Below are 57671 nucleotides of genomic sequence, written 5' to 3'. Positions count from 1 at the left end.
GCGGCAAGCCGGCGGCAAAACCCAGAAACAGCATGCCGAGGACCCGGGGATGCCGATAGACGGCCAGGGCGGCGCGCCAGTCCCGGCGGTGTTCTGGAACGACCTCGGTACTCATGATGCGCGGCACCCTCGGTAAGGTTCGCGGGAACAGGACGAATGGCGGGCACAAAAAACCCGGCCTTGAGCCGGGTTTTTCGGGATTTGGTCGGGGCGAGAGGATTTGAACCTCCGACCACCTGCACCCCATGCAGGTGCGCTACCAGGCTGCGCTACGCCCCGAGAAAGTGCAGCATTGTAGGGTATGTTTTTCCATTTGTGAAGTGTTTTTGCGACCAAATTCTTACTATTTTTTCACGACGGCTTCTGCCGCAGGATGTGCAGGATCTCCTCCAGTTCCAGCCGCATCTGCCGGATGATCTGCTGACTCTGGGAGGTGTCGTCGCGGGCCTCCTGCCCCGACAGTTTCTGCCTGGCACCGCCGATGGTATAACCCTGCTCATAGAGCAGGCTGCGGATCTGGCGAATCAGGATGACATCCTGTCGCTGGTAATAACGGCGGTTACCGCGCCGCTTGACGGGCTTCAGGGAGGGGAACTCCTGTTCCCAGTAGCGCAATACATGGGGCTTCACCCCACACAGCTCGCTGACCTCCCCGATGGTGAAATAACGTTTCCCGGGAATGGCCGGGAGTTCGCTATTGTTGCCCGCTTCCAGCATAGGACTCGACCCTCGCCTTCAGTTTCTGACCAGGACGGAACGTCACCACGCGACGGGCGGAAATGGGAATCTCCTCACCGGTCTTGGGATTACGGCCGGGCCGCTGGTTCTTGTCCCTGAGCGTGAAGTTGCCGAACCCCGACAACTTTACCTGCTCCCCCACCTCCAGTGCGGTGCGAACTTCCTCGAAGAAGAGCTCCACAAGCTCCTTGGCCTCACGCTTGTTAAGCCCGAGTTCTTCATGCAGCCGCTCCGCCATCTCCGCCTTTGTCAATGCCATCGATCAAGCTCTGAGGGTCGCCCCAACCTCTTCTTGTAATTTGGTCACGATGTCGTGGATCATCTCGTCCACTTTTTCGTCGGTAAGAGTGCTGGATAAATCCTGTAAAATCAAGCCCAAAGCAAGACTTTTTCTACCCTCCGGCACCCCCCGCCCCGTATAGACGTCAAACAGGTTCACCCCTCTGAGCGCTTCGTGGCCGGCGCTTTCGATCACTTCCACCACCCGGGCGGCCGGCAGGGCGGTGTCCACCAGCAGGGCCAGGTCGCGACGAATGGCCGGGAACCGGCTCTGCTCCCGGAATCCGGGCAGACGCCCCCGGCAGACCTTTTCCAGTGAAAGCTCGAACAGGAACACCGGTGTTTCCAGATCCAGCCCGGCTTCCAACGCCGGATTCAGGGCGCCGACCCAACCCAGGGATTCCCCGTCCAGGCACAGCTCGGCGCACTGCCCGGGATGCAGCGCCGGATGACGGCCGGCCCGCCAGCTCACCCGCCGGTCCAGCCCCGCCAGGGCCAGCAGGGATTCCACATCCCCCTTGATGTCGAAGAAATCCACCGGGCGCTCGGCCTGACCCCACTGCGCCGGAAACAGGGCGCCGCAGATCAGGCCGGAGATAACCTTTTCCTGCTTCAGTCCATTGTCTTGGGGCACGAACCTCAGTCCTACTTCGAACAGGCGCACCCGCGCCTGCTGGCGGTGCAGGTTGTGCAGGGCCGCCTTCACCAACCCCGGCCAAAGGGTGGTGCGCATCACCGCCAACTCCGAAGAGAGAGGATTGGCCAGCCTGAGCGGCCGGGTGTCCGGGGAGAACCCGGCCTCCAGGGCCTCATCCACGAAGCTGAAGGTGATGGCCTCCAGATACCCCAGATCACACAGGCGGGAGCGCAGGCGGCGAGGATCCACCCGCGCCTCGTCCAGCCAGGTGATGCCGGGGCGGACCAGGGGCAGCTCGGAAGGCAGATCGTCATAGCCATGAACCCGGGCGATCTCCTCCACCAGGTCTTCCTCGATGGCCAGATCGAAGCGGAACGAGGGCACCGCGACCTGCCAGGCCTCCCCCATTCCGCTCACCTCGCAGCCCAGGGCAACGAGGATCTCCCGCATCCGCGCGGGCGGCAGCGCCAGGCCCAGCAGACGACTCACCCGGGCAGGCCGCAGGGTAATGGGTGCGCACACCGGCACCTGAGATGCCTCCTCGGCCACGTTGGCCGGCCCCGGGGTACCGCCGGCGATCTCGCACAGCAGCTGCGTGGCCCGCTCCAGGGCACGCAGGGGCAGCGCCGGATCCACACCCCGCTCGAAACGGTGGGACGACTCGGTGTGCAGGCCATGATGGCGGGCACGCCCGGCCACGGCCATGGGCACGAAGTGGGCCGACTCCAGGAATACATCCCGGGTGTCATCGGTCACGCCGCTGGCCTCGCCGCCCATGATGCCCGCCAGAGCCAGCAGCTTACCTTCGTCGGCGATCACCAGATCATCGGCGCCCAGCTTGAGTTCCTGGCCATCCAGCAATACCAGGGTCTCACCGTCCCGGGCCCGGCGCACCACGATGGCGCCATCGAGCACGGACAGATCGAAGGCATGCATGGGCTGACCCAACTCCAGCATGACGTAGTTGGTCACATCCACCAGGGGACCCAGGCTGCGGATCCCGGCCCGGCGCAGACGTTCCTGCATCCACAGCGGCGTGGGCGCGGCGGGATTCACGCCCCGGATCACCCGACCGGCATAGCGCGGACAGTCCGCGGGCGCCTCCAGGCGCACCGGGAAGACATCCTCACAGGCCACCGACACTGCCGGCACTTCCAGTACCTGAAGGGGCCGGCCCGTCAGGGTCGCCACCTCCCGGGCCACCCCGGCCATGCTCAGGCAGTCGGCCCGGTTCGGTGTCAGGTCCACTTCCAGGACCTGGTCATCCAGCCCCAGCAGCACACGAACGTCCGTGCCCGCCGCCGGTTCGTCCGGCAGGGACATGAGACCTTCATGGGCCTCGGACAGACCCAGCTCCCGGGCGGAACAGAGCATGCCGAAGGACGGTACCCCCCGCAGTTTGGCCTTCTTGATCTTGAAATCGCCAGGCAGGACCGCGCCGACCCGGGCAAAGGGAGCGCGCATGCCCACCTGCACATTAGGCGCGCCGCAGACCACCTGCACCGGCTCGCCGCTGCCGTCATCCACCTGACAAACCCGCAGCTTGTCTGCGTCCGGATGGGGTTCCACGGCGATCACATGGGCCACCACCACGCCGGTAAAATCCGGCGCCACCGTCGTGACGGCGTCCAGCTCCAAGCCCGCCATGGTCAGGCGATGGCCCAGGGCGTCCACCGCCAGGCCGTGATCCACCCACTGACCCAGCCATTGATTACTGATTTTCATAGATACTCAACCTTGGATTCGGAATGGGTTAGGGAAACACTGAACAAATTCCCCTCCGTCACTCCCGCCCCTCCGTCACTCCCGCTTACGCGGGAGTGACGGAGTGTCCAGTCCATGACTGGATTCCCGCTTGCGCGGGAATGACTGATTCAGAATTTTCTCAGACGAACTGGCGCAGGAAACGGATGTCATTGTCGAAGAACAGCCGCAGGTCGTTGACCCCGTAGCGCAGCATGGCCATGCGCTCCACTCCCAGCCCGAAGGCAAAACCGGAATAACGTTCGCTGTCGATGCCCACATGCCCCAGCACATTGGGATGCACCATGCCGCAGCCCATTACCTCCAACCAGCCGGTCTGCTTGCAGACCCGGCAGCCGTGGCCGCCGCATTGCACGCACTGGATGTCCACCTCGGCGGAGGGTTCGGTGAAGGGGAAATAGGAAGGCCGAAACCGGGTCTTCAGATCGTTCTGCTCGAAGAAGGCCCGCAGAAAGGCGTCCAGCACGCCGCGCAGATGGGCAAAGGTCACCTGCTCATCCACCACCAGCCCCTCCACCTGGTGAAACATGGGGCTGTGGGTGAGATCCGAGTCGCAGCGATAGACACGTCCGGGGGCGATGATGCGCAGGGGCGGTGCCTGGTTTTCCATCACTCGGACCTGCACCGGCGAGGTATGGGTACGCAGCAGGGTGGTGGCATCGAAATAGAAGGTGTCATGCATCGCCCGGGCCGGGTGATGGGACGGAATGTTCAGGGCCTCGAAGTTGTGGTAGTCGTCCTCCACCTCCGGACCTTCCACCACCGCAAAACCCAACTGCTCCAGCAGGGCCTGGATGCGCTCTATGGTCAGGGTGACGGGATGCAGGCCACCGGATTCCTGACGCCGCCCAGGCAGGGTGACATCCAGGGTCTCCGCCGCCAGGCGAGTCTCCCGAGCCGCCAGTTCCAAGGCCTCGCGGCGCGCCTCCAGGGCCTCGGCCACCACCTGTTTGGCCTGGTTGATGGCCTGACCGGCCTCCCGGCGCTGCTCCGGCGGCAGTGCCCCGAGGGACTTCAACTGTTCGGTGATGACGCCCTTCTTGCCCAGGTACTGCACCCGCAACTCGTCCAGATGGCGCAGGTCGGCGGACGCGCGGATCGCCGTGAGCGCCGCGTCGGTGAGATTGGAAAGGGATTCCACTTGGAGCTTCCGTCGTTGCGTTGAAAACAAAAAGGGGAAAGGCCAGGCCTTTCCCCTCTTGACGTTCCCGCCCCCGCCGCACGGGGGCGGGCCTGCGTCCGCAGTGCTTACGCCAGGGCGGCCTTGGCCTGCTCGGCGATACGGCCAAAGGCGGGCAGATCATGCACCGCCAGATCAGCCAGCACCTTACGGTCGATCTCGACGCCGGCCTTGTTCAGTCCGTCGATCAGACGGCTGTAGGACAGGCCAAACTCGCGGGCCGCCGCGTTGATACGCACAATCCACAGGGCGCGGAACTGACGCTTGCGCTGCCGGCGGTCGCGGTAGGCGTACTGACCGGCCTTGGTGACGGCCTGCACGGCAACGCGATAGACGTTCTTGCGGGCACCATAGTAACCTTTTGCCTTGTCCAGCACCTTTTTGTGCTTGGCGTGGGCGGTTACACCTCTTTTGACTCGGGGCATGCTCTAAAACTCCTGGGTGACTCGGCTCAGCTATTGGGCAACATCTGACGCACGGCGGCCACATCCGAGGCATGGATGTGAGACGCGGCGCGCAGGTGACGCTTACGCTTGGTGCTCTTCTTCGTCAGGATATGACGACGATGGGACTGGGCACGCTTGAAGGCGCCCGAGCCGGTCTTGGTGAAGCGCTTGGCGGCGCCCCGATTGGTCTTCATCTTCGGCATCTTTGAACTCCAGATGATGCCGCCTCGCTGGCGACATGTTGGTCAAGACGCACAGGTGTACCGGGACCCATGCATCCGTTTTCTTATCGACTGCCTTTACTTTTTACTGCCGACTGCTTACTTCTTCTTCGGACTGATCACCATGATCATCTGGCGACCTTCCATCTTGGGACGCTGTTCTACCGTCGCCAGCTCACCCAGATCGGCTTCGATCCGGTCGAGCTGCCTTGCACCCAGCTCCTGGTGCGCCATCTCACGGCCGCGGAAGCGGATGGTGACCTTGCACTTGTCACCATTCTCCAGAAAGCGGTTTAGATTGCGAAGCTTGACCTGGTAGTCACCTTCGTCCGTTCCCGGACGGAATTTGACTTCCTTGATCTGAACCTGTTTCTGATTTTTCTTGGCAGCCTGCGTCTTCTTGCTGTGCTCGAACTTGAACTTGCCGTAGTCCATGACCCGACAGACCGGAGGATCGGCCGTGGGCACGATTTCCACCAGATCCAGTTCGGCTTCCTCGGCGATTCGCATCGCCTCGCGCGTCAGCATGACCCCCATGTTCTCGCCGTCTTCACCGATCAGACGCACTTGGGGCACATTGATCTGCTCGTTTAATCGGTTCTCTTTACCAGCGCTGATATGTCAATCCTCCAAAATGGAATGGCCGCGGCTCGCGGTTTCGAGGGAAAGACGCTGAATCAGGGAATCGATCTCCATCGTTCCCAGGTCCCGCCCATCGCGCGTACGCACGGCGACTGTACCCGTATCCCTTTCCCGGTCCCCCAGGACCAGCAGATACGGCACTCGTTGAAGCGTATGCTCGCGGATTTTAAAGCCGATCTTCTCGTTTCTCAAGTCCATGTCGGCGCGGAAGCCCTGTTCGCGCAAAATATCGGCCACCTGACGGGCATAATCGTTCTGCCGATCGGTGATGGTGAGCACCTGCACCTGTACCGGCGCCAACCACAGGGGGAAGTGACCGGCATAGTGCTCGATGAGCACGCCGAAGAAGCGTTCCACCGACCCCAGCAGGGCGCGATGGATCATGATGGGCCGCTTGCGGGTGTTGTCGTCCGCCACGTACTCCATGTCGAAGCGTTCCGGCAGGTTGAAGTCCAGCTGCACCGTGGAGCACTGCCACTGACGACCGATGGCGTCACGGATCTTGATATCGATCTTGGGGCCGTAGAAGGCACCGCCGCCCTCGTCCACCTCATAGGCCAGCCCCTTCTTCTCCAGGGCCGCCCGCAGCGCGGCGGTGGCATGCTCCCAGATGTGATCCGAGCCCACGGCCTTGTCCGGGCGGGTGGACAGGTTGATATCGAAGTTCTCGAAACCAAAAGCCTGCAGCACCGCCAGGGTGAGATCCAGGATCCGCAGGATCTCCGCCTCGATCTGATCCTCCCGGCAGAAGATGTGGGCATCGTCCTGGGTAAAGCCGCGCACCCGCATCAGGCCGTGCAGGGCACCGGACATCTCGCGGCGGTAGACCGTCCCCATCTCCGCCCAGCGCAGGGGCAGGTCACGGTAGGAACGCAGGCGATCCTTGTACACCAGCACATGGAACGGACAGTTCATGGGCTTGAGCTGGAAGGCCTGATGCTCGTCCTGCATGGGCTCGTACATGGACTCGGCATAGAAGTCCGCATGACCGGAGGTCTTCCACAGCTCCAGGTTGGCGATATGGGGGGTATACAGAAACTCGTACCCCGCCCGCTCATGCATCTCGGACCAGAACTGTTCGATGGCGCGGCGGATGCGGGCGCCGTTAGGGTGCCAAAATACCAGGCCGCCGCCGGCATCCTCCTGAATGGAGAACAGATTCAGCTCCTGGCCGATGCGACGATGATCGCGGCGCTCCGCCTCCGCCAGGCGGTGGAGATACTCTTCCAGCTGCTGCTTGTTGGGCCAGGCGGTACCGTAGATGCGCTGGAGCATCTCGTTCTTGGAGTCCCCGCGCCAATAGGCACCGGCCACTTTGGTAAGCTTGAAGGCCTTGAGCCTGCCGGTGCCGGGTACGTGGGGGCCGCGGCACAGGTCGGTAAACTCGCCCTGGCTGTAGAGGGAGATATCCTCGTTGGTGGGGATGTCGGCGATGAGGCGGGCCTTGTATTCCTCTCCTTGCTCGCGGAAGAATGCCACGGCCTCGTCACGGGGCATGACCCGGCGCGCCACCGGCAGATCGGCCTTGGCCAACTCCTTCATTTTCGCCTCGATCTTTTCCAGGTCTTCCGGATGGAAGGGGCGTTCATAGGCGAAGTCGTAGTAGAACCCATCCTCGATCACGGGACCGATGGTCACCTGAGCGCCGGGATACAGGGTCTTCACCGCCTGGGCCATGAGGTGGGCGGTGGAGTGGCGGATCATGTCCAACCCTTCCGGATCGCGGTCGGTGATGATGGCCAGACGGGCATCATCTTCGATCAGGTAAGCGGCATCCACCAGGCGGTCGTCGATCTTGCCGGCCAGGGTGGCCTTGGCGAGGCCGGGACCGATATCGGCGGCCACCTGAGCCACAGTGACGGGCGCATCAAAGCTGCGACGGCTGTTGTCGGGGAGGGTAATGACGGGCATGTCGATGTCTCCTGCGCCGGCCTGTACGAGGGGTCGTGCGCTATTCGTGATGAAGGGGATGGCCCCACGGGAAAGGGCTGCCGACCTTTGACCCCATGGCGGGGCAAGGCCGGCAGCCCGGGTACTGCCGATGCGTGAACCTGACAATGGCGCTCAGGCTAGCGAAAATGGCGAAAAAGCACAAGTGGTTATAATCCTCAGACCAAATGATGAACGAGCCCCTGTTCAACCTGACCGCCTGGGTCGTCGCATCCCAGGAAACCCTGCTGGCGTGGACGGCGCTTCATCCCGTGGCGATGGCCGCCGGCTACGTGGTGGCCGTGACCTTCGGCAAGGTCACCCCGTTTCCCGGGGGGTTCCTGCTCATGCTCACGGGCGGCTTCCTGTTCGGGGCGCCGCTGGGTGCCGTGCTCAGTGCCACCGGTTCGGCCTTCAGTGCGGTGATGGTGGGTGCCGTGGGGCGCCGGCTGTTCCGCGGTCCCATCCATCGCCGCTGGGGACACCGACTGCAGAAAATGGAGGCGAAGGTGAACGCAAATGCCTTCAGCGTGATCCTGGCGGCGCGCCTGTTCCCCCTGGTACCGGCCTGGCTGATCAACATGCTGCCGGTGGCGTTTCCGATCCCCTTCCGCCATGTACTGGTGGCCACTTTTCTGGGGCTGCTGCCCATCTCCTTCGTCGTGGCGAGTCTGGGGGCGGAGTTGTCCAGCCTGACCCAGGCGCAGAGCCTGGGCATGACGGACATCCTCTCCCCGAGCCTGCTGCTGCCTCTGGGCATCCTGGCCCTGCTGGTGCTGACGCCCGCCCTGCTCTCCCTGCGCTCAGCAGGGCAAAGGGGCCGCTAACCTGCCGCCCCTCCGGAGCACCTGCACTTCACCACGACCAGCGTTCTGGGTTGGCCACGGCCTGCCCCTCGCTCAGCGCCTTCCAGCCCTTCACGCAACGGATAACCAGCCACACAAACCAGAATAGCAGCACCAGGTAGCCAACGACGACGAACGTCAGCAGTATGCCCACGATCACGTACAACAGCCCAATCCAGAAAGTACGGATCTGGAAATCATAATGGCTCCGCAGCCAGCCGCTGCCGTCGCCCCGATAGACATAGGCCACGATCACACCAATCAGCCCCGTCAGGCCGACGATGGGCGAGACCAAGTACAGGGCATAGATGATCTTCGGCATCATGGCCTGATCCTTGCCCGGCTCGCCCCCAACCGTATTTCCTGAAATCTCCGACATGCCTGATTCTCCCGTGAGGTTAAGACATCACTGCCGGGTCCGCCCTCGCGGCCGGCAGGAGCGCACAGGATAGCACTCGGCGGCTCAGTCAATCAGATCCATCCGCAGCTTGCCCCCGGCCTCCCATGCCTGGAGGCGCCGGACGGCCTCGTCCACGGTCACCCCCTCTCGGGCCGCCAGGATCTCCGCCAGCGCGGTGCGCACCCCCTGCCCCAGGGTCCGGGCATTGCCGCAGACATAGATCACCGCATCACGCTCCAGCACCCAGGTCATCAGCTCATCGGCGGCCGCATGCAGCTGATCCTGCACATAACCGCCTCCTTCCGGATCCCGGGAAAAAACCGCATCCAGCCGGTCCAGATCCCCGGCCCGATGCCAAGCCGCCAGCTGCTCCCCATGGAAGAAATCCCCGGCCCGCTTGCGATTGCCGAAGATCAGCCAGGTCGGCCCCGGTCGCTTTCGGAAGGCCTGCTCGGCAATGAAGCCGACGAACGGGGAAATCCCGCAGCCGGCAGCCAGCATGATCATGGGACGCGCAGGGTCCTCGGGCGGATTGAAGTCGGGATGGGCGCGAAGCCGGCCCTCCAGCACATCCCCCTCCTTGAGTTGCCGACACAACAGGCCCGAGGCCTTGCCCAGCCGCTCCGCCCCATCCGCCTCCCGGTGGCTCACCAGGGCCACTGTCAGCAGGATCGAGCGAGGATCCTCGTCCGGCGTGCTACCGATGGAATAAGGCCGCGCCGGCTCACCGGCAGCCGGTCGCACCAGCAGCAGATCCCCCGGCCGGAACGTCAGCGGCACATCACTTTCAAACCGCAGGCTCCAGACCTCATGGGTATCCGGATCAGCGGGATCATTAAGTTGACGCCGCTCCCTCAAGGTCAGCCGGACCGGTTGGTCCCCCTGCGGCGCAGCCACGTCCCCCAGGCCGATGCCCAACTGAGCGGCCACCTGATCCAGCCAGCGGCGCCAGTCCGCCGCCGGATCCCCATCCACCGTCATCATCGGCAGGACTTCCACGCCACCGGCGGCCAGCAGGGCCGCGCGTAGCTGCTCGCCACCGCGACAGAAGTGGGTATAACTGCGATCCCCCAGGGCCAGGACGGAGAACCGGCAACCGGCCAGATCCGCGCCACCCAAGACCTTGAGGAACGATCGTGCCTGTTCGGGCACCTGTCCCTCCCCCGCGGTGGAGACAATCAGAAACACCTGGCGAAATCCCTTCAGCTCCGCCACGGACAGCCCCGCCACCGAGGCGTGCAGTACCCGGCTACCGCCGGCCTGCAGGGCCTGGCGGGTCAGGTCTGCCAGCTTCGCGGCCGTACCGGTCTGACTGGCGTGGGCCACCAGGATATCCGCGTGGGCGTCCCCGCTGCGTCGGCGGCTCTGGCGCCGGCGACGTTCCCAGGACCACAGCCCCGTACCCATCAGCCCCATCAGGATCACGGAGGCCAGCAGATTGAGCATGCCGGACCAGGCACCGGACCAGGTGCCTTCATGGAGTTCCTTCACCAACCCCGGAAAGTGGTCCTGTCGAATCACCCCATGACGGCTCACCACATGAACCGCTTCACCAACCGGATCGACACCCCGGACCGCGGCGGCAGAGCGCTTGACCCGGGTCACCTCCCGTACCCCGGACAGATCGCCGCTGGCCATGGCCTGCTCGATGGCGGACGCCATCCCCACGGGCCGGTCATCCGGGTGCAGCGGGGGCAGCCGTGGCGTGCCGATGTGCAGGGACATAAGGATCCCGGTCACGGCGATCATCAGCACCAGCGGCAGGGCCACCCAACCACCCAGGGTGTGCCAACCCATGAGGGTCCGGCGCAACCGGGGCCAGGCCAGGAAGGGGCCGGCGATGATCACCAGCACCATCAGGTAGGTGGCAATCTCCACCACGATGGCGGCATCCAGCAACAGATCCTTGTGCAGGTGCTTGACAGTATTAAAGAAATCGCCCCTTTCGCCGCGATGCTCAAGCGACTCACCGGTGTCCAGATCAAAGGTCATGAATTGGGAACGGCCCTGCTCGCGGAACTCCAGCAACACCACACGGCCTTCTTCCACCACCACGGAGCGTGCCCGCTGCCCGGGATCGACCTGGTTGAGCAGTTGCACCAGCGCGACGGCGTCCGCCGGGGCCTCGGCCGCAGACCCCGACCGGAGGTCATCAAGGATGGGATCGAAGGAGAGGATCGCGCCAGTGATGATGATAAGGGCAAACAGGGGCAGCAGGATCAGGGTGAGCCAGCGATGCAGCCAACTCAGCGTCCGCTTGAGGTAAGGGGGCATGGGTATGTCCGTACTCCAGGTTGATGGTGAATATCTTCAACACCATACACGCACGGCAAGACACTGCGTTGACATCCGCAACCTGCCTGCCTATACCTATGTGCCCTATACCTATGTGCCCTATGGCAAGGCCCGAAAATGCTGGATACGGGGTGGCCGGTCGCCGATCAGAAAGGTATCCAGGACATAGATACTGTCGTCCGGTGCGATTTCGATGCGTACCGGCTCGTCAAAATGGCCGTCCCGCCCCCCGGGCGCGCCCAGCCTCAGATGCAGTGAACCATCCCCGTGGAAGGCCTGAACATGATGGCCCTCGGTGACGAGGATGTGTCCCCTTGAATCCACCACCAGTGCCTTGGGAATCGACAGTCCGCCCAGATATCCCCCCTCTCGCCGGATGAGCCTCAGAAAAGCACCATCGGCATCAAACACCTGGATCAGACCATTGTTCTTGTCCGGCATGAAGATGCGCCCGTCGGCAGCGGCAAAGGCATCCTCGGGATACTGGGGGAACCCCTCGATCTCATTGGAGTACCTTTCCCGCTCTCGACCCGCCTGATGCAGAAAATTTCCCTGAGTATCAAAACGCAGGACACCGAATTTCATGGGGTCGGTGATCAGCAGGGTACCGTCCGGCGCCACGCGGATCTTGCGCGGACTGCGCAGCAGCCCCGGCTCTTCGCGCTGCTCATAGGTCCCGATGGTCCCCCAGCCCCGCAGGAACCTGCCTTCAGGATCAAAAACCTTGACCACCGGGCCGGACTCGCCGACATCCAGCACGTAAAACGTCCCGTCCGGCCCCACGGCCAGCGACTCCGGCACACTCAGGGCTTCCGGCGCCGTCCCCCACGTTCCGAAGTGCACGGCCAGTTCTCCGTCCTGATTCAGACGCAGAATCCTGACCACACCGATGGCGCCGTCATCCGTCTTTTCTTCCCAACGCGCCAGCACCCACAGGGTACCGTCGGGACCCACCGCCATATCTCTGGCCCCCTTCTGCGCCCAAGTGGCCAGGTGCAGCCGCTCGGACAGCATGGGTTCGGGTGCCTTGTCGGAAGGCGCCAGGACCTGCAGTCGAAGCCGGGGCTTGCGGTCGGCATCCTGCATGTCGTCCAGGACATATAGCCGCCCGGCCGCATCCACCTGCAGGTCCCGCAGGAACATGAACTCGCCGGTACCGCTCCCCTGTCGACCAATGACACTGAGCAAATCCCCTCCCGGGGAGAACTTGAGAATCCGTCCATGGGCAGTGTCCGCAAGGAAGACGGCGCCACTGTCATCCACGGCAATAGGACCGCCCCGCCAGGCCATCTCATCAGCCGGAGAAGCCAGAATGTTCAATAATTCACCCTCGGCGGACAGGCGCTTCACACGATGGGTATCCCCCACATGGATGGTGCCGTCGGCGGAGATACGAAGGTCACGGATACGGCCATACTGGTGTTCCAGGCGACCATTGGGGCCACTGAAAAAGGCCAGGAAGCGGCCCTCCGGCGAGAACTTCTTCACGCCTTTGACACCCGAAAAATCCGACGCGGCCTCCACCACATGGATATTGCCTTCACCGTCCAGATCCAGATCAAAGGCACCTCCCACCTGATTGACCTCACCGGTCAGGGTGATCGCCTCGGCCAATCGCTCAGTACCTGGAAACAGCCTCAGCAGGGGTGATTCACCACCCATGGCCATGCGGGAGATGATCAGTTCCCCATCGCGGGTAAAAACCCCGTTATGGACATAGCCCAGCGGGCGGCCCTCATGGATCAACGGCACCGGAGTCGCTTCCGGCTGCAGGGTCTGCGCATCCAACCTCGCCATCGCCGCCCGGCCATCGTTGACCTGCTTGAACAGCACATGCCAGCGCCCCTGGGAATCCTGTAACAGGCGGGATGCCTCGATCGGTGCCGCCTGGTTCGGCAGATTGAGGTCGACGGTACGGACCACGTCATACCAGAGGCCCGATTCCGCGCTGCTCGACGGTTCAGACCGGGTATCCACCGTCCCGATCACCTGGACCACCGCCAGCGGCGGGGTCATGAGTTCCAGCAACGACCCCAGGGCGGCGAGGTGCTCGGCCGACAGCGCCGCCTCATTGATCCAGTTCTCGAGCCGGCGCCTGTCCGCCGCCAGCAGATCCAGGTCATGCCCCCGCAACGCCATCGCCAGCGCGCGATAGCGATCCGGCAAGAGGCCATAGGCGGCCAGGGCGCGTACCGTGAGGCGATCCTGCTGCTCCAGTGCCAGCAACTCATCCGGCCATGACGCTGATTCCGCCCCGGACATGCACGGCAGCCACAGCAGTAACAACAGCACGGACCCACGCAATGCATTCATGACATGAACTCCCATCACAAAAAGACCGCCCGTTGCCGGGCGGCAAGGGTGATTGACATCCCGTCAGGCTATTTTCCTAGCGTGATTCATCAGGAATCTGCGGCTCACGTTCAACAGCCGGGATGGCCTCGGGCCGGCCATGCAAGAGAGCTCTGGACACGCCGAGCAAACGCAATGGATCCCGCAGCATCGCCGCACTCACCGCCACATCGGGCTGGATGCCCGCAGCCGTGCAGCGCTCGCCCCCGGGCAGCAGGACCATCCGGTTGGTCAGGCGCAGCACCGAGCCATCCGACAGGCTGACATCCGTCTGGCTGCTGCACTTGCCGAAAGTCGGCCGCCCCACGACCTTCGCCCGACCATGGTGTTGCAGCGCCCCGGCAAACACTTCTGCCGCACTGGCCGTATCCGGCCCCACCCAAAGCACCATGGGGATATCCACCTTTCGTCCGGGTGGCGCATGGAAAATGGCGGGATGGCCGTCAGCCCCTTGCACACTGCCCAGCACGGCACCCGCGGGCAGGAACAGGGCAGCCATATCCAAAGCTTCAAACAGATCCCCACCCCCGGAATCCCGCAGATCCAGGATCAGGGGCATGTCTCCATCACCGGAGGGACGCGGTGATGCAAGCACGAACTCCAGTGTTGCCAGCAACGCCGGCCGTGTCAGGCCGCCGACGAAATCCCGTACCTTGAGGATCCGCTGCCCGGGCGGCCCCAGCAACTCCACGTCCAGGGGACGAAATCGCTGCCGGGTAATCACCTGCATCACAGGCTCGGCATTTAGTCCGCCGGGCAACAAGGTCAGGGCCACGCGGCTTCCCTCCGTCCCCCGCAGCACGCTCAGGAGTTCCTGGGGAGAAAGCCCGACCACGGAAGCATTGCCGACCTGCAGCAACTGTGTGCCTTCCTCGATGCCGGCCAGGGCGGCAGTGCCGCCCTGGTAAGGCAACAGTATGACCTTGCCGTCCTCAAACACCAGATCGGCGCCGATCCCCACCCAGGCATCCCGGCCCAACATGGGAGAACGCCACGCGCCCGCGGGAAAGTAACGGGCATGGGGATCCAGGGCCTGGAGATCCTGCTCCAGATTCCCGACGGTCAGCCCCTGCAGGACCGATTCAGCGGGCGGATGCAGTGCACGTTCCCGGATGACCTGGCGAATCTCATCCAGGGGAGTCGCTGCGTCACCGCTCCCGCTACCCCAGGCAGTCCCTCCAGAGAGGGTCAGACAGACCAGCAACAACGCCAGACTCCGTTTCAACGAGCCAACTCCAGGGACAGCTGCATGAGCAGTTCATATTCCTTCTGCAACGCCTGACGCTGCTGCTCCAGTTGACGACGACGCAGGTCTGTATCACTGTCGCCAAGACCACTGCCTTCCAGGGCATCCAGGGCGGATTGCTGCTGGCCCATCTGCTGTTTCAGGTCGGTCAGGCGGGTTTGCAGTTCCCGAACCCGCTGATCACCCCGGCCGTGCTGCGCACTCAGACTCGCCATCTCCCGGTCCAGGGCCGCCACGTCCGCATTGAGTCGGTCCAGACGCGTACGCTCCGCCGCCACCTGCCGGGTCTGCTCGGCCTTGCGGGCTTCCAGGTCACCCTGTTCACCTTCCAGTTCCCGCTGAGTCCTGCGCAACGCCTCCAGACGTGCCTCACGTTCCTGCACCCGGGAGTCATAGGCACCGCTGCCCAATCCCTGAATGCCGCCCAGAAGCCCGCCTTCCCGGGGGTCAGTGGAAGTGGCACAGCCTGCCAGCAAGACCATGGGCAGGGCGATCGCCATCAGCCTGCAAGCCTTCATACGGACAGCCTCTGATCGATAAGGGCCAACTGGGCGCTGCCTTCCTGCAGCTGTCCCAGGTTGGCCTGCAGGGCCGCGACCTCCTGCTCCAGACGGGCGATGTAGGGATCATCCTTGGGTCGACCCTTGCTTTCCTGGGCCAGAATGGCGTTCTGGACCTTGAGCTCGTCTTCCAGGGTCTTTTCCAGCTTCTGCGCCGTCTCGATACGGCCTCTAAGGTCATCCCTGCGGGCCTGCAAGGCCTTGCGGTCCGCATTGCCGGCGTTGTACCGAGCCCGCAGGTTGCGGGATTCCGTTTCAAGCTGTGCAATCTCGGTGCTCAGACGCTGGTTGTAGGCCAGCGTCGTGGTATTGAATTCCGCCACCCGGGCGATCTCACCATCCAGGAAATCCTCGGTGCTGGCATAGGCCTGCTTGCGCTTGGCGATTTCGTTGCCCACGGCAAAGCCGATCCCGCCCCCCAGCAGGGCACCCACCGCGGCACCGCGCTCGCGGTCGATGGCATAACCCAGCAGGCCGCCGATCAGGGCGCCCCCCGCGGCGCCCTCCCCACGGGTACGCTGCTGATCATCCATGGTGGCGCATCCCCCCAGCAATGCCACGGCGCACAACAGTGACAAACCTTTATGGGTGTTATTCATGGTCTTTCCCCCTCACGTTCAGTGTCGAATAAGTCATTAGCCGTCGCTAAAGTCCCGAAAACGCTCCCGGTAGTCTTCCAGCCAGCGGTCCAGATCGGCCCGGCGCTCTTCATTGAAGTCCTCGGCATGGGTCCTGAGCAGTTCCAGCACTACCTGCTCCCGCCTGGGTGTCTCGCGGGCGGCCAGAGCGGCAAAGGCCTGTTCAATATAGGCTGGTTCGTAATCCCCCAGAGCGGAGACCTTGTCCCGGTAGCCCTGCAACTGTTCCCGGGCCGCCCCGTCAAGGTCCCTGATCGACGCCTCTACCGCGGTCACCTGCTCCTGGTAGCGGGTGGACAGTTCAGCCAACCGGCGAGCGGTTTCCAGGCTGCCTTGCAGACGGCTGAGGCGGGATAAGTAGACACTCAGGTTCACCCCGTTGCGGGCGGCATCCTGGGCCAGACTGCGGGCACTCTCCCGCTGGGCCAGTTCCAGACGTTCCCGGGCCCGGTCCATGTGCGCCTGTACCGCGGTCAGCGGCTCCCTCAATGCGACGTTCTCCTCCATCAACCGGGCCAGGATGGGCTCCACCGTGCCCAGTTGCACCGCGGCCTGGGCCACCAGGTTGTCCAGGGTTCGGCCCACAGGCATGGTGCGCCGCAGGTCCGCCCGGTACTGTTCGTATTCCTGCTCGATGCGATTGCGCTGGGCGGTGCTGACCACCACGTTGGCACCGATGGCCAGGCGCACGCCGGTATTGAAAGACCGCCGCTCCTCCATGCGCCCCTGATCCGCATTCCAGGCATAGGCATCCAGTTCAGCCCGCAGAGCACTTCTGAGCTCTGCCTGCGGTGTGGAGACGCTGCCGCCCCGGACGGCCACCCCGCCCGGCTTGCCCTGCCAGACCTCGGGCCGGAACAGGCCGGCGGTCATTTCCTGGGCATTGCCCAGCAGGTCATGGAAACCCAGGGTATCGGCCCGGCGCAGACCGACGGACCGCAACTGATGACGGGCATTACCCAGATGCCAGGCATATTCATTGATCTCACGCTCGGGAAACGACAGCCGGTCATTGAACGTCCCCGCCTGCAGGGCCGGCAGACCACCCCGGGCCGCATATTCCCATTCATCTTCGGTGGGCAGGCGCAGGAAACCGGGGACACCATCCACCCGGGGCAATGCCAGGGCGCGCTCCGGATGCTCTGGATCGAACAGCCACTGGTTGTAACGGCGGATGAAGGCCTGAATGTCCTGGTGGCTGACAAAGGCCAGCGGCAGGGTCAGGGCATCCCGCAGGGCCCGCCCCTGCAAGGTCGGCAATTTCTGATCCTCCGGGTCACCGCTCACCGCCAGCAGGGAATCCATGCCCATCACCGCCACATACTGGGCCCGGGTCAGCTCATACTTGGCCAGGATGATGTCCCAGCCCTGCCCGTCCGTACTGGGAAACGAACCACTGATCTGGGTGCGCTGCAAACCCTCGAAGATCCCCCCGGAGGCATCCCCGATCTGGATGATCCGCTCACGATCCCCCCAAAACCCGCTACCGGGCACCCGTACAGCCCGAAACACCATCTCGGCGCTGTTGGGCATGGGCAGGACGATATCCCCTGCTGCAGGTCGGGGATTAAAGAAAGTGGGGGTGAGTGTCTCGTCGGCGCCTGCCCACGAACTCATCAGGGTCACGACCAACAGCACCCAGGGGTACCAGCGTCGCCGGTTCACCCAAACACACCATTCACTGTTCACGGATGGCCTCCGCAGGATCGATATGAGTGGCCCGCCAGGCGGCCACCAGGGAGGCCAGGACCGCCAGCGACAGGGTGGCGACGATGGCCATCAGGACATGGCTCGGCGGCAGGGTGCAAAAACGCTCGCCGGGCGCCAGCTCACTGGCAAAGGTACGATTGATCGTCATGGCCAGGGCGGCGTAGCCGGCAAAGGCAGCCAGCAGCCCCAGGGCGGCGATCATCGCCCCTTCCGCCACTGGGAAGAAAAACACATGCCGGCGCGCCAGTCCCAGCAGACGCAATACCCCCAGATCCCGCCGCAGACGTTCCACGGAAGCGTAGAGACTGGCGATCAGGACCGCCGTCCCGCCGCTGATCCCCAGCAGGGCGATCAGCTGGAACAGTCGGCCCAGACCGGCGTCCAGGATCCGAATGCGTTCGATGGCTTCCACCTGGGCGATGAATTCAATGCCTTGAGCCTCCAGGCGTCGGGCCAGGGCGGGCACCTCATCAATGCCGGAGGCATAGAGACGAAATCCCCGGTAACCGCCCCGGGCCATCTCGAAACGGCGGGTTTCGGGGTCCTGGATCACCGCCCGCTGGGTGGCCGTACGCAGCACCCCCAGCAACTCCACCGGCACCACGGGGCGATCCAGGCCGGTCTGTCCCAGGACGGCCAGCTCCAGCGACAGAGGTGCCACACCCCGGCTACCGACCACCAGCGGAGTCTGCGACAAGCCGGCATCCCGGGGCAACAGGACAGAGACCAGGCGTTCGCCCGCGGGGGCGCTGCCCGTGAAGCCGCCCCAGGGCGTCGGATCGACGCCCAGGTGGGTCGCCTGCTCAACCGTCAGGGACAGACCCACCGGTGACCAGGGCAGATCCGCTCCGGCATGGAGCTGCACCTGCGTCACATAGGGCAGCAACCAGCGTTCCTGCCCCCGGAGCTTCTGTTCGATGGCACGCAGGTTGGACAGGGTGACGGCCGTCCCCGGGGTCAGCAGTTCATAGGCGTGCAACCGAGCCGGCGGGGTGAAGCCCAGCAGGGTGCGGATTCGTTCCGAAGATGCTTCCTGCATCCGGGCAAAACCGGTATTGATCACCAGGCCGGTGCGGGCAATAGGATCCAGCGGACTCTCCAGCAGCAGGATGGCGCCGTCAAAGCTCAGGTGAGGCTCCGGCGTCTCTCCCGGCCAACCCCGCCGGGGTGCACCGTAGCCTTCCTTGTAGGCTTCCACATCCAGTACCAGCGACAGGGGGGCGTAGATCCGAGGCAGATGCCCGGCCCGGGATGCCAATACGGAGACGATTTCCAGCACTTCCTCGGCCTGCTCGGTGCGCCCCGCCCGCGAACGGGTTACTCGCACCGTGAGACGATCACCGGCGGACACCCCCAGGCGACGCGCAGCCTCATGGCTGAGCACCAGCTGATCCTCGCCAGGGATGCGGGCGCCGTTTTCCAGCAGCAGAGGGTCTCCCGCCGCCGTGGGCACCAGATCGAACAACTCGGTACGGCCGGTCCCCGAATGCACCACCTGCAGCACCGAGGACAGGGGCAGAATGGTAGGCGTGACAAAGGCCACCCCGGGCCACCGTTCGACCTCGTCGAACCATGCGGGGGCATACTGCCGGGTCTGGGCGGGCCTGATCTCCCGGAACATCGGGTCCTCCACCAGACGTTCGCGCAGGGTCTCGATGGTGCCGTGCTTGAGCCCCATCAGTACCAGCAGGGGGGCAATCACCGCCGCCAGGGCCACCACCAGGCACAGGGTGAGTATCCAGTCATGGCGCAGATGGGCGGCCGCCAGGGCGGGAATGAGTCGAAACGGGCTCAGGCTGTTGGGCATGGAGACCTACTGCGCGGCATGGAGCGGACGACAGACGGAGCGAGTCCTTTGCGCAGTGGTCTGTTGCACATCGAAGGTATAAAAACGGTCGGCATGGTCGGTCACCAGTTCCACGTCATGGGTAACCATCACCACCGCCACACCTTCATCGCGAGTCAGGGCATGAAAATCCCGCATGATGTCCCGCGCACGGGTCTTGTCCACCGCCGCCGTGGGTTCATCGGCCAGCACCAGACGGGGTTCATGGGCCAGCGCCCGGGCAATGGCCACCCGCTGCCGCTGCCCTACGGAAAGGGCATGAGGCATACGATCCAGACAGGTCGCCACCCCCAGGCGCTGGGCCAGTGCAGTAATCCGCCCGGACTGCCCACCGACACCACCACGGATGCGCCCCGGCAAACGGATATTGTCACGCACACTGATAAAGGGCAGCAGACCACCGGTCTGCAGCACGTAGCCCAGATAGTCGCGCCGCAGCCCCGCCAGTTCGGCCTCCCGGGCACGGGCCCAGAGCACACGCACATCAATAGGCACAGTGTCCTGACGGGGCCTGAAATGAAAACGGTCCGCCTGGGTGGGTTCCATCACCATCGCCAACAGATCCAGCAAGGTACTCTTGCCGCAGCCGCTGGCGCCCACCACCGCCACCAGTTCGCCGGCGCTGACCGAGAAGGCCGGGATCTCCAGCTCAAAGCGGCTCCCCCCCTGCTCCCTGTGCTTGATGACACCCTCCAGGCAGAGCATGGCCATGGACATGTCGCTCCCCCGGCTCAGGGCAGGTAGTCCAGATGCAGCGGATAGACCATGTCCCTGTCTTCGTCGGCATCGTTAAGGCGGAACCAGGCATCCACCTGTTCGTTGATGGCCCGGTACTGCTCCAGCTTGGCCAGGATGCTCCACTCCAGCTGTGAACGCTGCTCGGTGGTCATGCCGGCAAACATCTCATCGGTCAGGGACAGGATATCGCTGCGGTAAGGCAGGCTCTGGATGAAGGCGGGCAACAGCCCGGTCTCTGCCAGTCGAGCGCCCTGGCCGATCTCATCCGGCCGCTTCATGGTCTGTCCGGCCACCCCCTGCAAGGCCTCGAAGAATTGCGCCTGGGTCACCTCAGCACGCATCAGGGCCTGCACCACCATGTCCAGGGACTGGGCCAGGGAGCTGAGCTGCTCCCGGTTCACCAGCGCGCGCACATCCAGCGCCCGATCGGCAGGATTCACCAGGTCCCGGTCCAGGGACCAGGCCACCACATCCTTGGGTGGATTGGCATCCCGACCGATATACTCCACCATGGCCGCCTGCCAGAGATTGGACACGGACTCCAGCACCGGCTCGGCGGTGGCCGATGCCTCGGCAGCGGACGCCTCGGCACCGATAGTGGTGGTAAGCAACCGGTTGATGCCCCCGGTTACACGATCCACCAGAGCCTGATATTCGGCTTCATCAAAAGCATTGACCGCTTCCAGGGCGGACCGGGATTCATCGCCGCGAATCCGGGACAAACGCCCGAACTGGGCCTGGGCGATGGGATGATCCTCCGCCGCCCGGGGATCCTGCAGATGAATGGACAGCAGGTGGATCTGGGCGTCATCCAGCTCCCGGCGCAGGTCCGTTTCATCCTTGCCGGTAACGTTCTGGGGATGCCCTTTGGGATGGGAGCCGGCATCACCGACCATGATCATGAAGCGCAGAGCACCTTCACGCCACTGACTGCGCAAGGCGGTATCTACGCCGGCAAAGACCTCCTCGGCATAATCCAGGCTGCCCACCTGTGTGGCCCGGGCGGAATTGCCCAGCAGCTCCACCAGTGTGTTGCCGTCCACCAGAGTCGGGGTATGGTTGCGGGTCACGTACTCCAGGGCAGGGATCACCTCGGTGGAATCCCGGAAGGTCACCAGACCGAAGCGGAACCGGCCCGTGGTCTCGTCGGTGAACTGGCGGGTCATGCGGATCACCGCCTCGCGGGTCATGTCGATGAAGGGCTGCATGCTGCGGGTGGTATCGATGACGAACACGATATCCACACTCAGTTCCCCGGCGCTGCTGCCGGCCTGGGTCCTACTCACCAGGGACTGGGTCCGGTAGGCGTCGTCTTCCAGGGTATCGGCGCCGCGCTGACGCGGCACGGCGGCTGCCAGCTGCAACAAACGGGCATCGTCACCGTGAATCCGGGTTTCCTGCCAGTCGATGATGGGCAGCATGTAGAACTGGCGAGTGATATCCACGAAGCGGGCCGGCTCTATGCTGATCACGGACTCGGGCACCTCGCCCTTGCTGATCCCCTGGTAGATGGCCCTGGCCCGCCCCGCCATGTCCAGGTCGTCCACCACGGCTTCCAGGGCCTTGAGATCCCTGAACATCAGGACCGGATTGCGGCCTTCGATGGCATCACCCGGATGGGTATAAGACACCAGCAGGGCCTGCCGCCATTCCAGCAGATCCTTGGCCTGCATCCAGCCATCGGACCGGGCCCGGTTGGCGCCCACCCGGTACCAACCCCGTGGATCCGCGCCTTGGGTAAAGTCCAGATCACTGCGCTCGAATACATACAGGGGACGAAAGGCCGGCACATTGGCCACGGCGATCATGCCCTCTTCCACCCGGGGTTCCCGATAGATGTGGGAGAACGGCCTGGGCAGGCCCCTAAGCGCCAGATCGGTGGCGATCTCCACACAGGGGACATCGCCGGTGCAGCGGATATCATCTTCCCGAACGCTGCCGCCGGAGGCAGTCTCATGCCCTTCGGTGCCTTCAAGCGCCCAGAGCGCTGAGGTGGGCGGAGGATGGCCCGTCGTCCCTTCCAGCGCGGCAAGATCGGCCAGGGCAGGCACGCTCAATAGCAGCACCAGCCAGACGGCAGCGCGACTGATTCGTCGATCGACAACAGGCGCAGGATTCATCAGCGGCTCTCCGAAAGGGTATGGTGAAGGCACCATTCTGCCTTCGATCACGTATTTCAATAAGTCGTCAACCTGTCAACCATCCATTGGAGCCATGTCAACCATGGTGTAGACTCCCGCACGAGATCAGCAACTTGGGATGTCAATGACGCTTGCTCCCCGACATCTGGTGAGAATCTGCATCGCCGCCCTCTTCATCGCCTGGCTGACCGCGCTCCCCATGTCAGGGATGTTGCTGACTCACGAGCAGTTGATGCCGTGGTTCCTTGCTCCCCACGTGTGCGTCCTGTTCGGGCTGGGTCGCCTTGCCGCCGGTATGCCGGCGCAACAACTCCAACAGCTGATACGCATCGGCCTGATCGGCACGGTGGGTTTGAGCCTGCTGGCCCTGGAACTCAAGGGCGGCTGGTCCATCCCCCTCATGGTCCTGCTAGGCATCGTCTCTGCGCCCGTCTCCCTGCGCATGGGGCAATATCTCAAGGCCTCCGAGCGACCCATCGTCTTTGCCGCGCTGGCCCTGGCGGCCGGCAACCTGCTGGCCCTGGCACTGGGTCTGGCGCCTCTCTCCCCCCAACTCAAGCTCACCTTCGTCAGCGTCCTGCTGCTGTTCCTGCTGACACCGCTGGGTCCCGGGCAACCTCACCGGGCAACAACGCCCACGCATCTGCCGCAATTACTGATCTACCTGCCCTTCATCTTTGTGTTCCAGATCGTCTCGGGACTGATGTACGGTGGTCTGATTCCCGCCTATGAAGCCCATGCCGTCGTGCCCGGACTGGAAGTGATCTTCTACGGCGTCGGCGCCATCGGCTGTCTCTGGCTGGTCAAATACACGCAACCCACCGCCATGCTGATCGGCGTGGTCTCCGCCCTGGCGGCGTTTGCCCTGTGGTCGCTGCTACCCAGCGGGGTGGGCATCCATGGGGCCATGTTCTTCATGATGGCGGCGGCGGGCATCATCGACCTGCTGCTGCTCTTCCTGGTGCTGAAGCAGACGGATCTGGTTCGTGCCTATGGTTACGGTGTCGGGGTACTCTGCGGGGGGATCCTGGTAGGGCACCTGCTGAGCATGGCCCTGGGCGGGGCCGCTGACACCATCGCCTTTGTCGGCCTGATCCTGCTGAACATGGCCGTGCTGAGCCTGTATCTTCCCAGAAAGGGGGCCGAGACCACGGCGGCCGATGATGCGCCATCAACCCAGGACAGTGCAGTGCGGTTGCCTGATGCCCTCACTCAGATACTGTCCGACCAAGAGCAGCAGGTGCTGCGCCAGGTACTGACCGAAAAAACCTACCGGGAGGTGGCCGACGCCCTCTCCATTTCAGAGTCTTCGGTCAAGACCTACATGCATCGCATTTTTCAGAAAACCGGAGTCTACCGGCGGCATCAGCTACTGGAGCTGATCCGGGACCCGGGATCGACATTGCATGATGTGGCGCAGAACCCGGCGGGGGGGGAAAGGAAAATCGGGGTGGCCTGAACAACACTCCCGGCAGTGGGGGGCTGCAGCCTCCCATTTACGCGACCAAGGACCGCTCCCACGCGGGAACGAGCCCGTTATTAGGCACGCTCCCGCACGGTGCAGTTCAGACCTCTTCCCGCTCAGGCGCCAGATGCCAGTGCTCCGGTGAGCGCCACAGCCCCGACAGCAACAGTTCCCGCATGAAGAAGAACTCCTTGGGCAGCTTGTCATGGAGTTTGGAGAACAGTTCGTCGTGGGCCATCAACTCCTCCTTCCAGGCCTCGCGATCCACCTCCATGACCTTGTCGAAATCCCTCATGGAGAACTCCAGCCCCTTGAAGTCGATGTCGTTGTAATGGGGCATCCAGCCGATGGGGCTCTCCACCGCCGACGTCCTGCCCTTGACGCGGTCGATGATCCACTTGAGCACCCGCATGTTTTCGCCAAAGCCGGGCCAGGCGAAGTTGCCGTGCTCATCCTTGCGGAACCAGTTGACCCCGAAGATACGCGGCGGCGACGGCAGGTCACGACCGAACTGCAGCCAGTGATTGAAATAATCCCCCATGTGGTACCCGGCGAAGGGCAGCATGGCAAAGGGATCCCGCCGCACCTGACCCAGCTTGCCGAAGGCCGCGGCGGTCATCTCCGAGCCCATGGTGGCCGCCATGTAAACCCCTGAACTCCAGTTGAAGGACTGGTACACCAGCGGAATCGTGGTGCTTCTACGCCCGCCGAAGATAAAGGCGCTGATAGGCACCCCCTTGGGATTCTCCCACTCCGGATCGATACTGGGGCACTGACCGGCAGGCACCGTGAAACGGGCGTTGGGATGGGCCACGGGCTTGCCGGAAGAAGGATCATACACGGCCCCGGTCCAGGTGATGGTACCCTTGGGCGGTTCATCGCTCATGCCCTCCCACCAGACATCCCCGTCCGGCGTCACCCCCACGTTGGTGAAGATGGTATTGGCCTTGACCGTTTCCATGGCATTGGGATTGGTCTTGTAGTTCGTGCCCGGCGCCACCCCGAAATAGCCCGCCTCGGGGTTGATGGCGTAGAGCTGCCCGGATGAATCGGGCTTGATCCAGGCGATGTCGTCACCGACGGTGGTGATCTTCCAGCCGTCCAGGGCCTCCGGCGGGATCATCATGGCGAAATTGGTCTTGCCGCAGGCACTGGGGAAAGCGGCCGCCAGGTAAGTCTTTTCCCCTTCAGGAGACTCCGCTCCCAGGATCAGCATGTGTTCCGCCAGCCACCCCTCATCCCGGGCCATGGACGAGGCAATGCGCAGGGCAAAGCACTTCTTGCCCAGCAGGGCGTTGCCGCCGTAGCCGCTGCCGTAGGACATGATGGAGCGCTCTTCGGGGAAATGCACGATGTACTTGGTGTCAGGGTTGCAGGGCCACTTGGCATCCTGCTGTCCCGGGGCCAGGGGGGCGCCCACCGTATGCAGGCACTTGACGAAGTCCCCCTCGCCGAGGATATCGATGACCTTTCGGCCCATGCGAGTCATGATGCGCATGTTGACCACGACGTAGGGGGAGTCGCTGAGTTCCACGCCGATCTGGGAAATGGGAGAGCCCAGCGGCCCCATACTGAAGGGGATCACGAACATGGTGCGCCCCCGCATGCACCCGTCGAACAGACCATTCAGGGTCTGCTTCATGGCCTTGGGGTCTTCCCAGTTGTTGGTGGGACCGGCATCTTCCTTGCGCAGGCTGCAGATGAAGGTACGATCCTCCACCCGGGCCACGTCGCTGGGGTCGGAGAAACAGGCAAAGCTATTGGGCCGTTTTTCCGGGTTCAGTCGAATGAAGGTCCCCTGCTCCACCAGTTGGTTGGTAAAGAAATCGTATTCTTCCTGAGAGCCGTTGCACCAGTAGACCGCGTCAGGCTTGCACAGATCCGCCATCTCCTGAACCCAGTGGACCAGAGCCTCATTCCTCACCTCGCTGGAATAATCGGTGCCGGGGACTGACTGGGTTCTTGCTTGTTCGCTCATGTTTCCTCTCAGGTTTAAATTGAAAATGCCTGTCTACCGAGACTAGCGCAGCCTGGCAAGTATTGCACCCTTGACATCCTCTCCGGCCTGAACGGTGGGGCCTGCCGCGCACCAAGTCAGACCGGCCGGACTACGTCAAACAAGTTCACCACCGGCCAGCACCTTAAGGTGCGCCAGAACACCGCGTCCCAGCGCCGGGAGGTCATAACCGCCCTCCAGCACAGATACCACGCGGCCCCGGCCGTATCGACAGGCCAGATCCATGATCATCTCCGTCAACTCGGCATAATCCGCCTCCACCAGCCGGAAACTCGCCAGCGGATCATCCACATGCGCGTCGAACCCGGCGGAGACCATCACCAGTTGCGGCGCAAAGTCCTCCAGCACCGGCAGCCAGCGCGCCTTCATGGCGCTGCGCAGGGCCGGACCATCGGTACCGGCATGCAGGGGCAGATTGAGGATATGGTCGCTACGGGTATCGGCGCCGGTGCCGGGATACAAGGGGTGCTGAAAACTGGAACACAACAGCACCCGCGGCTCATGACGGAAAATGTCCTCGGTGCCGTTGCCGTGATGGACATCGAAATCGACGATGGCCACCCGCGTCAGGCCATGGACCGCCATGGCATGGGCCGCCCCAACCGCCACATTGTTGAACAGGCAGAATCCCATCCCGAACCGCCGCCCGGCGTGGTGCCCCGGCGGTCGCACGCTGCAAAAAGCCGTGCTGCCGGGGGTTTCCATCACCCGGTCCACCGCCATCACCACCGCGCCCGCCGCCAGCCGGGCCGCCTCCAGGCTGTGTTCACACAGATAGGTATCGCCGGTATCGAGCATGTCCCATTGTCCCGGCGGCGGCATGGAGGCCTCCACCAGATCCAGGTACTCCGGTGCGTGAACACGCTCCAACTGTTCGCGGTTGGCCGGGCAGGCCTGCAGGCGGACCACTCGTTGTCCCAGGGAAGAACGATCCAGCGCCTGCTCGATGGCCTGCAGACGCTCGGGACATTCCGGGTGAGACGAAGGTGCCCGATGCAGCCGACAGGTTTCATGGGACACGAAGAAGAGTGACATGGGCCGGGGATCCTGAAAAAGTGGCTGGGTTCTTCGTACTGATATAGTCCACCACCGCCCACGTCATAGGGGACCGCAAATGATCACGGCCTCTGAAACCGGATCACGAACCCATCACCCTGCGCTTCACCCACCTCGGCCAACATGCCGATCAGGGCCGAATCATTCCTGTCGCGGGGCGTGGCGACGGCCTCGAATTGCACCCTGCCCCGGCGAAGATCGCCGGTCACGCGCCCCTGCAGCGCCAGGGGTCCCCCCTGATCCCTTAACGTGCCCTGAAAACGGTCACCTTCGGCATGAAACCGGCCCGACAACTGCCCCAACGGGATGGGCCTGTCGGCGAGAATGGCGGCATGGTGCCACTCCAGTTGCCCGCCGGCCGATTGAAGCTGCCCGTCATCGGTCATGTCCAGCCGTCTCAGGTCCAGCCGCACAGTGCCATCCAGGCCGACACCCTGCAGCCCCGCTCCCTCCAGTATCCGTTCCAGGCGTGCCGCCGGTAGCTGACCCTGGCCTTCGGTGATACGCCAGCCTGCCAGACTTCGACTGGCCACGCCCTCAAACCGGCCGCCGTCGAAATGCGCTTCCACGTCGGCAGCGATACGTCCGGTGACGGCCTGCATGGGCCGCAACTTCCATGAGAGGTCCACAGCCCCCAGATCCGCACCGGCCGTCCCGGGGAAAACCACTTGTGTCACCTGGCCGCGTCCCAGGGAACCCTCAATGTTCAACCTGGCCAAGGGCTCCGGCATGGGAAGATGTCGATCGGCAAATGCCTGCAAGGGCGTGAGCGGGACCTGAGCCGCCACCCAGACCGAAGCGGGCAGCAGGATCGCCAGGAGGGACAATGAAAATAACAGAGACAGGAAGAGTCGGCGCATGGAGGGATTATAAACGGACGGTGACAGAACCTGCCGGACTGTCGTCGGCAATCCCGAAAAGGCCTGTGAGGCGTGGGCTGCCTGCCACTGACCTCAAGTAACCACCATAAAAAACCATTAAAATCATTAAAATCAATAGCTTGAAAAAATATTTGACACAGTGGCAACAGCCTGTATAATGCGCCCTTCAACAACGACAGGCGCGTAGCTCAGCTGGTTAGAGCACCACCTTGACATGGTGGGGGTCGTTGGTTCGAGTCCAATCGCGCCTACCAGAATTTGCAGTAAAAACAGCGGCTTACGGGATACCCGGGCCGCTTTTTTTATGCTTGGCCACAGGTAACACGACCGGTGTCACCATCGTGTGACCGTGACGACTGCATGACCCTGCATCCAGGGTGAGCGGACCGGTCACCCCGGCGCAGGTCCAGATGGAGGTGTTTCTGCCCCCCCCCTCCCCAGCGACTGCGGGACTGATGCGACGCCTCGACGGAAGCCGGCGCGGCTAGATCATCCGCCGCAACAACCTGCGCACCTGGTCCACCTCGAAGGGCTTGTCGCAGATGGCGGACACCCCCGCCTTCTTCACCGATGACAGCCGGGAGGCGTCCGACTCGGACGTCACCATCATCACCGGAATATGCACATAGGCGGGATTACCGCGGATCTCGTTGACCAGAGCCTGACCATCCATGACAGGCATGTTGTAATCGGTTACCACCAGGTCGTATTCATGCCGGCGGAGCTGCTCAAGGGCCAAGGCGCCGTTCTCCACCTGATCAATATGCTGCACCCCCACGCGCTCCAGCACCCGACACAGATGATTGCGCGCCATGCGCGAATCATCCACCAGCAACACCCGCACATCGGCGATATCCCGGTCTTCCAGATCCAGCTCCTCCTCCTCCAGATAATCCAGAGTGACCGCCAGGGCGCGCTCCAGATCGTTGCGGTCAAACGGCTTGGGCAAGAGGGCCAGCACACCACTCTGACGCACCGCATCCAGCTTGTCATGGTGCTGCTCACTGGAAATCACCATTTTCGGGATATTCGTCAGACGCGGATCTTCCGTCATCCGGGCAAAAAGGTCGGGGGCCTCCATGTCCGGCATGTAAAAACTGGAAATCAGCAGATCCGGTATGTAGGAAACCATGAGATCGAGGGCGGCACCGGCGCTGTCGGCGGTCTCGATCTTGTGGATATGCCCTTCGGACAGCAAGCGAGTGATGATCTGGCGCTGTGTCCGCGACGGCTCAATCAGCAAAATGGCCAGATCTTCCACACACACTCTTTGACTCATGGATCAGCCCCATTCCGGTTAACCAGGATGGCATCCGGACGCCACACACGAGGGGGCACCGATGCCTGCGGGACCATCATGCCTCAATTGAGCAAGATGCTGAAGACAAGGGAGCAATCCACCGGGAAACGATGGAAGACACGAGGGAAAACCAAGGGGGGGGGGATGGTGCCCATGGGCAGGATCGAACTGCCGACCTCTCCCTTACCAAGGGAGTGCTCTACCACTGAGCCACATGGGCAAAACACTTGAAACACATCAAGCCCCGCAGCGCGCTGCCCCAGGGCTTTTAAGATGGCGGAGTGGACGGGACTCGAACCCGCGACCCCCGGCGTGACAGGCCGGTATTCTAACCAACTGAACTACCACTCCAGATCGATTCACCACACTGCTGTGTGATGGGGGCGAATTATAGCGGCTTTTTCAAAAAATGCACGAAAAAAAATCAGCTGCCGTTTCCCGGCGGATTTCCGGCAGGCTGCAGCCCCCCCCCCCGCTCCGGGGCGGATTTCAGGCCGACCGAGCAGGGGGCAAACCACACACTTTTGATCCGGCTCAAGGTTTTTGAATGTTTGTAGTTTTCCCCACATTCCCATCTGTACCGCCCCCTTGACATCCCGTGCTGTCAACGTAGACTGACGCCCATGTCGAATCAGGGTTTACACCGTCGACATCCCCGGAACAGGGGCAAGCAGAAGAAGGTTTTCAGGATCGGACTCCACCCTCCGTGGATCGCCGAGTGCCACATCTGAAAACACAAAGACGTTTTTAAGCTGACTGTTTCCGCGTCAGTGGTCATGTCGGCTTCAGGCGGCCTGGTCTTCACAATAAGACTCGGTTTTATAATCTTGAGAGGGCGATATCAATGAGTGAGTACAGACCCAGCAGTCCCAGCAATCCCCGTGACGACTGGAAACTGTGGCTGGTTGTCAATCCCGGCACCTGGTTGATGCCGATCCTGATGGCTGTTCTCGTGGTTGCTCTGGCCGTTCATGCTGTCGTGTACAGCAACGACAGCTACAACCCGCTCACCTACACCGTTTCCGAGTAATCGAGGACTATGATCATGGAAAACAGCATCTCCGGCCTGACCGAAGAACAGGCAAAAGAATTCCACGAGCAGTTCAAGACCACCTTCACCGTGTTCATGGTCTTGGCTGCCGCCGCTCACTTCCTGGTGTTCATGTGGAGACCCTTCTACTAAGAAGGCCCGCAGGCTCACCGCTCTGAAGTAGAGCGTTGGGGGCGTAGGTGACGGTTACCACCCTGGTGGCCATCATCTTCGCCCCTTTTGCTGTCATCAGCCCCGATATCTGATAGAGCAGCCGATGCTTATCCGGCAACTTCAGTCGCTGAGCAGTTCCTCCCTGATCTTGGCCATTCCTCCCCTGCCCCTCATGCCCTTGTTGGCACTGATCACGGGAATATCCCTCGCCTTGAGATCGTCGATGGCCTGCCTGTGCACGGCTATTTCCTTGGCTCGCATCTTCTCCACCTGCGCCCTTGCCTCTTCCAGGGTGTGGAACCATTCCCCGGCGTGGGCATATTCGGGCAGTGTGAATATTTTGCCCAGATCGTCGAAAAACAGCCGGAAGCAGACGGTTTTCTGATCTCCCGAGGTATGCTGGGCGCCGACCTTGACAATGCCTTTGGTCAGAGCCCATTTGGTGACGTAGACTTCCATCACGGTTTCTGCAGCCGGCGTGGTTTCCATTGCTGTCTCGAATTTTGTTGCTCAGGTAAGAATCTGATTATAGGCGTTTGCATAGCCGTCAAAGCCATGAAAGGTGCGAATTCCGTCGAATCCGCAAGACAGGGCGACGGGCGGCGATCATGCCCGACGGGTCAAGACCACATCAGCCCGGGTAGCCAGGGTGCGACACCGGGAAGCAGGAAGGCGGTCAGGATACCTGCCAGGCTCAGCCCCAGTCCGGCAAAGGCGCCTGCCGTGGCGCTGATACCAAACGCCTGAGCGGTGCCGAAGCCATGCGCAGACAGCCCCAGGGCAAAGCCCTTGACCCGGTCATCCTGAATGCGAAGCAGGCGAATGAGCAAGGGTGACAACATGCAGCCGATGGCCCCCGTCAACAGCACCAGCGCCGCCGTCAGGGAGGGCAAGCCACCCAGCTTTTCGGCAATCCCCATGGCAATGGGCGAAGTCACCGATTTGGGCGCCAGGGACAGCAGGGTGACGCGATCCGCCCCGAGAGCGGCAGCCACCATGACCGCACTCCCGGCGGCAACGAAAGCACCGACAACACCCGCAACCAGCAGAGGGATCAACAGCTGCCGGATCTGGTGGCGGTTTTCATAGAGGGGTATGGCCAGCGCCACCGTGGCGGGTCCCAGCATGAAGTGGATGAACTGGGCACCGGCGAAGTAGGTGTCGTAGTCCGTCCCCGTCAGGAGCAGGATGCCGATCAGCAGGGCCATGGACAGCAGGACGGGATGCAGGACCATACTGCCGCCCAGACGCCGGTTGAGCCAGAGGCTGAGCTGAAAGACTACCAAGGTCATGGTGAGCCAGAGCAGAGGGCTGGCGGCGAGAAAGGCCCATATATCGGTGAACTCATCGTCCATGGCGACGCTCCCGCAGCCGAATGAGCGCAGAGAGCACCACCATGGTTACCATCATTGCCAAGGCGGTGCTGGCCACCAGCGCCGCCAGAATGGGCAGCCAGTCCCGGGCCACCAGGCCGAAATGCACCATCAGACCGACACCCGCGGGCACAAACAGCAAGGCCAGGTAGCGCAGCAGGCTGTCACTGAATGCTTTCAGCGCCGGCGGCGTTTCACCGCGGATCAACAGACCGACGAACATCAGCAACATGCCCAGCACCGGCCCGGGGAAAGGCAGACCCAGCAACAAGACCGTCACTTCGCCGGCAAGCTGGCACAGCAGGATAAGGATGATGGCCTGCAACATGATCGAAGTGGTCCTGTGACGCTTCCCTGCCCCGGGTCCGGCGGACCTAAACCCTTATACCCTACACGGCGGCCCGTTGACTCCGCACTTCAGGGGCAGTCACCTACCCTGCGGGCTGTGATGTCCGTCTGCATGGGCATCCTGCCCATGGGGCCTTCCAGCTCGGCATTGACCTGCCCGCTCAGGCGATCGCCCTGAAAGGTCATGTCAGCCGTCATCTGAACTTCCATGCCGTTTTCCCGGCAGAGCATGTCGTAGCGCATGGTGCCGGAAGTGACCTGGAGGTTGGACATGTCGCAGTGTTCGCTCAGGTCCATGAATTGAGGTCCCTTGGCAACGTCTTCCGCCGTGATGCACTGCCGGTTGGTGGTGGTGTGCTCAGGGAAGGGGGAGTCGCCCAGGATGCGGGTGACGTTGGTGAATTCCCAGTCGCCCGGCTGGATGTTGAGATCCGTCGCCAGGGCGCCGTGGGACAGCATCAGAAGGGTGCCGGCGATGAAAACCGGACGAAGGACACGCATCATGCATGACTCCAGGAGCAACGGAGAGGGTGGAGCCATGTTAGCAGTCCGGCCCTACAGTGGCCATAGGCCCGCCTGGAAAGCCGATCTGCAACGCATTCGAACAGCCGGCCCAAGGGTTTATACACAGACGGGCAAACTCATAAACCATCCGGCTCCCAACTGTCAACTCCTGTTTCCTGCAAACCTGAAAAAGACAACAAGCAAATGATTTCACTTGATTTAATAAATTTGATCATTTCATGACCATTTTAAGACAAGCCTCGGGATGGCGGCCTCCGGCAACGGTTTCCGACACGCTATCCACACACTTATCCACAGCTTCTGTGGATAGCGCCGGTTTCTCCTTGCACGGTTGGAACTTAGCCCTTCTCAGCGATAAAGCACTTGAGATAAGCCCGCTATCTGCGCGCTGCATTCGTCGGATGCCGCTGGACACTCTTGCCCTCCTCCAAAGCACCGCGGCGCTCCAGCCGGACAAAACACGCCAACACGGCATCCCGAGCCGCCTCAAGCTCGGGTCGACGACCATGCAGCCGTTGGGGCCATGCGCCCGCTCTTGTCGGACCCACTAGAGATAACAGCAGTTCGTGCACCCTGGCATGGGCTCCCCACAGGTCCGAGAAGGCTTCATACATACCGTAGCGGGCCGAGCCACTACCGTTATACCAACGCACAAAACGGGTATTGAACAGATCATCCGGGGGCGGACTGCCTTCCTGAATTCTGAGCATCACATTCTCAAACCAGCGCTGATAGCCGCGTACTGCTACTGACAGGTTCAGGTCCCCTTCCAGACCCCCGCCAAGATGGACCGGCAGTACCGGCCGATTGTACGTCCATTCTCGAATCCAGGCAGGCAGTGCCTCCTGAGGCATGGGACGTGCAATGCCGTATCCCTGGACATGGCGACATCCCAGTCGGATGAGGAAAGCGGCCTGTTCCATGTTTTCCACCCCTTCAGCGATGATGTCCTTATTGAAGGTGGCCGCCAGGCCCACGATGCTTTCGACGATATCCAGATCGTTGGGGTCTTCCAGCATGTCCATGACAAAGCTACGATCGATCTTGAGCACATCCACCGGCAAGGTGCGAAAATAGGCCAGCGAGGAGTAGCCCGTACCGAAGTCATCCAGCGCGAACCGAACCCCCAGTTTCTTGCATTGGGCAACGACGCTGCCGGCCTTGTAGAGGTCGCTGAAGGTAGCGCTCTCCAGAATTTCGCATTCCAGTGATTCCCGTGGCAACTGAGGGTAGCGCGCCAGTGCCGACTCCAGACAACCGGCAAAGCCCGGTTCAAGAAGATGATGGGCACTGATGTTGACGCTGATGCTCAGACGCAATCCCTGTGCCTGCCACTGTGCCATCTGGCAGAGTGCCTGCTCAATGACCCAGCGGCCGATGCGCGGTTCCAGCCCGCTGCTGCTCAGATCGTCCAAGAAGCTGGCGGGCATGAGCAAGCCCCGTTGCGGGTGCTGCCACCGCAGCAGGGCCTCGGCGCCAGTCACTCTGCCGCTGACCAGGTCGACCCTGGGCTGATAGTGCAACAGGAACTGTGCCTCCCGCAGACCGGCTTCCATGGACTTGATGAACTCCAACCGCCCCTGATGCCGCAGACTCTGGTCCATATCAAAGATGGCGTACCGGTTCTTACCGGCCTCCTTGGCCTGATACATGGCTTGATCCGCATGCCTGATCAGCGTATCGGCGTCGTTATCGTCCTCGGGAAAGAAGGTAACCCCCATACTGGCTGACAATCGCACACAGGCCCCGTCGAAAATTGCCGGCTCTGCCACGGCGATGAGTAAGCGCTGGAAAAGACGATGTGCCTCGTCCGTGCTGCCCAGATTATTGAACAGAAGCACGAACTCATCCCCACCGAGCCTGGCCAGGGTATCATCGGCCCGCAGCAAGCCCTTGAGACGCTCGGCAATGTCCAGCAGCAGGCGATCTCCCGTGGCATGACCGAAGCGGTCATTGATGGGCTTGAAACCGTCCAGATCCAGATAGCAGATTGCAATGGGGGAGCGAGTCCTGCGAGCACGGGCAATGGCCTGGGAAATGCGGTCGGCCAGCAGCCTGCGGTTGGGTACCCCCGTCAGGATGTCATAATGCGCCATGCGATCCAGTTCGTGCTGGTGAATCGAGATACGCCGAATGAGGTCATTGAAGGCGTTCACCAGCTGGCCCAACTCGTCATCGGTATGGAAACGAGGCTTGCTCAGCGGCCGCAACGGCCCGGCCGGCAATAGCTGCCGCGCCTGCTCGGCCAGGCGGCGCAAGGGCAAGGCGACGAAGCGGGTCAAAAACAGCAGGAGCCCCGCCATGACAATCACGATGACCGTCGCCAGCAGACTCATCACGGTGATCAGGATGCGGGCTTCGTCACGGGGATCTTCCACACTCATGATCATGACCGGCGCCTGGGTGATGGTGGTGAGGTTCAAGGGGCGCAGGGCGATGTAGAGCGAGTCATCGCGAATGAAGCCGTCGGCGGCATTGGTCGACGCCATCAGCCGGGGCCGGCCCCCGGACAGCAGAGTGTCGGCCGGAAGGGGTCCGACAAAGAGATGGTTGTCAATCATCCATCCCACTCCCTGCAGATCGGCCGCGCTCCTGACCCGATTGAACAGGCTTGGGCGGTCGGAAAGAATCACAGCCCCCTTGAAACTGCCCAGCCGGCGCCCGGTGTCCGGGTCGCGAAAATGCTGGGACACCACCAGCACCAGATGGGACCGCCCGCCTTCATCCACCATTTCGTGCAGCCGGCTGCCCGACAACCCGCTGTGGTTTTCGTGCTGTAGCGCCAGCCACTCCAGCAATGCCTCCTTGCGATAGACGGCAAAGCCTCCGGACAGCCACAGGGCATCCTCTTCACGACTGATGACCAGGCCGTCAAAAACGCCCTGGAGATCCAACTGTATCTGACGCAACAACAGATGTTCCGCCAGGTCCCGCCGCCCTTCCAGTACCGCCTGCTGCAAGGCGCGCAGACGCATGATTTCGTTGCTCATGCGCTGGATGCCCTCGATTTCCTGATCCAGGATCAGGCTTGCCAGGGCTGCACTGCGATCAAAACCTCGCTGCAATTCCGCCAGCGTGGCCTGACGGGTACCCTGGATGGTCAGCACCACCGCCAACACACTGAACAGCACCATGCCGCCACCCAGTGCAACGACGATCGTGTTGATCAGTGTACGTCTGGCCATGGGGGAAACGTTCCGAAATTAACGGCCGGTCAGAGGAGCGGGAAGGATTTGTCGTGACGGCGCATCCGCCGGTGCGCCGGAATAGCGAAAGGCCCGTTGCTTGAGATGATCGATCGTGGCGGCCTCCATGTCACGGGTCACCAGCACCATGTCCCCGGAAAACAGTTGCGGCACCCGATGCCCCTCCCCCTGCAGGTCCATGGCGATGGCCTCGGCCATCGCCACACCGGCATCATCATTCATGCGCATTATGGTGGCGGCCAGGGCTCCCGTACCGATCAGATGCAGTTCCTCGGCGCCGCCGCCCCAGCCATTAACGAGCGGGGTGTCCCCACGCCCCGCGTTCGCCACCGCCGCCACCGCCCCGAGCGCAATATCAGTGGCGCAGGCATAGATCAGGACCGCATTCGGGTAGCGCTTCAGCGCGTCCTCGGTCGCCCGACGGGCGACGTCCATCTGCAGGTGGGTCAAATAGGTAGCGCGGACCCGGAGCCCGGGGAAGGCGGCGATCTCACGGATGAATGTATCACCCCGGACTTCGCTGATATAGCCATCCCCCGCGTAGAGCACCACCACTTCTCCCTGCCCACTGGTCATACCGGCAAGGTGGCGCGCCAGCATGCGCGAACCCTCGATGTGGTCAAAACCCACATACAGGAAAGGCTGCATGCCGTCCCAGGCGCGCAAGGGAGTCGTAATATTCTGCAGGATGATTTTCGGACCCGCTCTGTCGGCGGAGGACATGGCCAGCAAACGCTCGGCCAAGCGGTGATGGATAGGCGTGTCCAGGGTATAGACGAGGTAATCAGGTTGCCCGGCCAACGCCACCCGCAACTGCTCCGCCTGCAGCATGGGATCGATGCCGCCGGGCTGACTGGAATAGACCGTGATGGAGAGATTGAGCCCAAGTGCTCGGGCGCGGCGCTCAAAGGCCGTCAGGTTGCGCTGCCAATAGTCGGAAGCCTGCAGATCGGGATACAGCAGCGCCACTCTGACGACAGGTCTGTCGCTCATGTCGGCCGGTAGCGGCCGAGGAGCGCTTCTAACCCGCGCGGTAAAATCGTGGAGCAAGGACTGCTGGTCCGGATACCGACCCAGGTAGCTGCCGATGTCCCAGTACTGCATAAGATCATCCGCCCACGACATGCTGCTCCCAAGCAGAAGCAGCAAGGTCACGCTGAAAAGGAAACATCGGTGTTGCATGGCAGCGAGCCCGTTCCTCACCTGTCGGTCAGAGAAGCATATCAGAGCCGGGCATCCTACCGCTTCGAGAGGTGAGCCGTGGCCGCTCCTGCGGGCCAATGCCGGTCTAGCCCAGTAGCTGTACGCCGCGATGCAGCCACTGAATCAACTCATGGGGATAGGGCAGTAACCACACCAGTCCCATCAGGGCGGCCGTGGCCAGTAGGGATCCCACGGGGAAATCGGGTTCCCAGATCTTGAGGGCGGACCCGAACGATCGCTTGATACGGGCGTTGTTGATATCCACGCTGTAGGCCTCGTCCAGCACGAGATGGACCAGAAAACCCAGGAAGAGCGTCATCCCTTGCAGCCAGATGGTCAGGGGTTCCGACGCCAGACACTGCAGTCCCAGATAGACCCAGCCGAGCCCCCACAGGCCGCCCACCACCAAGCTGTGACACAGCCCCCGGTGGCGGGTCAACCTCTGGAACAGGTAGGCGGCCGGGTAACGGATCAGCAACCAGACCAGAAAACCCGCCGCGATGGCTTCACAGGAGACGGTCTGCCCCGGCACGGTGAACAGGGGCGTGGTCTGCATCCGGGTGGTCAAACTGGAAGCGACGATGGCCGCCGCCAATGCCAGTAGGGAAAACAGCCAACGCTGGGGCCGACCTCCGTCCACATCGATATCGGGCAACAGGGTACCCGCCACCAGGAATACACCCAGGATCAGGCTGTCCGACCAGGACAACATGCCGGTGACGGCGATCCCCGAAGCCATACCCGTTGCGACCATGCCGGCCACTGCCACATGGGTTGCGAAATTGGCCATAATTGATTGTTATTACCTAAACCATTAACAATCACGATATCTTAGCATTATGGCTGAATAGATGGACAGTTGGTCTATCCGCATCAGATCGGGGCCTGCAGGGCGATCCACGCCTGTCCCAGGCTCAGGCCACCGTCATTAGGCGGCGACCACTGCGGCTTGTAGACCCGGAACCCGGCACCGGTGAGGCGCTCAACCAGATCCTGCATCAGCACCTGGTTGAGACAGCACCCGCCCCCCAGGACGAGATCACGGATGCCCTGCGCCCTGGCCGCCTCGATCAACCAGCAAGCCAGACCCTGGGCCACGGTGGCATGGAAGACACCGGCGCCGGTACCCGGGTCCATGCCGTCGGCAAGCCGGGACAGCAACGGCATGAAATCCAGCACCCCCTGATCCACCACCCAGCCGCCGGACAGGGGGACTTCCGGCCCGTGGCGGGCGGCCAGTCCTTCCAGCAGCATGGGGGCCTGTCCTTCGAAGCGGGCCACCCACTTCACCCGCAGCAAAGCGGACGCCGCATCGAACAGGCGCCCGAGGCTGGTAGTGAGATGGGGATTACGTTCGGTGTCCATCTGTTTGGGCAGCCCCTGGGCGGCGGCAAAAACCTGATAACGATCCGGTATCTCATGGCTCCGACCCAGGGTATGCAAGACTGCGGCCGCCATGCGCCAGGGTTCCCGGGTGGCCTGGTCGCCACCCGGCAGCGGCAGGGGGCGCAGGTGCCCCAGGCGCTGATAACTGGCGCCGTCAACCCGCAGCAGTTCCCCGCCCCAGGCGGCGCCGTCGTCCCCCAGGCCGTACCCGTCCAGGGCCAACCCGATCACGGGACGATCCAGTTGGTGTTCCGCCTGGACAGCCGCCAAGTGGGCGTGATGATGCTGGACCCGCAGCAGCGGCACATCCAGCATCTTGGCCAGGCGCATGGCCAGCCGGGTGCTGTAGTAATCCGGATGTAGATCACAGGCAATGCGCTCGGGGCGGATGCGCAGCAGCAGCATCAGGTGCTCGACGGTTTCGTCCAGGGCCCGGCAACTTGCGGGGCTGTCCAGATCGCCCACATGCTGGGACAGAAAGGCCTGCTGCCCCCGAGTGATGCAGGCGGTGTTGTTGTACCAGGCGCCGGTGCCCAGGACACAGGGTCCGGAGCGGGGCAAGCGCACCGGCTCGGGGGTGAATCCCCTGCCCCGCCGCAGGAACCCCGGGCCGGTCGACGTCATGCGGACCACACTGTCATCACAGCGAACCCGGATGTCCCGGTTATGCACCAGCAGGGTATCGGCGATCTGGCCCAGCCGGTCCACTGCGCCCTGATTGCTGATGATGACCGGCTCACCGAAGGGATTGGCGGAGGTGCAGACCAACAGCAGAGATTGGGGTTCTTCCTGCAGCCAGCGGGTGCCGTCGGGCCGTCCGGCGGCCTCGTGGAACAGCAGATACTGTAGCGGCGTATAGGGAAGCATCACCCCCAGGCGCTGCATGCCGGGCGCCACCCCCTCCAGCGTGGGGCGGCTGTCCGGTTTGCGTCGCAGCAGGACGATCGGCCGGGCATAGCCCTTGAGCAAATGCGTCTCCTCCGGCTGCAGCTGTACCAGATCGCGGATGGAGGCCAGGTTGGCGGCCATGATGGCGAAGGGCTTTTCTTCCCGCTGCTTGCGAGCCCGAAGACGGGCAACGGCGTCCTCGTTGCGGGCATCGCACATCAGGTGGAACCCCCCCAGTCCCTTGACCGCCAGGATCTTGCCGGCCTGGATCTGCTGCAATGCCGCCTGGATGACGTCGTCCACCGGCAAGGGCATGCCGGTAGGGTCCAGCAGGCTCAGCCTTGGGCCGCACTCGGGGCAGGCGTTGAGCTGGGAATGAAAGCGCCGCTGGCCGGGATCCTGGTATTCCCGGCGGCAGGCGGCACACAGGGTGAACGCGGCCATGCTGGTGTGGGCGCGGTCATAGGGGATGGCGGTCATGGCCGTATAGCGGGGGCCGCAATGGGTGCAGCCGATGAAGGCATCGCGGTAGCGGCGATTGCAGGGATCGAAGAGTTCTTCCAGACACTGGGGGCAGACGGCAGCGTCCGGGGTCATGCCGGTGGCAATGGCACCGCCCACGCTGGGCACGATGGCAAAACCGCACATCTCGGGGATGGGTTCCAGGTGGTTGGCCTCGACCACGTCGACCCGGGCCAGCGGGGGTGGGTGATGGGAGAGCCGGTGCAGGAACTGATCTACCGAATGCTGAGCCCCCTGAACCATGAGTTCGACACCGGCCGGATCATTGCGCACCCAGCCCGACAGATTCAGCTCCGTGGCAAGGCCATGGATGAAGGGCCGGAACCCGACCCCCTGAACCTGGCCGCGGACCCAGACCCGCAGACAAACGACGATGGGATGCTTTTTGGACATAGGGAAAATCTTATCGGGTCAGTGCCGCCAGAAGGCCGGGGTGAACAGAACCAGCAGGGTGAAGACCTCCAGCCGCCCCAGCAGCATGGCAAACATCAAAACCCATTTAGCCAGATCACTGATATTGCTGTAATTTTCGGCCACCTCACCCAACCCGGGCCCCAGGTTGGTGATGTTGGCCGCCACCGCGGAAAAGGCCGTCACCTGATCCAGCCCCGTGGCCATCAGAATCATCATCATCAGACCGAACAACGCCACATACGTTGCAAAGAACCCCCACACCGCGTCCACCACCCGGTCCGGCACCGGTTTCCTGCCCACCTTGATGATCACCTGGGCCTGGGGATGCACCAGCCGGATCACCTCTCGATACCCCTGCTTGATCAGCAGCATGAACCGGATCACCTTGATGCCGCCGGCGGTGGACATGGCACAGCCGCCGATGAAGGCCACCAGTACCAGCAGGACCGGCAGAAACAGGGGCCACTGGTCAAAACTGTCGGTGGCAAAACCTGCCGTGGTCCCGATGGAGACGGTGTGAAAGATGGCCTGATGGAGGGTATCGCCCCAACCGCCGTAGTGCCGGGTCAGCATCAGGGTGACCGTGACCACGATCCCGGTGGTAACCATGATGCCGATGAACCAGCGCACCTCCGGGTCCTGCAGGTAGTGCTTGAAGGCGCGGCTCCGCCAGGCCAGGAAATGCATGGCGAAATTGATCCCGGCGATGAACATGAAGATCACACAGATCATGGAGATCAGCGGGCTGTCGAAGTGCCCGATGCTGGCATCGTACGTGGAGAAACCGCCGATCGCCACGGTGGAAAAACTATGGCCGATGGCATCAAACCAACTCATGCCCGCGGCCCAGTAGGCGGTGGCGCAGGCGATGGTCAGGGTGAGGTAGATGTACCACAGGGCCTTGGCGGTCTCGGCGATGCGGGGGGTGAGCTTGGAATCCTTCACCGGCCCCGGGGTCTCGGCCCGATAGAGCTGCATGCCCCCGACCCCCAGCATGGGCAGGATGGCCACCGCCAGCACGATGATACCCATGCCGCCCAGCCACTGCAGCTGCTGGCGGTAGAAGCGGATGGATTCAGGCAGGTCCTCGATACCGGTAAGTACCGTGGCACCCGTGGTGGTGAGCCCGGACATGCTCTCAAAGGCGGCATCGGTGATGGAGATGCTGGGGGCGTGGGAGAGGGTCAACGGCACGGCGCCGGACAGCCCCAGCACGGTCCAGAACAGTACCACCACCAGAAAACCGTCGCGGGTGCGCAGCTCCTGGCGGCGACGACACACCGGCAACCAGATCAGGGTGCCGACGGCGAGGATGATCCCGAAGGAGACCAGAAACGGCACCAGCCCTTGATCGTCGTAAATTAAAGCCACCAGGGCCGGGGGCAGCATGGTGACGCTGAAGAGCATCAGCAGCAGCCCGACGACACGGAGCACCGAAGACCAGTACATGAGGTGATTCCAGGGAGTTCAGGGGCGCATAAATTAGGCCACAGGAGGTGGGTGGTGCAAACAATTTGGGGTTTTACGGGTACGGGGGCGACCTTGACCCTCGTTTCTCGGGGGTCTAGGGTAAAAATGGGGAAGCAAGGCCTTTGCAGGCGGAGACTGCCATGCCACATCGTCACGCACCACATGCCCTGTGGGCACTCGCACTGAGCGCCATCCTGATGATGCCGTCGCTTGCCCTCGCCCAGGCCGTGCCCACGCTGGACGCCACCACCCAGATCGCCCGCGCCGGTTACTATCAACTCCGATGGGGCATGACGGGCGCCGACGGCGCCGTCTACCGCCTGGAAGAGTCCCGATCCATGGACTTCAGCGAACCGCAGGTCCTCTACGAGGGGGCCGACCGGGCCACCGTGATCAGCGGTCGCAGTGACGGCACCTTTCATTACCGGGTCCAGGCCACCCTGGCCGACGACGCCCGCTCGGACTGGAGCCCTCCTCTGACCGTCGAAGTCAGACATCACGCCCTCTATCAGGCCCTGGCCCTCTTCGGCGTGGGTGCCTTTGTTTTCCTGGCCACCATCGCCCTGATCGTCACCGGCAGGAGAGACTGATGAGCATTCAGGAAACCGCCATTCTGGAGCCGGGGCTGGCCTGGTTGCTGATCGCCCTGTTCACCGCCCTGTATGTGGGTCTGGGCTGGTTCTTCGGCCGCCGGGACAAGGAGCTGGATCAGTTCGTCCTGGCCGGACGCAAGGTGGGCCTGGCGGTGGGGACCGCCACCGCCATGGCCACTTGGGTGACCAGCAACACCACCATGATGGCCCCCCAACTGGCCTACCAGATCGGTATCTGGGGCATGATCGGCTATGCCTTGGGTTCCGTGGGTCTACTGCTGTTTGCGCCGCTGGCCAAGCGTATCCGCTTCCTCATGCCCCATGGCTATACCAGCGGCGACTTCGTGCGCCTGCGCTACGGCCATGTCGCCTGGCGGATCTTTCTGGCCATTTCCCTTTTCTATAGTTTCGGCTGGTTGGTGAGCCTGGGCATGGCCGGGGGCGTGCTCACCCATGCCCTATCGGGCATCCCCTACTGGCAGGGCATGACGGTGATCCTGGCGGCCTGCGTGGCCTATACCCTGATCGGCGGTTTTCGCGCCGTCATCGGCACGGACTTCATCCAGTCGATCCTGATCCTCATCGGCCTGGTGGCCATCGCCTGGCTGGTGATCGGCCGCATCGGCTTTGACGAGATCCACCTCAGCCTGCAGCTGGAACGGCCGGAACTGCTCACCCTGCTGATGCCCGCGGCGATCATGTTCCTGTTCAACAACCTGCTCTTCGGCATGGGAGAAATCTTCCATTCCAACGTATGGTGGACCCGGGCCTATTCCTTTCGCGAGGGGGTGGGCATGTGGGCCTACCTGCTGGCGGGCCTTTTCTGGGCACCGATCCCCATCGTGGCGGGTTTCATCGCCCTGGCCGCGCCGGCGCTGGGGGTGAACATTCCGGCCGCCGACATGGTGGGTCCTATCGTCGCCTCGGAACTGCTGGGGCTGGCGGGGGCCATCATCGTGCTGGTCATGGTATTCGCCGCCCTGGCCTCCAGCCTGGACTCCCTGCTGGCGGCCACCGCCATGCTGGTGGTGCGCGATATTTACTATCGGCATCTGCGCCCCCAGGCCACGGCGGATCACCTGCGCACCGCCACCAAGGTGACCATCCTGCTGCTGGGGATCATCGCCTGGCTGCTCTGTCTGCCGCGCATCACCACCCTGGCGGAGCTTCTGCATTTCACCGGGGCCTTCGTGGCCAGCACCATCTGGCCCATTGCCGCCGGGCTGTACTGGCGCCGGACCAACCGCATCGGGGCCTCCCTGGCCATGGTGCTGGGGAGTCTGGCGGGGATTGGCGCCTATTTCCTGATCGGTTTCTATGTGGGTGCCCTGGTGGGGGCGGCCGTCTCCATGGTGATCGTGCTGCTGACCACCTGGCTGTGGCCCCAGTCCTTTGACTGGCAAACCCTCAATGAGCCGCCGCCCAGCCACTAGAACAGGAGCATCATCCATGGCATCCGTTGAATTACTGACCGTACTGATCGTCACCTCCACCGTGATCACCACCCTGTGCATCCTGGTGCTGCTGGGGCTGGTGGTGCGCGACTGGCGCAACGGGACGTTGTGGTAAACCAGGGGATCAGGTGGAAGCTCTGCTAGAATGCCCTGCCCGCTCCTGTCACGAGCGGCCGTACCCGTCATACCCTTTGCAGAGACGACATGGCCAGTTCCAAGCATATCTATCGAGTCTGTTTCATCAACCAGGGCAAGGTGTACGAGGTCTTCGCCCGCCAGGTGTATCAGAGTGAGATGTACGGTTTCGTGGTGGTGGAAGAGCTGATCTTCGGTGAGCGCAGCGCCATCGTGGTGGACCCCGGCGAGGAAAAGCTCAAGACCGAGTTCGCGTCCGTCACCCGCAGCCTGATCCCGATGCATGCCATCATCCGCATCGACGAGGTGGAAAAGGAAGGCGTGGCCAAGATCAGCGAGCTGGGCGCCAACGTCACCGCCTTCCCGGCCAGCTACCTGCCCCAGGGGGGGACCCCCCCGCGCAAGGACGGCTAGAAAAAATCGGTAAAGGGATTTGCCAAAGCCGAAAGATTCGGGTATCTTTCGGCACCTTGATCGGGACGGGCAAGGTCCACCGGATCAAGCGTCTGCCCTTGCGCAGCGCGACAATCAGCGGAGAGGTGGCCGAGCGGTCGAAGGCGCACGCCTGGAAAGTGTGTATACGGTAACCCCGTATCGAGGGTTCGAATCCCTCCCTCTCCGCCATACAAGAGTACAAAAAAGCCACCGGAAACGGTGGCTTTTTTGTTATCGTCGCGGGGAAGTACTCAATCAAACACCACCGTCTTGTTGCCGTGCACCAGCACCCGGTCTTCCAGATGGTAGCGCAGGCCCCGGGCCAGCACGGCCCGCTCCACGTCGCGCCCCAGTCGCACCAGATCATCCACCGTGTCGTCGTGACGAACGCGGATCACATCCTGTTCGATGATCGGCCCTTCATCCAGCTGATCGGTCACGTAATGACAAGTGGCACCGATCAGCTTCACGCCCCGATCGAAGGCCCGGTGATAGGGCCTGGCGCCGACAAAGGACGGCAGGAAGCTGTGGTGGATATTGATCACGCGCCCGGCATAACGGGCACACATGTCGGGAGGCAGGATCTGCATGTAGCGAGCCAGCACCACCACGTCCGCCCGGGCCTCGTCCACCAGCCCGGAGACCCGGGCAAAGGCCGCCGCCTTCTCCTGCCGATCTACGGGGACATGGTGGTAAGGAATCCCGTGCCACTCCACATAGTCCCGCATGTCCTCGTGATTGGAAATCACGCAGGGGATATCCATGGGCAGGTCCCCGGAGCGCCAGCGATAGAGCAGATCCGTCAGACAGTGGTCCAGCTTGCTCACCAGGGGCACCACGCGCCGGGGCAGACGGGCGTCGGTGACGTGCCACTGCATGGCGAACTCCCGGGCGATGGGTTCGAAGGCCTGGCGGAAACCGTCGACATCGAAGGGCAGCGTGCCGGCATCGATCTCGTAGCGCATGAAGAACCAGCCGGTGGAGGCATCCGAGTGCTGGCTGGCCTCGGTGATGGAACCGCCGTGACCGGCCAGGAACCCGCTCACGGCGGCAACGATGCCCACCCGGTCAGGACAGGAGATGATCAGCCGATAACGATGAGGCGACATGAACCGGGATCCCTTTTCTGTTCAGCATCGCTGACCGGACTGCAGGCTGGGGCAATCGCTGCTGACGGTGCGCCCCTCCCCCAACCAGCCCAGGATGCCGTCGGTGACGTTCATCACTTGGGTGTAAGCCGCTTCTTCAGCCATGAACCGAGCCAGTACGCCGGTGCGGTTACCCACCCGGCAGATGAGCACGAAGGGCTCGTCCCGCTCCACCACCCGGGTCAGATGGCGGGGGAAACTGCGCACGAAGCGGCCGTTGGCATCAAAGGCAGTGATCAGGTAGCTGCCCTCCAACACCCCGGTCTCGCGCCATTCCTCCGGCCGCCGGATGTCGATGACCTTGACCCCGGCGGCGATGAGCTCGGCCAGTTCGTCGTTGCTCACGTTGGCAAAGGGCGGCGATTCCACCGCCACCAACTCCACCTCGAAGCGCAGGGTGGCATTGGGCGGAATCGACCGGCCCGCGCCCCGCTCACCGTAACCCAACCGAGGCGGAATGATCAGTTCCCGCTGGCCACCGGCCTGCATGCCCAGAAGACCCGTTTCCCAGCCGGGGATGACCTGCCCCTGCCCCAGGATCAGGCTCAGGGGCTCGCCCCGGTCATGGCTGGAATCAAACTGAGTGCCATCTTCCAGCCAGCCGGTGTAATGCACCCGCACGGCATGGTGGCGATCGGCGCGGGGGCCGTCGCCGGTCTTGAGATCACGGATCTGGAGTTCGGCTGCGCCCGCCGGGGCAAGCAGCAGACAAGCGGCAACCAGGGCAAGCAAGAAGGACAGAGAGGATTTGATCACAGCGGGCAGGTCTCCATGGACATCCAAGATGTGGCCATGGTAGCGGGCATCGGACCGGCAAGGCCAGCCCCCGGGCGGTGTCCGCCATCATCAACGATAAGGGTGGCAACCCGCACCAGCCACACCCCGGCGCCCAAGTCCACTGTTACCGTTGCTCCCTTCCGGGCCTGGCGGGGTTCACAGCTTATTGTCGCGAGGGGACCGGTGCAGGTCACCATAACAAGGTGATTGGCGCGGTCGGGACAAAACCGACCCGCCAAAAGGGCCTCGGATTATGCGTCCATGAAACCCTTGCGTCAACCGGGTTGCCGGACACAAGGGCCATTCAGGCAAGGTTTATCGGGTCTTTCAGGGGGATCGTCGGTGTGCAGTGCCTAATTTGCGTTCAAAACCGCCCGACCCGATTACACTCCCGACCTGAACCGCAGGGTCTTCCCCAGGAGCGCCGGATAATGTCTGCAGAACGGAAACTGTTCCACCTCAGGATCTTTCATAAAATCCTTCTTACCTTGCTGCTGGTGGCCTTCATTCCCATCGCGGGGGCGCTCTACATCGCCGTGTATCAGATCGAGCGCAGCTGGCACGACAATGTGAGTCGACAGCTGATGCTCACCAGCCAGGGCCTTGCCGACCGGATCGACGGCTGGCTGGACATGAATCTCAGGGTGTTGTCCCAGAATGCGGCACTGCCGGACATCCGGGCCATGGACACCGAACGGCAGAGGGCGCCGCTCAAGGCGCTGGACGATGCCTATGAGTGGGTCTACCTGGCCTTCACGGTTGACCCGGAGGGGCGGAACATCGGACGTAATGACGACAACCCCCTGACCTACTACGGTGACCGCGGCTACTTCAGACAGGTCATCGAGGGTGCGCCCGTGGGGCAGCAGGTCCTCATCGGCCGTACCAGCGGAAGGCCGGCCCTGATCCTGGCCAAACCGATTCTTGATGACGGCGGGGAAGGACCGTCAAACCTGGTGGGGGTGATGGCGACGGCCCAGCACCTGGTGGATGTCTCCGATGCCACCACCCGGGCCAGAATCGGTGACACCGGCTTCACCATGGTGCTGGACCCCGCCCGTCAGCTGATCGCCCACGGCCAGCCGGAACAGGTGGAGGGACAGCTTCAGGATTACGGCTGGCACCCCATTCTGGCCACCCCGGGGGCCGACCAGTATCCCGTGATCATCGAACATCAAGGGCAACGCCTGGTGGGTTTCCGGCAGGAGATCGGGCTGGGCTGGACGGTCATGATCCAGCAGGATTATCAGGAGGCCTTCGCGCCTCTGCTCAAGGCCCGCAGGGATGCCATGACCATGAGTGCCATCACGCTGGTGCTGGTGGTCCTGATCGCCTTCCTGCTGGCCCGGCAGATTTCGCGTCCCATCGTGCAGCTGACCCGGGCCGCGGAGGGGCTCAGCCGAGGTCAGTTCGATCACGGGATCGCCGGTACCCACCGGGGAGACGAGATCGGCGCGCTGGCGCGCGCCATCGAACGCATGTCAGTGAGCATCAGAATCGCCCTTGAACGCCTCCGCAAACCCGCCTGAACCCAGGCTTGCGGATGTTCCGGAACTGCCTAACAGGGTGAAGCCATCATGGAAAGAAACAGCATATTTGCCAAGACCAGCAAGGGCAAAACAGCCATCAACAACAAGGACCGGTCGCTCTCCATTGATGCGCGACGTATCCTCATCATGGTCAACGGCGCTCGAACCACCGGGGAACTGCTGGATCAGTTCTCCGGTTTCACGGATGTGGCCACCCATCTCCAGGGGCTGCTGGACGATGATCTCATCGTCGATATCCGGTCCGCAGGCGGGAAGGCAGCGGCCCTGCCTGCAGACCCGTCGCAACACGTGCCGGTCACCCCGCTTGATGATGCACTCAGGCAGCGACTGGAACGGGAGATCATCGAGTTCATGGGCCCCATGGGGATACTCATCTGCGAGGAGGCGTGGCCCCGGGTGACCACCCTGGATGAAGCCCTGGAGGTGTTGTCCAGCCAGCTGGATACGCCGGAACAGGCCAGAAAATTTCGCCTCAGCGTGCTCAAGGCCGGCTGATATCCGCACAAGGCCCCTGAAAAAACAATTCCTGATAAGATTGCACAACTCCAAGAACGGGATCCTTGCCGCTGATGAATGCCAATATTCCAGGTTACCGTCGCCATGTCACCGTCCCTGTCCGCGTCGGCCATGTGGTGGTCGGTGGTGACGCCCCGGTGGTGGTGCAGTCCATGACCAACACCGATACCGCCGACGTGGAAAAGACCACCCGTCAAGTGGCCGACCTGGCCCGGGGCGGTTCGGAATTGGTACGTATCACGGTCAATACCGAAGAAGCCGCCGCTGCCGTTCCCCACATCCGTGAAGCGCTGGATGCCATGGGCCTGAACGTGCCCCTGGTGGGAGATTTCCATTTCAATGGTCATCGCCTGCTCAGCAAGTATCCGGCCTGTGCCGAGGCCCTGGCCAAGCTGCGCATCAACCCGGGTAATGTGGGCCGCGGTGCCCGGCGCGACACCCAGTTCGCCCAGATGATCGAGATGGCCTGCCGCTATGACAAGCCGGTACGGATCGGCGTCAACTGGGGCAGCCTGGATCAGGAACTGCTCGCCCGCATGATGGACGAAAACGCCCGGCGGGATCAGCCGCTGGATGTCCAGGACATCAACCGCGAGGCCCTGATCGAGTCCGCCCTGAGCAGCGCCCGGCGCGCCGAGGAGATCGGCCTGCCCCATGACCGCATCCTGCTCTCCTGCAAGGTCAGCGGTGTCCAGCCCCTGATTCGTGTCTATACCGATCTGGCCGCCCGCTGCGACTATCCCCTGCACCTGGGCCTGACCGAGGCGGGCATGGGCGTCAAGGGCATCGTCGCCTCCACTGCCGCCCTGGCGGTGCTGCTGCAGCAAGGCATCGGCGATACCATCCGCGTCTCCCTCACCCCGGAACCGGGGGCCGAGCGGGTCAAGGAAGTGATCGTGGCCCAGGAAATCCTGCAGAGCCTGGAACTGCGACGCTTCATCCCGGCCGTGGTGGCTTGCCCCGGTTGCGGCCGCACCTCCAGCGATTATTTCCAGCACCTGGCCCAGGATATTCAGAACTATATCCGCCACAACATGCCCGACTGGAGCAAGCGCTATCCGGGCGTCGAGGAGATGACCGTGGCAGTAATGGGCTGCGTGGTCAACGGCCCGGGGGAAAGCAAGCATGCCAACATCGGCATCAGCCTGCCGGGTACCGGTGAAATGCCCGTGGCCCCGGTCTATGAGGATGGCGAAAAGACCGTCACCCTCAAGGGCGACCATATCGCCGAGGAATTCCAGCAACTGGTGGAGCAGTACATCGAACGCCGCTACGGCAGGGGCTGATCAGCGCAACGTGCGGATCGGCTCGGCACGGGGCCGGGGCCTGGCTCCGGCCGCCTGCTGCAACCTCAGCAGCTCGGCCTGAGCCAGCGTCGTCAAGCGATTGAACCCGGCCAGGGCCCGCTTATCCAGCGCACAAGCCCGGGAACGCCGGTCGGCGTAGACCATGCCGACGGGGTGCTCTCCGGCAAACAGGGAGTGGGCGAAGAATTCCTGGACGCCAATGGCCGCACGCAGGGATTCGGGCACCTGCGGCCACATCTCCGCCACGTTGCCGGGATTGAGCCAAAACGAGGCAGGGCGCCTCATGAGCACCGTCAGCAGATGGCGTCCATTGAGATCAATGGTGGCCCGATTGAAATCCGGTTCATAATCGGTGCCTTCCATAGAGGCCGGCACCAGCCTCTCCCCACCGTCCTCCAGACGGGCGAAGACAACCCGGTTCAGTCCAAGACCGTGGTGCAAACCGGCCAGCAACACCTCCACCACCTCATCTTCATCGGCCGACGCGGCGGCCTGAAGGCGGGCTTCAGCCTGCGCAAACCGGTCCGACCTGGGCGCCAGACAGAAGGCCGGCGCGGGTGATGTCGGACCCTGTCGCAACTGTTCGGCGATATCCTCGATCTGCAGTTCCGGGATCGGTGCCATGATGCCGTAAAGATCCCCATAAAGATTGAACTCCCCGGAGACGCGGTTGATCTGTGTCACCACGGTTTCCGCATCCACATCCAGATACTCAGCCGCCAGCCGCAAATCTCCGACCAGCCCCGGGCTGCACCAACCCCGCATCGCTTCACGGGCCAGTTTGGCCGCCAGCATGACCCCCAGGGTGCGCAGGTGGCGGGCATTGGCAGGACGCATGCAATGCCGCACCATCTCCGGCAGTTGCCAGGACTCCGCCAACTGGTGGCCCATGGCGCGCAGGCTCAGATCCAAGGCCACATATTCCGCCTCATGGGGTAGAACGGAGCTATCCGCCATCAGCGAGAGGTAGCGCTGGATCCGCCGTTCCTCATGGGCCGCCAGGACCAGCTCGCCCAGGTTGTAAAACAAACCGGCCAGGGAGACCTCGGCGGGGATCATGTCGTGGCGGATGTCACCCCAGACCTCCGCCAACAGGGCGGTATAGGCGGAACGGGCAGCCACCTGGAGATAGCGGGCCTGGGCGGCAGGATCGAGCAGGCGCTCCAGCGGCATGACATTTTCCATGCAGCGCAAAATACCCTGGATGCCGATCATCATGGCGGCCTCGTCCAGGGACACCACCTCGCTGTGGAAGTGGCGATGGGGCACCGCGTTGGCGGTGCGAACGACGCTGAGGGCCAGCCCCGGATCCCGCTGGATCAGACGAGCCACCAGACGCATGCTGGATATCTGATCCGAGTCCAGATCAGCCAGTAACCCGCGGGTACCCGGCAGCAAGGGAAGGCCCCTTTCACCAAAAACACCGACCCACTGGCCCGGTACGTGTTTGCCCATCAGCTCGCTCCTTCAGATTGAGCAGTGCTTCACAGAGTTAGATTCGGTTATTATGGCCCGCATTCTCACATCCTAGCCAGCCCAAAGCCCCAGCCAGGCACCCGGAGGAACACGGCCCGTGAATCTCATTCTAGGCTCAATCATCGTTATCGTTGCCGTACTGGGCGGATGGTCCCTTCATGGCGGGCAGCTCATCCTGATCTGGCAGCCCTACGAGTTCATCATCATCATCGGGGCGGCCTTGGGGGCCTTCGTCATTGCCAACCCCATGAAGACAATCATGAAGGTCATCACCCTCATTCCCAAAATGATGGGCGGCCCCGTCTACAAGAAAGACGATTACATGGAGCTGCTGAGCCTGATGTATGACCTCTTCACCAAGGCGCGCAAGGAAGGGCTGATGGGCATCGAAGGGGATGTTGAAGAGCCGGAAAACAGCCCCCTGTTCGAAAAATACCCCCGGGTACTGAAGAATCATCATGCGGTGGAATTCATCTCGGACTACATGCGTCTGGTGGTCAGCGGCAGCATGAACTCCTTCGAGCTGGACAACCTGATGGATATCGATATCGAAACCCACCACCATGAGGCGGCAGACCCCGCCCATGCGGTGAGCCGGGTGGCCGACGGTCTGCCGGCCTTCGGTATCGTCGCGGCAGTGCTGGGCATCGTGAATACCATGACCGCCCTGGACGGCCCCATCGACAAGATCGGTGGCCTGGTGGCCGCCGCACTGGTGGGTACCTTCACCGGGATCCTCCTGGCCTACGGTTTTGTGGGTCCTCTGAGCAATGCCCTTGAACGACGCGCCGACGAAGAAAGCAAATATCTGGCGGTCCTCAAGGCTTGCATCCTTGCCAATGTACAGGGCTACAGCCCGCAGGTGGCGGTGGAGTTCGGGCGCAAGGCCATGACTTCCAACATGCGCCCCAGCTTCATCGAGCTGGAACAGCACCTGCGCGGCAACAAGGAGTAAGCGGCCTTGGCGATGGATGAGAAAAAACAGCCGATCGTCATCAAGCGGATCGTCAAGAAAGGCGGTCACCATGGCGGTGCCTGGAAGATCGCATTTGCGGATTTCGCCATCGCCATGATGGCCTTCTTTCTCCTGCTGTGGATTCTATCGGTCACGGATGACGTGCAGAAGGCAGCGATCTCCCAATATTTCCAGGATCCCTCCGCCGCCATGGGGATCAGTCCCACCCCGCCCTACCCGACCGAAGGTGATGGGGCCTCACCCTCCATCATCGACTTTGAAGGCGCCATCGACATGGAGCGGGCCGAAGAACTGGCCCGGGAACTGGACCAGCAGCGGCTGGAGAACCTCAAGGAAGTGCTGGAAGAGGCCATGGAACAGAGCCAGGCGCTGGAGCCCTTCAAGGACCAGTTGCTGTTGGACATCACGCCGGAGGGCCTGCGCATCCAGATCGTCGACAAGGAAAACCGTCCCATGTTCGACCTGGGCAGTTCCCAGTTGATGAACTACTCCACGGCCATCCTGCGGGAACTGGGCGCCATCATCAACCAAGTGCCCAACAAAATCAGTATCACCGGTCACACGGACGCCCGCCCGTTCATCAGGGTCAACTACAGCAACTGGGAGCTGTCCACCGACCGGGCCAACGCCGCACGACGCGCCATGCTGGCAGGCGGCATGGAAGAGAGCAAGGTAGGACGTGTGGTCGGCCTGGGTTCCACGGTGCTGTTTGATCGGGAGAACCCTGAAAACCCCATCAACCGCCGTATCAGCATCATTGTCATGAACCAGGCAACGGAACAGTCCATCCTCAAGGAGGACTCGGTGGAGTATCGGGGCGATCAGTCCCTGCCGTTCACGCCCTGAGCAGTTCCCGGCCCTGCGGGCCGAGAAACTCCAGCGCGCCCCCGGCGTCCCGGGCCCGCAATGCGCCCCGGCAGACCATGCCACCCTGGTGAACCAGGGCGGCATGGCGGTCCTCAATGGCACGGCAAAGCTCCAGGCAGCGGGCGGCCTCACGCTCCCGGCTACCCGGCACATGTGCATCATAGAGGCGATGAACCAACACCGGCACCGGCAAACCAAGTCGCGCAGCCTCGCCCTTCAGCACCCCCTGCACGCCGATGTCCAGGGCCTCGCCCATCACTTCCATGGGTGCGGCACCCATGCACCAGGCCAGGTTGCGCAGTTGCACCTCGTCCAGGGCATCACCGACGATGACCAGCCGCTCCGCCCGCTCCCCCTGCGCATGCCGACCACCCCGATACAGGTGCAGATAATCAAGCTGTGACAAATTACCCTGCAGCAGCAGCGCCATCAGGCGCACCAGTCCCTCCCTGGGAGGCTCCCCCCCCGGGCCATCGCCGCCAAGGTCACGCACCGCATGATGAATGCTCTGGTACAAGCGCAGGGAAGCCATCCGGGGCTCCAGAGACAGGGTCTGACGATAGAGGGTCAGGCTGTCGACGAAGACATCGGCGCGCATCCGGCCATGTGCATCAGGAACGTGGACCCGGATCCCGTCCGTATCCGTATCCACACCAATCAGCAAGGTGTCCAGCGGCGGCGGCCTGGACAGGCCGTTACCGCTGGATTCCCTGAAGGACCGGAGTCGATCCAGTAGCAGGGATGCCCGGCTTTCGGCGGTGCCGCCAGCCTCGCAACAGAAGGGATCCGAGGGCTGTAAAGACCTGAAGTGATAGACACAGACCTTGAGATAGCGGGAAGGCACATTGGCTGGCACAGGGACGCCCTCCAGATGCCGGAGCAGCTCGCAATAGCGCCAATGCTCCACCTGGCTTTCCACATCGAAGAACCCTCCCACTCGGGCACAAGGCCGGACCTGCAGGCCCGGCAGGCGCAGGATCAGACGCTTGAGGCCCATCAGGCGACCGTCGGGACAGGCGCTCGCCACCATGGCATGCACATCGCAATCCAGCAAATCCCCCAGCACCGCTTCCACATCCATGATGGGGGCCGGACAGTCGCGCCAAGCCCCCTCCACCATCTGTGACAGGATCCGAAAGATGCCGTGGGCATAGAGCAGACGCACATCCAGCCCCCCGACCCAGGACCGCTCGACCACTTCATCGGGCCATGCAAAGCCCAGCCGGTCCTGGGCCATGGCCTGAATCCGACGCGCATGATCAGGCCCCATGGCCTGGTACTGCATCTCCCTGAGTGCTGGAATCAGGGCTTCCAGCTTGCCTTCAAACACCCTCTCAAAGGCATGCAGCCTGCCATGGGTGGCCGATTCGGCCAGAGGGTGATGGACGCTACCGGGTACATCGCCGATTTCCGGATCCGGTTCCATGGTCATATCCCGCTCACTCACGTCTGATCAGCCTCTTGTTCCTTTGTTCGTACATCTGAAAATTCGACTGGAATAATCGATTTTTATTCCTGTCCGCATTAGGCAATACTCGTAGGATGTGGCTGTGGCCAGACACAGAGCCATTTCCTCTGTCTGGCCGAGGACAATCCTGCCCCATGGAGACAACGGCACATGAATTTTACCTTTCGACAACTCAAGGCATTCGAGGCGGTCGCCCGGCATCTGAGCTACACCCGGGCCTCGGAAGAACTGCATCTTACGCAACCTGCCGTTTCCATGCAGATCAAACAGCTGGAAGAGCATGTTGGCCTGCCGTTGTTTGAGCAAATCGGCAAACGGATCTATCTTACCGATGCTGGCAAGGAGCTTTATCACTACAGCTGCGCCATTGCCAATCAGCTGGCGGAAGTGGAGATGGTGCTCAACGAAATGAAAGGCCTGCGGCGCGGACATCTGAACATCGCCGTTGCCGGCACGGCCAACTACTTTGTCCCCCGTCTGATTGCCGCGTTCCATCAGCGCCACCAGGGCGTCTCGGTGACCCTGGAGGTCAACAACCGAGAGTCCCTGCTCAAACTGCTCGACATGAACGCCATGGACCTGGCCATTATGGGACAACCTCCCTCGGGGGAGCCGGCCGCCCACCCGTTCCTGGAAAACCCACTGGTGATCATTGCGCCGCCGGATCATCCGCTGGCCCGGGAGAGGGATATCCCGGTCGCGCGTCTGGCCAGTGAGCATTTCGTGGTCCGAGAGGAAGGTTCTGGAACCCGAGGTGCCGCGGAGCGTTTTTTTGAAGCCCGCGGCATCACCCTGCAAGCGACTCAGCAGATGCACAGCAGCGAAGCCATCAAGCAGGCGGTGGAGGCCGGACTGGGGCTGGGTTTGCTGTCCCTGCATACGCTGGAGATGGAGCTGATCCTGAAACGTCTAGTGGTACTGGACGTGGAGGGGTTCCCCATCCAACGTCAGTGGTATGTGGTCCACCCCCGGGGCAAGCGTTTTTCCGGCGTGGCCGAGGCCTTCATGAAGTTCACCCTGGAGGAAGCCGGGCACCTGCTAAAGACGCCCGAGTGGCGCAATTAAAAAACCCCGCCGGGCGTGTTGACAGCCTCAAGGTGCCTCCCTATAATCACGCCTTCTTCGCACCTGGGCGGTTAGCTCAGCGGTAGAGCACTGCCTTCACACGGCAGGGGTCAGTGGTTCGATCCCACTACCGCCCACCAAATGTAGTAACAAAATCAGCGACTTACGGGAAACCGGAGTCGCTTTTTTTGTGCCTGGCCACAGGTAACATGGCTTGTGTCACCATAGGGCCCGAACCTCCGGATCAAGGGTGCCCAACATCCGAGGACATGACAGTGAGTGACGCCTGTAATGCCAGAACGTCAGGATTCCCGGGATGTCGTTCCAGTAATCCCGCGCTCATCGACAGTGCCCTTGGTATTTCGCCACGATCCAGATAGATCGTCGCCAGTGCCCAGGCAATATCGAAGTCTGCCGGAAATTCATGGTGTGCCGACTCCAAGAGCTCCACGGCGTCTTCCTGCTCACCCATGGAATTCAGCGCGATGCCCAGGACATAGACAAAGCGCCGATCCCCAGGATTCAGTCGCTTGGCATCCCGCAATGCCTCCAGTCCCTCCCCGTGCCGACCTGTGCGGACGAGTAACAGGCCGAGGGCATGGTGCAGTGCGGCGTTTGACCCATCGATCGAGAGTCCCTCACGCAGCAACCTCTCTGCCGCGTCTTCCCTGCCGATGCGTCGATACAGATCGGCCAGATTAACGCGCGTCACTGTGCCCGCCGGCTCCATCGCCAGCGATGCCCGATAGTGCGCCAGAGCCTGTTCAACCTCCCCGGCTGCCAGCGAGAAGTCTCCCAGTTGGGTCAGGGCCTCCGGCCGGTTCGCGATGTAGGTGTAGGCCGCAAGATGTTCGTCCGCCGCACGATCAAAGCTTCCGGCATCCTCCTCGGTCAGCAGATCGCGCAGGCCGGCAAACGTCACCGCTGCCTCGAGTCGCACAGCGCGTACGGAATCCGTCAGGCCAGCGGTTCCAAACCGCACGCGCGATTCAACCGGCAGGCGACGCAGGACGCGTTGCGCGGCAATACGCAGCAAGGGATCCGGATCTGCCAGGCTTGCGCCGAGTACGTTGTAGTCCTCGCTCGATAGGGGATGGCTCAACAACGTCAGGGCGGTTGCCCGCACGATGCCCCCATGGACAGGCGCAGTCATGACTTCGCGCAATGTTGCATTCGCATGGCCGACTCGTGCCGCAACCAGCGCCGTCGCGAATTCGGGGCGCTCGAATACCGCCGTACCGTACCAGGCACGCATTGCCTCGGAAGCCCAGTCTGCATCCTGATCGGTGTGGCAGCCGGTGCAGGCGTTTGGGGTTCCGATCGAGCCCGTCAGGTCCGGCCGCGGCACGCGAAAGCTGTGGTCACGTCGATCATCGACCACCATGTACGTGCGCGCAGTCATGTGACAATCGACACAGCCCACATCCGCCTGCCCGTGCCGGTGGTGCTCCGGATCGGCAAATCGCGCCGGTGAATGGCATTGCGCGCAGACGTTATTGGGACTGCCCCCTGTGACGAGTTCCAACGAATGTGGATTATGGCAATCGCTGCAACTGACACCTGCCTGGTACATGCGACTTTGCACGAACGAACCATACTCAAAGACTTCACCATGAATCTGGCCATCGGCAAAATAAAGAGAATCCTCGAGCAAGGCGGGAAGGTGTGTCTCCGTCAGCGGTCGGCCGAACTCGTACTCCGGCGCCAGCAGGCCGCGTCGTGAATGACAGCGTCCACACGCCTCCGGCTGGCGCGGCGGATGCCATCGCACCTCACTGCGGCGGGCGATGCCGCTGACAGGATTCATCTGCCAGGTCGCCCCCCTACGGTCATCGAGATTGACCGGGAAACCCGAATTCGCACCGAATGCATCGCCCTCGACCTGGGCAACATGGCGCGACCCCGGCCCATGGCAGGCCTCACAGCCCACATTGATTTCGGCATACGATGTGTCGAACGCATCATCCTTTGGCGTATAGCCCAGCTCAACCTGTGTCGAGTGGCATTCCGCACACATGTAATTCCAGTTCTGCTCACGG

50 protein-coding genes, 6 tRNA genes and 1 other RNA gene (2 of these 57 cut by a window edge) are annotated in these 57671 nt (G+C 62.7%); 16 read left to right on the top strand and 41 right to left on the bottom strand.

Annotated elements, in window-relative coordinates; all coding sequences use genetic code 11:
- The 10 genes from LQ956_RS08470 to thrS all read right to left on the bottom strand — a co-directional run.
- A protein-coding gene (locus LQ956_RS08470) for an AmpG family muropeptide MFS transporter (RefSeq protein ID WP_238629698.1) crosses the window boundary here: on the bottom strand, positions 1–115 show its 5' portion. 1274 nt of this gene lie to the left of the window's left edge; 115 of the gene's 1389 nt are visible here — the first part of the coding sequence; its start codon is at positions 113–115; its stop codon lies beyond the left edge, outside the window.
- A gap of 87 nt (positions 116–202) precedes the next feature.
- A tRNA-Pro gene (locus LQ956_RS08465) sits at positions 203–279 on the bottom strand.
- 72 nt (positions 280–351) lie between these two features.
- Positions 352–717, bottom strand: coding sequence for a MerR family transcriptional regulator (locus LQ956_RS08460; protein ID WP_238621632.1), 366 nt, complete (start codon positions 715–717; stop codon positions 352–354).
- Positions 695–997, bottom strand: a complete 303-nt coding sequence (gene ihfA, locus LQ956_RS08455) for an integration host factor subunit alpha (RefSeq protein WP_238621631.1) — start codon at positions 995–997, stop codon at positions 695–697. The genes LQ956_RS08460 and ihfA overlap by 23 nt, the downstream gene beginning before the upstream one ends.
- 3 nt (positions 998–1000) lie before the next feature.
- Positions 1001–3379: a phenylalanine--tRNA ligase subunit beta gene (gene pheT / locus LQ956_RS08450; RefSeq protein WP_238629699.1), complete on the bottom strand. Its 2379-nt coding sequence runs from the start codon at positions 3377–3379 to the stop codon at positions 1001–1003.
- A gap of 160 nt (positions 3380–3539) precedes the next feature.
- The gene (pheS, locus tag LQ956_RS08445) at positions 3540–4559 is read right to left on the bottom strand and encodes a phenylalanine--tRNA ligase subunit alpha (protein ID WP_238621629.1); all 1020 of its coding nucleotides are present in this window, start codon (positions 4557–4559) and stop codon (positions 3540–3542) included.
- Between the two features lie 107 nt (positions 4560–4666).
- Positions 4667–5023, bottom strand: coding sequence for a 50S ribosomal protein L20 (rplT, locus tag LQ956_RS08440; RefSeq protein WP_200174030.1), 357 nt, complete (start codon positions 5021–5023; stop codon positions 4667–4669).
- A 26-nt stretch (positions 5024–5049) separates the two neighbouring features.
- The gene (gene rpmI / locus LQ956_RS08435; RefSeq protein ID WP_238621628.1) at positions 5050–5247 is read right to left on the bottom strand and encodes a 50S ribosomal protein L35; all 198 of its coding nucleotides are present in this window, start codon (positions 5245–5247) and stop codon (positions 5050–5052) included.
- Positions 5248–5364: 117 nt separating this feature from the next.
- On the bottom strand, positions 5365–5883 hold the full coding sequence (gene infC / locus LQ956_RS08430) for a translation initiation factor IF-3 (RefSeq protein ID WP_238621655.1): 519 nt from the start codon (positions 5881–5883) through the stop codon (positions 5365–5367).
- A gap of 3 nt (positions 5884–5886) precedes the next feature.
- Positions 5887–7818: a threonine--tRNA ligase gene (gene thrS / locus LQ956_RS08425; protein ID WP_238629700.1), complete on the bottom strand. Its 1932-nt coding sequence runs from the start codon at positions 7816–7818 to the stop codon at positions 5887–5889.
- A gap of 206 nt (positions 7819–8024) precedes the next feature.
- Between thrS and LQ956_RS08420 the strand changes: the two genes are divergently transcribed.
- The gene (locus tag LQ956_RS08420; protein ID WP_238629701.1) at positions 8025–8663 is read left to right on the top strand and encodes a TVP38/TMEM64 family protein; all 639 of its coding nucleotides are present in this window, start codon (positions 8025–8027) and stop codon (positions 8661–8663) included.
- A gap of 28 nt (positions 8664–8691) precedes the next feature.
- Here LQ956_RS08420 and LQ956_RS08415 read toward each other — a convergent pair whose 3' ends face one another.
- The 10 genes from LQ956_RS08415 to LQ956_RS08370 form a co-directional block, all read right to left on the bottom strand.
- On the bottom strand, positions 8692–9060 hold the full coding sequence (locus tag LQ956_RS08415) for a DUF4870 family protein (protein WP_238621625.1): 369 nt from the start codon (positions 9058–9060) through the stop codon (positions 8692–8694).
- Positions 9061–9144: 84 nt separating this feature from the next.
- On the bottom strand, positions 9145–11355 hold the full coding sequence (locus LQ956_RS08410; RefSeq protein ID WP_238629702.1) for a PepSY domain-containing protein: 2211 nt from the start codon (positions 11353–11355) through the stop codon (positions 9145–9147).
- Between the two features lie 120 nt (positions 11356–11475).
- On the bottom strand, positions 11476–13689 hold the full coding sequence (locus LQ956_RS08405) for an NHL repeat-containing protein (protein WP_238629703.1): 2214 nt from the start codon (positions 13687–13689) through the stop codon (positions 11476–11478).
- A gap of 76 nt (positions 13690–13765) precedes the next feature.
- A complete protein-coding gene (locus LQ956_RS08400; RefSeq protein ID WP_238629704.1) occupies positions 13766–14953 on the bottom strand; it encodes a S41 family peptidase in 1188 nt (395 codons plus the stop codon).
- Positions 14950–15492, bottom strand: coding sequence for a hypothetical protein (locus LQ956_RS08395; RefSeq protein ID WP_238629705.1), 543 nt, complete (start codon positions 15490–15492; stop codon positions 14950–14952). Before LQ956_RS08395 ends, LQ956_RS08400 begins: the two co-directional genes overlap by 4 nt.
- Positions 15489–16133: a YMGG-like glycine zipper-containing protein gene (locus tag LQ956_RS08390; RefSeq protein ID WP_238623354.1), complete on the bottom strand. Its 645-nt coding sequence runs from the start codon at positions 16131–16133 to the stop codon at positions 15489–15491. The genes LQ956_RS08395 and LQ956_RS08390 overlap by 4 nt, the downstream gene beginning before the upstream one ends.
- Positions 16134–16169: 36 nt before the next feature.
- The gene (locus LQ956_RS08385) at positions 16170–17861 is read right to left on the bottom strand and encodes a formylglycine-generating enzyme family protein (RefSeq protein WP_238623355.1); all 1692 of its coding nucleotides are present in this window, start codon (positions 17859–17861) and stop codon (positions 16170–16172) included.
- Positions 17851–19689, bottom strand: coding sequence for an ABC transporter permease (locus tag LQ956_RS08380; RefSeq protein WP_238623356.1), 1839 nt, complete (start codon positions 19687–19689; stop codon positions 17851–17853). Before LQ956_RS08380 ends, LQ956_RS08385 begins: the two co-directional genes overlap by 11 nt.
- Before the next feature lie 6 nt (positions 19690–19695).
- Positions 19696–20439 carry an ABC transporter ATP-binding protein gene (locus LQ956_RS08375; protein WP_238629706.1) on the bottom strand — a complete coding sequence of 248 codons (744 nt, stop codon included), beginning with the start codon at positions 20437–20439 and terminating at the stop codon, positions 19696–19698.
- A 20-nt stretch (positions 20440–20459) separates the two neighbouring features.
- Positions 20460–22586 (bottom strand): vWA domain-containing protein, encoded by a 2127-nt coding sequence (locus LQ956_RS08370; RefSeq protein WP_238629707.1) that lies wholly within the window; start codon positions 22584–22586, stop codon positions 20460–20462.
- A 145-nt stretch (positions 22587–22731) separates the two neighbouring features.
- Between LQ956_RS08370 and LQ956_RS08365 the strand changes: the two genes are divergently transcribed.
- On the top strand, positions 22732–24066 hold the full coding sequence (locus LQ956_RS08365) for a helix-turn-helix transcriptional regulator (RefSeq protein WP_238623507.1): 1335 nt from the start codon (positions 22732–22734) through the stop codon (positions 24064–24066).
- Positions 24067–24172: 106 nt separating this feature from the next.
- On the opposite strand, the gene LQ956_RS08360 is transcribed toward LQ956_RS08365, so the two are convergent.
- From LQ956_RS08360 to LQ956_RS08350, 3 genes are all read right to left on the bottom strand, one after another.
- Positions 24173–26050: a phosphoenolpyruvate carboxykinase (GTP) gene (locus LQ956_RS08360; protein WP_238629708.1), complete on the bottom strand. Its 1878-nt coding sequence runs from the start codon at positions 26048–26050 to the stop codon at positions 24173–24175.
- A 135-nt stretch (positions 26051–26185) separates the two neighbouring features.
- Positions 26186–27124 (bottom strand): histone deacetylase family protein, encoded by a 939-nt coding sequence (locus LQ956_RS08355; protein WP_238629709.1) that lies wholly within the window; start codon positions 27122–27124, stop codon positions 26186–26188.
- An 83-nt stretch (positions 27125–27207) separates the two neighbouring features.
- On the bottom strand, positions 27208–28005 hold the full coding sequence (locus LQ956_RS08350) for a type II secretion system protein N (protein WP_238629710.1): 798 nt from the start codon (positions 28003–28005) through the stop codon (positions 27208–27210).
- A 198-nt stretch (positions 28006–28203) separates the two neighbouring features.
- Here LQ956_RS08350 and LQ956_RS08345 point away from each other — a divergent pair.
- Positions 28204–28280, top strand: a tRNA-Val gene (locus tag LQ956_RS08345).
- A 230-nt stretch (positions 28281–28510) separates the two neighbouring features.
- Here LQ956_RS08345 and LQ956_RS08340 read toward each other — a convergent pair.
- From LQ956_RS08340 to LQ956_RS08330, 3 genes are all read right to left on the bottom strand, one after another.
- Positions 28511–29305, bottom strand: a complete 795-nt coding sequence (locus LQ956_RS08340) for a response regulator (protein WP_238629711.1) — start codon at positions 29303–29305, stop codon at positions 28511–28513.
- 166 nt (positions 29306–29471) lie between these two features.
- Positions 29472–29546, bottom strand: a tRNA-Thr gene (locus tag LQ956_RS08335).
- A 54-nt stretch (positions 29547–29600) separates the two neighbouring features.
- Positions 29601–29677 (bottom strand) — tRNA-Asp (locus LQ956_RS08330).
- 493 nt (positions 29678–30170) lie between these two features.
- On the opposite strand from LQ956_RS08330, the gene pufA reads away from it, so the two are divergent.
- Entirely contained in the window at positions 30171–30356 is a 186-nt protein-coding gene (pufA, locus tag LQ956_RS08325) for a light-harvesting antenna LH1, alpha subunit (RefSeq protein WP_238629712.1), read from the top strand.
- A gap of 15 nt (positions 30357–30371) precedes the next feature.
- Positions 30372–30509 carry a light-harvesting antenna LH1, beta subunit gene (gene pufB, locus LQ956_RS08320; RefSeq protein ID WP_238629713.1) on the top strand — a complete coding sequence of 46 codons (138 nt, stop codon included), beginning with the start codon at positions 30372–30374 and terminating at the stop codon, positions 30507–30509.
- A 141-nt stretch (positions 30510–30650) separates the two neighbouring features.
- On the opposite strand, the gene LQ956_RS08315 is transcribed toward pufB, so the two are convergent.
- The 9 genes from LQ956_RS08315 to LQ956_RS08275 form a co-directional block, all read right to left on the bottom strand.
- Positions 30651–31019: a hypothetical protein gene (locus LQ956_RS08315; RefSeq protein ID WP_238629714.1), complete on the bottom strand. Its 369-nt coding sequence runs from the start codon at positions 31017–31019 to the stop codon at positions 30651–30653.
- Positions 31020–31150: 131 nt separating this feature from the next.
- Positions 31151–31885, bottom strand: a complete 735-nt coding sequence (locus LQ956_RS08310; RefSeq protein WP_238623156.1) for an LrgB family protein — start codon at positions 31883–31885, stop codon at positions 31151–31153.
- A complete protein-coding gene (locus tag LQ956_RS08305) occupies positions 31875–32231 on the bottom strand; it encodes a CidA/LrgA family protein (RefSeq protein ID WP_238623155.1) in 357 nt (118 codons plus the stop codon). Before LQ956_RS08305 ends, LQ956_RS08310 begins: the two co-directional genes overlap by 11 nt.
- Before the next feature lie 89 nt (positions 32232–32320).
- A complete protein-coding gene (locus LQ956_RS08300; protein WP_238623154.1) occupies positions 32321–32755 on the bottom strand; it encodes a DUF3617 domain-containing protein in 435 nt (144 codons plus the stop codon).
- Between the two features lie 398 nt (positions 32756–33153).
- The gene (locus LQ956_RS08295; RefSeq protein ID WP_238629715.1) at positions 33154–35961 is read right to left on the bottom strand and encodes an EAL domain-containing protein; all 2808 of its coding nucleotides are present in this window, start codon (positions 35959–35961) and stop codon (positions 33154–33156) included.
- Positions 35962–35979: 18 nt separating this feature from the next.
- The gene (locus tag LQ956_RS08290; protein ID WP_238623048.1) at positions 35980–37086 is read right to left on the bottom strand and encodes a substrate-binding domain-containing protein; all 1107 of its coding nucleotides are present in this window, start codon (positions 37084–37086) and stop codon (positions 35980–35982) included.
- Positions 37087–37270: 184 nt separating this feature from the next.
- On the bottom strand, positions 37271–37975 hold the full coding sequence (locus LQ956_RS08285; protein WP_238629716.1) for a metal-dependent hydrolase: 705 nt from the start codon (positions 37973–37975) through the stop codon (positions 37271–37273).
- Between the two features lie 83 nt (positions 37976–38058).
- Positions 38059–40374 carry a carbamoyltransferase HypF gene (gene hypF / locus LQ956_RS08280; RefSeq protein WP_238623046.1) on the bottom strand — a complete coding sequence of 772 codons (2316 nt, stop codon included), beginning with the start codon at positions 40372–40374 and terminating at the stop codon, positions 38059–38061.
- Between the two features lie 18 nt (positions 40375–40392).
- Complete coding sequence (locus LQ956_RS08275; protein WP_238623045.1) at positions 40393–41844, bottom strand: TrkH family potassium uptake protein; 1452 nt, start codon at positions 41842–41844, stop codon at positions 40393–40395.
- Between the two features lie 161 nt (positions 41845–42005).
- On the opposite strand from LQ956_RS08275, the gene LQ956_RS08270 reads away from it, so the two are divergent.
- From LQ956_RS08270 to LQ956_RS08255, 4 genes are all read left to right on the top strand, one after another.
- The gene (locus LQ956_RS08270) at positions 42006–42455 is read left to right on the top strand and encodes a hypothetical protein (RefSeq protein WP_238623044.1); all 450 of its coding nucleotides are present in this window, start codon (positions 42006–42008) and stop codon (positions 42453–42455) included.
- On the top strand, positions 42455–43891 hold the full coding sequence (locus LQ956_RS08265) for a sodium:solute symporter family protein (protein WP_238623043.1): 1437 nt from the start codon (positions 42455–42457) through the stop codon (positions 43889–43891). Before LQ956_RS08270 ends, LQ956_RS08265 begins: the two co-directional genes overlap by 1 nt.
- Positions 43892–44116: 225 nt before the next feature.
- Positions 44117–44461, top strand: coding sequence for a DUF1820 family protein (locus LQ956_RS08260; protein ID WP_008932988.1), 345 nt, complete (start codon positions 44117–44119; stop codon positions 44459–44461).
- A gap of 119 nt (positions 44462–44580) precedes the next feature.
- Positions 44581–44671: transfer RNA gene (locus tag LQ956_RS08255), tRNA-Ser, on the top strand.
- Positions 44672–44733: 62 nt separating this feature from the next.
- Here the strand turns inward: LQ956_RS08255 and purU are convergent.
- The 3 genes from purU to ffs all read right to left on the bottom strand — a co-directional run bounded on the left by purU (position 44734) and on the right by ffs (position 46593).
- The gene (gene purU, locus LQ956_RS08250; protein WP_238623042.1) at positions 44734–45591 is read right to left on the bottom strand and encodes a formyltetrahydrofolate deformylase; all 858 of its coding nucleotides are present in this window, start codon (positions 45589–45591) and stop codon (positions 44734–44736) included.
- 21 nt (positions 45592–45612) lie between these two features.
- The gene (locus tag LQ956_RS08245) at positions 45613–46383 is read right to left on the bottom strand and encodes an FKBP-type peptidyl-prolyl cis-trans isomerase (RefSeq protein WP_238623050.1); all 771 of its coding nucleotides are present in this window, start codon (positions 46381–46383) and stop codon (positions 45613–45615) included.
- Between the two features lie 113 nt (positions 46384–46496).
- An RNA gene (gene ffs, locus LQ956_RS08240) (signal recognition particle sRNA small type) lies at positions 46497–46593 on the bottom strand.
- Positions 46594–46838: 245 nt separating this feature from the next.
- Here ffs and LQ956_RS08235 point away from each other — a divergent pair.
- The 3 genes from LQ956_RS08235 to ispG all read left to right on the top strand — a co-directional run bounded on the left by LQ956_RS08235 (position 46839) and on the right by ispG (position 49759).
- The gene (locus tag LQ956_RS08235) at positions 46839–47936 is read left to right on the top strand and encodes a cache domain-containing protein (protein ID WP_238623041.1); all 1098 of its coding nucleotides are present in this window, start codon (positions 46839–46841) and stop codon (positions 47934–47936) included.
- Between the two features lie 48 nt (positions 47937–47984).
- On the top strand, positions 47985–48452 hold the full coding sequence (locus tag LQ956_RS08230) for a DUF8082 domain-containing protein (protein ID WP_238623040.1): 468 nt from the start codon (positions 47985–47987) through the stop codon (positions 48450–48452).
- Between the two features lie 74 nt (positions 48453–48526).
- Complete coding sequence (ispG, locus tag LQ956_RS08225; protein ID WP_238623039.1) at positions 48527–49759, top strand: flavodoxin-dependent (E)-4-hydroxy-3-methylbut-2-enyl-diphosphate synthase; 1233 nt, start codon at positions 48527–48529, stop codon at positions 49757–49759.
- Here ispG and LQ956_RS08220 read toward each other — a convergent pair whose 3' ends face one another.
- Positions 49760–51235 (bottom strand): HDOD domain-containing protein, encoded by a 1476-nt coding sequence (locus LQ956_RS08220; protein WP_238629717.1) that lies wholly within the window; start codon positions 51233–51235, stop codon positions 49760–49762.
- Between the two features lie 118 nt (positions 51236–51353).
- Between LQ956_RS08220 and motA the strand changes: the two genes are divergently transcribed.
- Both motA and motB read left to right on the top strand, forming a co-directional pair.
- The gene (gene motA / locus LQ956_RS08215; RefSeq protein WP_238629718.1) at positions 51354–52211 is read left to right on the top strand and encodes a flagellar motor stator protein MotA; all 858 of its coding nucleotides are present in this window, start codon (positions 51354–51356) and stop codon (positions 52209–52211) included.
- A 6-nt stretch (positions 52212–52217) separates the two neighbouring features.
- Positions 52218–53078 carry a flagellar motor protein MotB gene (motB, locus tag LQ956_RS08210; protein ID WP_238629719.1) on the top strand — a complete coding sequence of 287 codons (861 nt, stop codon included), beginning with the start codon at positions 52218–52220 and terminating at the stop codon, positions 53076–53078.
- On the opposite strand, the gene LQ956_RS08205 is transcribed toward motB, so the two are convergent.
- Entirely contained in the window at positions 53068–54525 is a 1458-nt protein-coding gene (locus LQ956_RS08205) for a carboxysome shell carbonic anhydrase (protein ID WP_238629720.1), read from the bottom strand. The two genes, motB and LQ956_RS08205, sit on opposite strands and share 11 nt — an antisense overlap.
- A gap of 192 nt (positions 54526–54717) precedes the next feature.
- Here LQ956_RS08205 and LQ956_RS08200 point away from each other — a divergent pair, with 192 nt between their 5' ends.
- Both LQ956_RS08200 and LQ956_RS08195 read left to right on the top strand, forming a co-directional pair.
- Complete coding sequence (locus tag LQ956_RS08200; RefSeq protein ID WP_238623536.1) at positions 54718–55632, top strand: LysR family transcriptional regulator; 915 nt, start codon at positions 54718–54720, stop codon at positions 55630–55632.
- A 65-nt stretch (positions 55633–55697) separates the two neighbouring features.
- Positions 55698–55772 (top strand) — tRNA-Val (locus tag LQ956_RS08195).
- A 104-nt stretch (positions 55773–55876) separates the two neighbouring features.
- Here the strand turns inward: LQ956_RS08195 and LQ956_RS08190 are convergent.
- Positions 55877–57671: the 3' portion of a tetratricopeptide repeat protein gene (locus LQ956_RS08190; RefSeq protein ID WP_238629721.1), read on the bottom strand. It continues 326 nt past the right edge of the window; only the last 1795 of its 2121 coding nucleotides appear in the window; the start codon falls outside the window, past its right edge — the gene reads right to left on this strand; it ends in the stop codon at positions 55877–55879.

It is taken from the genome of Ectothiorhodospira lacustris, from assembly GCF_022227845.1.
GTDB classification, from domain to species: Bacteria; Pseudomonadota; Gammaproteobacteria; order Ectothiorhodospirales; family Ectothiorhodospiraceae; genus Ectothiorhodospira; species Ectothiorhodospira lacustris.
Note: the sequence above shows the minus strand (reverse complement) of the source record. Positions and strands in the feature narration are given on the sequence as shown.

Coding starts and splice junctions, on each gene's coding strand:
- purU (WP_238623042.1), bottom strand. CDS start 45,591: ATGTCGCCTCATCGTTATCGGCTGATCATCTCCTGTCCTGACCGGGTG.
- LQ956_RS08285 (WP_238629716.1), bottom strand. CDS start 37,975: ATGGCCAATTTCGCAACCCATGTGGCAGTGGCCGGCATGGTCGCAACG.
- LQ956_RS08220 (WP_238629717.1), bottom strand. CDS start 51,235: ATGGGCAAACACGTACCGGGCCAGTGGGTCGGTGTTTTTGGTGAAAGG.
- rpmI (WP_238621628.1), bottom strand. CDS start 5,247: ATGCCGAAGATGAAGACCAATCGGGGCGCCGCCAAGCGCTTCACCAAG.
- LQ956_RS08390 (WP_238623354.1), bottom strand. CDS start 16,133: ATGAATAACACCCATAAAGGTTTGTCACTGTTGTGCGCCGTGGCATTG.
- pheT (WP_238629699.1), bottom strand. CDS start 3,379: ATGAAAATCAGTAATCAATGGCTGGGTCAGTGGGTGGATCACGGCCTG.
- LQ956_RS08350 (WP_238629710.1), bottom strand. CDS start 28,005: ATGCGCCGACTCTTCCTGTCTCTGTTATTTTCATTGTCCCTCCTGGCG.
- ispG (WP_238623039.1), top strand. CDS start 48,527: ATGAATGCCAATATTCCAGGTTACCGTCGCCATGTCACCGTCCCTGTC.
- LQ956_RS08290 (WP_238623048.1), bottom strand. CDS start 37,086: ATGCAGTACTGGGACATCGGCAGCTACCTGGGTCGGTATCCGGACCAG.
- LQ956_RS08365 (WP_238623507.1), top strand. CDS start 22,732: ATGACGCTTGCTCCCCGACATCTGGTGAGAATCTGCATCGCCGCCCTC.
- LQ956_RS08230 (WP_238623040.1), top strand. CDS start 47,985: ATGGAAAGAAACAGCATATTTGCCAAGACCAGCAAGGGCAAAACAGCC.
- ihfA (WP_238621631.1), bottom strand. CDS start 997: ATGGCATTGACAAAGGCGGAGATGGCGGAGCGGCTGCATGAAGAACTC.
- LQ956_RS08375 (WP_238629706.1), bottom strand. CDS start 20,439: ATGGCCATGCTCTGCCTGGAGGGTGTCATCAAGCACAGGGAGCAGGGG.
- LQ956_RS08405 (WP_238629703.1), bottom strand. CDS start 13,689: ATGAATGCATTGCGTGGGTCCGTGCTGTTGTTACTGCTGTGGCTGCCG.
- LQ956_RS08360 (WP_238629708.1), bottom strand. CDS start 26,050: ATGAGCGAACAAGCAAGAACCCAGTCAGTCCCCGGCACCGATTATTCC.
- pufB (WP_238629713.1), top strand. CDS start 30,372: ATGGAAAACAGCATCTCCGGCCTGACCGAAGAACAGGCAAAAGAATTC.
- LQ956_RS08415 (WP_238621625.1), bottom strand. CDS start 9,060: ATGTCGGAGATTTCAGGAAATACGGTTGGGGGCGAGCCGGGCAAGGAT.
- LQ956_RS08460 (WP_238621632.1), bottom strand. CDS start 717: ATGCTGGAAGCGGGCAACAATAGCGAACTCCCGGCCATTCCCGGGAAA.
- LQ956_RS08380 (WP_238623356.1), bottom strand. CDS start 19,689: ATGCCCAACAGCCTGAGCCCGTTTCGACTCATTCCCGCCCTGGCGGCC.
- LQ956_RS08275 (WP_238623045.1), bottom strand. CDS start 41,844: ATGTACTGGTCTTCGGTGCTCCGTGTCGTCGGGCTGCTGCTGATGCTC.
- LQ956_RS08420 (WP_238629701.1), top strand. CDS start 8,025: ATGATGAACGAGCCCCTGTTCAACCTGACCGCCTGGGTCGTCGCATCC.
- LQ956_RS08235 (WP_238623041.1), top strand. CDS start 46,839: ATGTCTGCAGAACGGAAACTGTTCCACCTCAGGATCTTTCATAAAATC.
- LQ956_RS08200 (WP_238623536.1), top strand. CDS start 54,718: ATGAATTTTACCTTTCGACAACTCAAGGCATTCGAGGCGGTCGCCCGG.
- LQ956_RS08295 (WP_238629715.1), bottom strand. CDS start 35,961: ATGGCCAGACGTACACTGATCAACACGATCGTCGTTGCACTGGGTGGC.
- LQ956_RS08305 (WP_238623155.1), bottom strand. CDS start 32,231: ATGTTGCAGGCCATCATCCTTATCCTGCTGTGCCAGCTTGCCGGCGAA.
- LQ956_RS08260 (WP_008932988.1), top strand. CDS start 44,117: ATGGCCAGTTCCAAGCATATCTATCGAGTCTGTTTCATCAACCAGGGC.
- LQ956_RS08410 (WP_238629702.1), bottom strand. CDS start 11,355: ATGCCCCCTTACCTCAAGCGGACGCTGAGTTGGCTGCATCGCTGGCTC.
- LQ956_RS08300 (WP_238623154.1), bottom strand. CDS start 32,755: ATGATGCGTGTCCTTCGTCCGGTTTTCATCGCCGGCACCCTTCTGATG.
- LQ956_RS08395 (WP_238629705.1), bottom strand. CDS start 15,492: ATGAAGGCTTGCAGGCTGATGGCGATCGCCCTGCCCATGGTCTTGCTG.
- LQ956_RS08265 (WP_238623043.1), top strand. CDS start 42,455: ATGAGCATTCAGGAAACCGCCATTCTGGAGCCGGGGCTGGCCTGGTTG.
- LQ956_RS08205 (WP_238629720.1), bottom strand. CDS start 54,525: ATGGAACCGGATCCGGAAATCGGCGATGTACCCGGTAGCGTCCATCAC.
- pufA (WP_238629712.1), top strand. CDS start 30,171: ATGAGTGAGTACAGACCCAGCAGTCCCAGCAATCCCCGTGACGACTGG.
- rplT (WP_200174030.1), bottom strand. CDS start 5,023: ATGCCCCGAGTCAAAAGAGGTGTAACCGCCCACGCCAAGCACAAAAAG.
- LQ956_RS08270 (WP_238623044.1), top strand. CDS start 42,006: ATGCCACATCGTCACGCACCACATGCCCTGTGGGCACTCGCACTGAGC.
- LQ956_RS08340 (WP_238629711.1), bottom strand. CDS start 29,305: ATGAGTCAAAGAGTGTGTGTGGAAGATCTGGCCATTTTGCTGATTGAG.
- LQ956_RS08315 (WP_238629714.1), bottom strand. CDS start 31,019: ATGGAAACCACGCCGGCTGCAGAAACCGTGATGGAAGTCTACGTCACC.
- hypF (WP_238623046.1), bottom strand. CDS start 40,374: ATGTCCAAAAAGCATCCCATCGTCGTTTGTCTGCGGGTCTGGGTCCGC.
- thrS (WP_238629700.1), bottom strand. CDS start 7,818: ATGCCCGTCATTACCCTCCCCGACAACAGCCGTCGCAGCTTTGATGCG.
- LQ956_RS08355 (WP_238629709.1), bottom strand. CDS start 27,124: ATGTCACTCTTCTTCGTGTCCCATGAAACCTGTCGGCTGCATCGGGCA.
- LQ956_RS08310 (WP_238623156.1), bottom strand. CDS start 31,885: ATGGACGATGAGTTCACCGATATATGGGCCTTTCTCGCCGCCAGCCCT.
- LQ956_RS08370 (WP_238629707.1), bottom strand. CDS start 22,586: ATGAATCCTGCGCCTGTTGTCGATCGACGAATCAGTCGCGCTGCCGTC.